We start from the raw sequence: 57671 nt of genomic DNA on the forward strand, positions 1-57671 counted from the left end.
AAATCGCCGAACGCTACGGATTCAGCGTCTACGATGCGATGATCGTTGCAGCGGCCCTGCTGTCCGACTGCGAGATCCTGTATTCCGAGGATATGCAGGATGGCATGCTGATTGAACAGGGGTTGCGTATCTGCAATCCGTTTGCCGAAGGGCCATTTTCCGGGGCGGCTTGAACTGGCCGCGCAGACGTCAACCTGGCGCTCCACCGTGCCACGCACGTAGGGCCGCGGCGACCGGCTCGGGCGGCAAGAACTCCTGCTCGAGGCGCCCTCGCTCCCGCCCGTACAAAATACTGGTAGAAATCCCCCTCAGCGACGCTCAGTCCCTCGCGGGTCTCGATACTGGCCGGCACAGGCTCCGCCACCGCTAAAGCACCGTCTAGCCATCCCGCCGGCAGCCGCCTGAATAAATTCCGCCGTCTGCCAGTAGTGCCGCGTCAGCAATGACACTGCCCGCTCAACATCCCCAGCCAGTACCGCTTCAGCCACGGCCGCATGCTCCGCATGCACATCCCGCACGCCATAGGCATTGCGGATCGAGCATTGCCGATAGCGATATGCCTGGTCGGCAAGCTCCTCGCTGAATTGCCGGAGCCAGCGGGAGCGGCAATTCGCGATCAGGCTGCGATGGAACTCGCGGTGCAGCCGCTCCCACTCCCGGTTGGGCACGTAGGTATCGTCCTGTGCCGAGCGCGGGGTTCGCGAAAGCCGGTGCAAGGCCAGCACGATCTGCTCTTCCCATTGCGTCGACGGATGCGCCATCGCGTCTTTCAGCGCCATCTGGTCGATGTCGGCGCGGGTGCGCGTGAGCGCGTCGAGCTCGTCAAGGTCCACCGGAGCGGCCGTGAAGCCGCGCTGGTCGTGGCGCTCTACCAGCCCTTCCGCGGCCAGCCGGCTCAGCGCTTCGCGCACTGGCGTGTTGCCGGCGGCGTAGCGCTCGCAGATGGTTTCGATACGCAGCTTGACACCCGGCTCGATGCCACCCGTGAGGAGGTCATCCCGCAATCGTTCATAGACGGAGCTGGCAACCGTGACGGCCGGCGTCCTGGCATCGGTCGCTGCGGTGGCTGCGGTCTCGGGAAGTGACTGTGACATGGTGCGCATCGGGAGATTTTATCGATTTTCGTCACGCGCTGATACGGATAGCCCTGACGTAAACCCTAGTCTCAAAAAATATCGATATTTAATAGTATACAACGAAATATCGATATTCTAAGGTATTCGAAACCTGGATGGAGAGTGCGATGCGGCTGGCAAGATATGAATTCGAGGGGAAGATCTCCCTCGGGGTGGTGGACGGTGCGGAGATCGTCGAGACCGTGGCGGGTGTCGCGGACTGGAGCGAGTGGTTCGAGCTGCCCGATGCGGCGCGAGGCCGCCTGTCCGAATCCCTGGCGGGAGCAAGGCGCCTGCCGCTTGCCGCGGTGCGGCTGATGACCCCGCTGGCAAGGCCGGGCAAGATCATCTGCCTTGGCCTGAATTACTACGATCACGCCGCGGAAGGCGAGAATGCGAAACCGGAATACCCGGCCTTTTTCTTCCGCGGCGCCACGTCCCTGCTGGCGGCGGAAGCGCCGATCCAGCGCCCGCGCTGCTCGGACAAACTCGACTATGAAGCGGAACTCGCGGTCGTCATCGGCAAGCGGGTGCGGCATGCCAGCCGCGCCGATGCGCTGAATTGCGTGGCCGGTTACGCCTGCTTCAACGATGCGTCGCTGCGCGACTACCAGCGCAGGACGGCGCAGTGGACGATCGGCAAGAATTTCGATGCCACCGGGGCGTTCGGGCCGTGGATCGTGACACCGGACGCATTGCCCGCGGGCGCCGCCGGCCTGCGCATCCAGTCCCGCCTGAACGGGCAGGTCATGCAGGATTCCAACACCAGGCACATGATCTGGGACGTAGCGGAAACCATTGCCCTGCTGACGGAATGCCTGACCCTTGAGCCGGGCGACGTGATCGCCATGGGCACGCCCGCCGGCGTGGGCTATCCGCGCACGCCGCCGGTGTTCATGAAGCCCGGCGACAAGATCGAGATTGAGATCGATGGCATTGGCGTGCTTTCCAACCCTGTTGTGGACGAGCCCTGACTCGCATGCCGGCGACTCGCGTTCGGCGGCCTGCAGCGGGCCCCGCGCTGAAGGCTGCCCCCGCCATCGCCGGGCGGGGGTATCCGAACGTCGTGGCCTGCACCTGGGCCCAGGGATCAAGGCCTGGTGCCATTATTACAGGCGCCCCGCCAGTTCCGCCGCCGCCTCCTCGTCGGTGCGCTCGAAGCGCAGCGGCGTGACGGAGATGCCGCCCCGGCCGATCACGACGGCCTCGCTGTCGTCGGCATCCGGGCGCGGGCCGCGGGAGAACTGCAGCCAGTGATACGGGATCCCGCGCGGGTCGACATGCGCCCTGACGGCGAGATCCTTGACCAGGCCGACGCCCTGGCGCGTCACCGTCAGCGGGCCGGCCGACTCGGGTGCCACATCGGGGAAGTTGATGTTCAGGCAGGCCTGCTGGTTCCAGCCTGCCGCAAGCAGGCGGCGGATCACCCCAGGGGCGAGCTCGCCCGCCGTTTCCCAGCGCACCGCGTTGCGATCGGTAAAGGCCAGGCTCAGCGCGATCGCCGGGATGCCCAGCAATACGCCGGTCATGGCGGCGCCTACGGTGCCTGAGAACACGGTTTCGAGCCCAAGGTTGGCGCCGCGGTTGATGCCCGACAGGACGAGGCTCGGCGGGGCATCGGCCATCAGGTGCCGCGCGGCCATGACGACACAGTCGCCCGGCGTGCCGGACACGCCAAAGCGGCGTTCGCCCTGCTGGCTGATGCGCAACGGCGAGTGCAGGCTCAGCGAGTGCGAGGTCCCGCTCTGGTCGTGCTCGGGCGCGACCACCCAGACCTCGCGCGCCAGCTTGGCGGCCACGGCCTCGAGCACGGCCAGGCCGGGGGCGTCGATGCCGTCATCGTTTGTAAGGAGTACGCGTTCCAGCAAGAGTTCGGACATGGATAAAGGGGGCTGTAGATTGACGAATCCTGGGCTGCCTTGCGCGGAAAACAGCGCCAGGCGCAGCGCAAGGCGTTGCATCGGCCTTGACGTCCTCCCCTGCCTAAAGGCGCCTAAAGGCGCCTAAAGGCAGGGGATTCCCACACCTGGCGATGCACGTCCGCATCGGAGAATGTTCAGCGCAGCATTGGTATCACGGTCATGCACGACACCACAGCGACTACAGGTCCACTCTCTTATTCGCAGTCCTGCGATACCTTTCGGCCGCGTCGTGCTGTCTTTCGAACCGCACGCCGAACAGGACTGGGTAGAACCACTTTCGTTCACTTCCTCAAACGTGGCCCCGTGCGCAATCGCTTTGTAGCGGAGCTTGTCCCGGAAGGACGACCAGGATGCGTCGTAGACACTCTTCGCCATCCTGGTTTTGGCGAGTTTCGAAGCCGACACGTTGCCGACTGCGATGTAATCGAAGCGCCGGACGAGATCGAGCGCGAGCTTGTGCTGGAAGTCGGCGCGGGCATTCGCCACCTTGGCATGCAGCTTGGCGATATGCCGCTTGTGCTTTCGCGCACGCTGCGCCTTGGCCAGTCTTTCGGCGGCATGCCGGCCAAACCGGTCATTGGAAAGCTTCTCGCCGGTCGAGAGCGTGGCAAAGTCCTTCAAACCAAGGTCGATGCCGACGCCAGCTTGAATCGGGCGTGCCGGCACATCAGCCACCTCTATCACGATGTTGAGAAACCAGTTCCCGCGCGAATCCTGCGCAAAGCTTGTGCCGTCCTTGATCTTGCCTTCGGGCAACAGGCGGCTGTTGAACACGCGAAAGGTACTTCCGGCAAAGCGAAACGCCTCGCCCTCTCGTTTCAGATCGCGGCCCTTCAGGGGCACCCATCCGAGGCACTTCCTGCCACGGTATCGCAGGTAAGGACGGTGATGCTGGCTGCGCGATTTCGCGTACTGCTCGCACGTCGCGTTGACCGTGCCGGAATGGATGCCGAGCTCCTTGCTGCTGCCGGTGGTCAGCACGTTCAGATCGAACCCGCTCGGCCACTTCTTACCCCATTTGAGCGCGTGCTTCTGCGTGTCATTGCAGAAGTTCCAGACGTAGTTCACCGCTCGGCTCTGCTTGTTGAGCAGGCCGTTGAGCGACTTCACCCGGTAGCGGTAGACAAGAATCATGCCGCACATTCTAACGTGGGAATGCCGCCTGCCGGCGGCGCTCCTTTCACTCCCCGCCATGAATGGCGAGGTTTCTCGGAGCAAATCTGATGAAGCGGCCGGCCGGGGCGAAGACCAACTATAAACCGAAGCCGAGGCCGGTCGGCCGCACAGCGGCGCGCGTTGCCGGATTCGCCAAGACAGCACGCTATCCGGCTACTAACCTGCAGCCCATTGTTGTCCACCCTGCCCGCACCGCGCGCGCCCAATACCCCAATACGCCATGCCGTCACCCCGTCACACCGTTCCCCCCAGCGCCATATGGCTGTCCAGCCTCGCCTTTGTGCTGATCTGGTCGACCGGCTTCATCGTGGGCCGCGCGATCGTGCCGGTGGCCCAGCCCAGCCTCTTCCTGCTGGCCCGCTTCTCGCTGGCGGCCCTGCTGTTCGCCGGCGTAGCCCTGGCCGGCGGCGCGCGCTGGCCGGCACTGCGCGAGGTGCCGAAACACTTGCTGGCCGGCGGCCTGTTGCACGGCAGCTACCTGGGTGGCGGCTACTGGGCCATTGCGCATGGCCTGGCGCCATCGGCCATGGCCTTGCTCGGCGCCTTGCAGCCGCTGCTGACGGCGCTGCTGGCGATCCCGCTGCTGGGAGAATTCCCGTCCCGGCGGGGATGGGGCGGACTTGCGCTGGGCTCGCTGGGCGTAGTATTGGTAGTGGCCCCGGCCACCCTCGCCAGCGCGCCCAGCCCGGTTTCGCCGTGGGTGGTGCTGGTGGCGGTGCTTTCCATCCTCTCCATCACCATGGGCACGATCCTGCAAAAAACTTCGATTGCCGCCGCCGACCTGCGTGCCAGCTCGGCGTGGCAGAACGTGGGCGGCGCACTGGTGGCCGGCGCGCTGGCCTGGATGCTGGGCGAGACGCACTGGCAGCCGGGCCTGGCGCTGTGGTCTGCGCTGGCGTGGGCCACCGTGGTGCTGTCGGGCCTGGGCACCTACCTGTTGCTGCGCATCGTCAGGCGCGGCCAGGCCGCCAAGGCGGCCTCGCTGATGTTCCTCGCTCCGCCGCTGGCCGCATTGCAGGCCTGGGGGCTGTTTGGCGACCAGCTCGGACCCCCGCAACTGCTGGGCCTGATCGTTGCCGGACTTGGGGTCTGGCTGTGCCAGACCGCCCAGGGCGGCAAGCGCGGCGACGCCATTAGGAAAACCGGCCATGCCGCCGCCCGATAAGCGCGCCTTGCCGGCAATACCGGCGAGCCTGCCGGCTCCGCTGGTGGAGACCCGCGTCTACCGGCCGGAGCCGGAGCGGCATCGCCATGACTATTACCAGGTACTGTTCGGCCTCGACGGTGCCTGCGAGCTGGAAATCGGCGGACACCTGCATCGGCTCGATCCCCGTAGCGGGCTGATCGTACCTGCCGGCGAGTGCCACGATTTCCTCGGGCTGGGGGACAACCGGCAACTGGTGCTGGACGTTCCGCCCGGTTCGCTCGCGTTGCCGGCGGCACTGACGGACCGTGTGAGGGCGTTTGCCGTCACCGACGCGTGGAGCGCCGGCGTGCGGCGCGTGGCCATGCTGCAGCAAGGCACGAGCCAGGCCGGCTCGCGCCGGCATCACTGGCAGCTGGCGGCCACGCTTGCCTCCGACCTCGCGCAAGCGCTCGGCGTGGATGGCCGTGCCCGGCCGGCGCGTTTCCCCCTGGCGGAAATCGACGCCTACCTGCGCCAGCATCTGGAGGCACCTCTGCGCGCCAGCCAGCTTGCGGCACATTTCGGCTGGAGCGTAAGGCGCTTCCACACCCTGTTCTGCGACGCCTTCGGCGATACGCCGCATCGTTACCAGACACGCATGCGGCTGGACCAGGCCACGCGCCTGCTGGCCGACCGGAGCCAGGCGCTGGCGGATATTTCGCTGACGCTCGGCTTTCCCGACCAGACCACCTTTACCCGCAGCTTCACCCAGCGCTTTGGCATGCCGCCGGGCGCATGGCGCGCCGGCCTCGGGCCCGAGCGAATCGCCGCCCGCGCATCGCGCCGCCGCTAGCCGCTCCGCCGCCGCGCGACCCCACACGGTGTGTCCCGGCCGCGCCGCACTTCCATCCCGCCGGAGCCATTGCAGCATTTTTTCCTGCTATTTATATAAATTTCAAAAACAAATGCTGGTCGATTGTCTTTAATCTGCTCGCCACTTCCGTCCAATAGCACCGCATCGGACTGCTTGCTTTCCAGCCAACCTTTGTCTTACAAGGCAAACAATTGCGCCAGAAGGCCAGTTTTCAGTAGGACATGCCCACCAGGCATCCCCTATGAAGATGAGGCGCCGGCCTTGTCCGCATCATCTGCGCGACTTGTCCACGGAAGCCAGGAGGAGCACCCGGACCGCTCCCAAAAGGGGCGATTCCGGACAATTACCGATCGGAGACAAAAGATGAGTGAAAACGGAGTAGCGCTGCACCGCGGCCTTGGCGAACGCCAGATCCGGCTGATGGCGCTGGGTTCGGCCATTGGCGTGGGCCTGTTCCTGGGCTCGGCGAGCGCCATCAAGATGGCCGGGCCGGCCATCTTGATGGCCTATATCATCGGCGGCGCCATGATCTTCCTGATCATGCGCGCGCTCGGCGAAATGGCCGTGCACAACCCGGTGGCAGGTTCCTTCTGCCGCTACGCGCAGGACTATATGGGGCCGCTGGCCGGCTACCTGACGGGCTGGAACTACTGGTTCCTGTGGCTGGTGACCTGCGTCGCCGAAATCACCGCTGTCGCCATCTACATGGGCATCTGGTTCCCCGACGTGCCCCGCTGGATCTGGGCGCTGGCGGCGCTGGCCGCAATGGGCTCGGTCAACCTGCTGGCGGTCAAGGCCTACGGCGAATTCGAGTTCTGGTTTGCCATGATCAAGATCGTCACCATCGTGCTGATGCTGATCGGCGGCACCGGCATGATCGTGGCCGGCTTCGGCAATGGCGGCGTGGCGATCGGCATTTCCAACCTGTGGACCCACGGTGGCTTCATGCCGAACGGCGCTTCCGGCGTGCTGATGTCGCTGCAGATGGTGATGTTCGCCTACCTCGGCGTGGAGATGATCGGCCTGACCGCCGGTGAGGCGAAAAACCCGCGGAAATCGATCCCTGGCGCCATCAACTCGGTGTTCTGGCGCATCCTGATCTTCTACGTGGGCGCGCTGTTCGTGATCCTCGCCATCTACCCCTGGAATGAAATCGGGACCCAGGGCAGCCCCTTCGTGATGACGTTCGAACGCCTCGGCATCAAGACCGCCGCCGGCATCATCAACTTCGTGGTGCTGACCGCCGCGCTGTCCTCCTGCAACGGCGGCATCTTCAGCACGGGCCGCATGCTCTACAACCTGGCACAGCAAGGCCAGGCGCCGCGCGCCTTTGCCGTGACGGACCGCAACGGCGTGCCGCGCCGCGCCCTGCTCGTTTCGATTGCCGCATTGCTGTGCGGCGTGCTGCTGAACTACCTGGTCCCCGAGAAGGTGTTCGTCTGGGTCACCTCGATCTCCACCTTCGGCGCCATCTGGACCTGGGCCGTGATCCTGGTCACGCAGATGAACTTCCGCCGCGGCCTGTCCACGGCGGAACGCAGCAAGCTCGCCTTCCGCATGCCGTTCTGGCCCTATGGCTCCTGGGTGGCGCTGGCCTTCCTGGGGCTGGTGGTCGCCCTGATGGCGTACTTCCCGGATACGCGCATCGCGCTGCATGTGGGCCCGGCCTGGCTGATCCTGCTGACCGTGCTGTATTACCGGCTGGGCATGCAGTCCCGTTCGCCGGTGCAGTACCAGGGCTAGGGCCTGCCCTGTCCCCGCCCGCCGCGCCGTGATGCTTGTCCGGCACGCGCGGGCGCGTCGGCCACGCTAGAATGACCCCCAAACCATCCACAGCCAGGGGGAGCAGGATGTCAGACGCACTTGCGGCGCCCAGCAGATCCGAAAAGCCGAGCGCCGAAGCGCGCGCAACCGCCGTCGCAGCGACCATCGCGAAGGCCGCGATCGACCAGGCCGACCATGCCATGCGCAACTGGACCGATCCCGAATCCGGGCCGGTCCGCATCGGCTCGCCCCAGCACTTGCGCATGTTCTGCAACATGCTGCTGCAAACCCACAACCCCTATAAACCGGCCGTCATCGACTGGCCGAGCCTCGACCCCGACGCCTTGCACCGGGTGACGTCCCTGCCGATCTGGGATATCGCGGTGCAGACCGAAGGACGTGCGTCCGTCCGTGTGCAGTCGTTCGCCAAGACCGTGGCCGAGCCGCTGCTGCGCAGCGCGCTTGAGATGGACGGCGCCGAGGAGGCGCGGCACAAGGTGGTGCTGTCGAAGCTGGTCGAGGCGTATGGCATCGCGCTGGCACCTGAACCCGAGTACCCGCCCCCCGCCGACGCCGAATGGGGCTGGCTGGTGACAGGCTACAGCGAGTGTATCGACAGCTTTGCCGCGTTCGGGCTGTTTGCCGCGGCCAGGCGCTCGGGCTTCTTTCCCGCCGAACTGGTCGAAACCTTCGAACCCGTCATCCAGGAGGAAGGCCGGCACATCCTGTTTTTCGTCAACTGGGCCGCCTGGTACCGCCGCAACCTGCCCTGGTGGCGGCGCCCGCTGTACGCGCTCAAGGTGATGCGGGTGTGGGCCTTCCTGATCTGGGAGCGCGTTGGCATTGCGCGCGGCATCGATGCCGATGGCGTGGCCAAGGACGCCAATTTCCCGATGAACAGTACGGCAGCGATCGCCGAGACCTTGTCCGCGCGCGAGATGATCGATCTTTGCCTGGCCGAGAACGAACGCCGCATGGCGGGTTACGATCCGCGCCTGTTGCGGCCGGAAATCGTTCCCAAGCTGGCCCGGCTTGCCCGCCGCTTTCTGCGCTGAGCGCACCTTGACCCACGTGAAGCTGTTCTGGAGCCTTTTGAGATGTTCCTGTTGTCCCTGATCCCGCTCGCCATCTGGTGCGTGCTACTGGCTGGCCGCGCCGGCTTCTGGCGGGTGCGCAAGCCCGGCCCCGCGCCCGCCCCGGCGCAATGGCCGGAAGTGGTCGCCATCATCCCGGCACGCAACGAGGCGGCCGTCATCGGCGGAGCGGTGTCCAGCGTGCTGGGTCAGTCCTATCCCGCGCCCCTGCGGCTGGTGGTGGTGGACGACCATAGCACCGACGGTACCGCCGACATTGCACGCAGCGCCGCGGCTGCGCTGGGCAAGGCGGAATCGCTTGCGGTGATCACGGCGCGCGAGCTGCCACCCGGCTGGAGCGGCAAGGTATGGGCGCAGTCGGAAGGCCTGGAAGCCGCTGACAGGCTGGCCCCCGCGGCCACCTGGGTGTGGCTGACGGATGCCGACATCCATCACGGCAATGGTGTGCTGGCGCAGCAGGTGGCGCGCGCGGAATGCGAGCAGCGGGACCTGGTTTCGTTGATGGTGCGGCTGCGCTGCGCATCCTGGTGGGAACGCATGATCGTCCCGGCCTTTGTGTTCTTTTTTGCCAAGCTTTACCCGTTCGCGCGCGTCAACAACCCGCGCAGCGGCGTGGCCGCGGCTGCCGGCGGCTGCATGCTGGCGCGGCGCGGCGCGCTGGCCCGCATCGGCGGATTTGCCGCTATCCGCGGCGAACTGATCGACGACTGCAGCCTGGCAGCCTGTATCAAGCAAGGCGGCTCGATCCGCCTGGACCTCGCCGACGACAGCATCTCGGTGCGCCCCTACGATGACTGGCGCAGCCTGTGGGACATGATCGCGCGCAGCGCCTACACCCAGCTGCGCTACTCGCCGCTGTTGCTGGCCGGCGCGGTGGCTGGCATGGTGCTGACCTACCTGGCGCCGCCCCTGCTGGCGCTTGGCGGCGGCCTGCGGCTATGGCCGGCATGGGCGGCCTGGCTGGCCATGACGCTGGCCTACATGCCCATGCTGCGCGAATACCGCCAGCCCCTGTGGCTGGCGCCGCTGCTGCCGCTGACGGCCTTGTTCTACCTTGGCGCCACCATCGATTCCGCACGCCGCTACTGGCTGCGCAAGGGCGGGCAATGGAAAGGCCGTGCGCAGGCGCCGCAGCGCGGCTGACGGCAGCGGGCCGGAGGCTGGCAGCGCGCCTGCGCCGCCAGCCAGTTTCAGCGCAGGTAGCCGGCGGTACGGAACCAGTCGAGCGCCTCGCCCAGGCCTTGCTGGTAGGGCCGTGCCTGGTAGCCAAGCACCTGGCGGGCTTTTTCCGAACTGAAGAACATCCGGTATTTCGACATCGACAGGCCATCGGCCGTCAGGAAGGGCTCTTTGCCCGTCATGCGCGCCACCGCCTCCGCCGCGAAAGCGAGCGGGTAAAGCGGCCAGCGCGGCAGGCTGATGGTGGGCGGGCGCCGCCCGGTCATGGCGGCAATGTCGGCCAGCATCTGCTGCAGGGAGACGTCCTGCCCGCCAAGAATGTACCGCTCGCCGGTCACGCCGCGCTCCAGCGCCAGCATATGCCCGGCCGCCACGTCGTCCACATGCACCAGATTCAGGCCTGTATCGACAAAGGCGGGGATCTTGCCGCTGGCGGCTTCGACAATGATGCGGCCGGTAGGCGTCGGCCGCACGTCGCGCGGGCCGATCGGCGTGGAGGGATTGACGATCACCGCCTCGAGACCGTCGCGGGCCACCATGCGCTCCACCACGCGCTCGGCCAGTACCTTGCTGCGCTTGTAGGCACCGATCGCCTCATGGTCGCCCATGGCGGCGTCTTCTGCCACCGGCGCCGTGGCGCCCGCCACCCGCAACGTCGCCACGCTGCTTGTGTACACCACGCGTTCGATGCCGCAGGCGAGCGCCGCGCCCATCACGGTTTCGGTCCCGGCCACATTGGTGCGTACGATCTCCTCGGGATCCGGAGCCCACAGGCGGTAATCCGCCGCCACATGAAACAGATAGCGCACGCCTTTCAGCGCACTTGCCATAGCGCGTGCATCGCGCATATCGCCCTCGGCGATCTCAACCGGCAGGTCCTCCAGGTTGCGGCGCGGGCTGCCCGCGCGTACCATCGCGCGCACCCGGAAGCCGCGCTCCAGCGCCTGCCGCGCCACCGCCGAACCGAGAAAACCCGATGCGCCCGTTACCAGGACATAGTCTCCTGACGTCATGTTCCCCACAGGAATAACCCTCAAAGTGTTGCAGGCGTTTGCCAGGTGCCAGACAAAGGTTGCGGCACGGGTATATAGTAACCACCGTATGACGGGAAAGTGATTCCGGAATATCTACTAATGCTGAACCCGTTGACTGGGTCGGGGGGCCTATTTTTATGCAGGTGATTCTTGCTCAACCCCGCGGTTTTTGTGCCGGCGTGGTGCGCGCGATCGAGATTGTAGATCGTGCCCTACTCAAGCATGGAGCCCCGGTGTTCGTGCGACACGAAATCGTGCACAACAAGCACGTGGTGGAAGGACTGAGGCAAAAGGGTGCGCGCTTCGTGGAAGAACTGCATGAAGTGCCGACCGGCGCCGTCACGATTTTCAGCGCGCACGGCGTCTCCAAGGACGTCGAGAGCGATGCGCGGACCCGCCAGCTGCACTCGATCGACGCGACCTGCCCTCTCGTGATCAAGGTACATACGCAGGGCCGGCAATATGCCGCCAGCGGCCGCACGGTGATCCTGATCGGCCATGCCGGCCATCCGGAGGTCGAAGGCACCATGGGACAGATCCCGGGCAAGGTCATCCTGGTGCAAAGCGAGGCGGAGGTCGCGCAACTCGACCTGCCCGCGGATACCCCGGTGGCCTACGTCACGCAGACCACGCTGAGCGTGGACGATACACGTAATATAATTGCCGCCCTGAGCCGGCGCTTTGCCAACCTGGTGGGGCCGGATACGCGCGATATCTGCTACGCCACGCAAAACCGGCAAAGCGCAGTCCGCGAGTTGTCCAAGCAGGTGGAGGTGATCCTTGTGATCGGCGCCACCAATAGCTCCAACTCCAACCGCCTGCGCGAGATCGGTACGGAAAGTGGCGTGCCGAGCTATCTGATTGCCGACGGCAGCGAGCTGAACCCCGAATGGGTGCGCGGCGTCGAAGTCGTGGGTATCACGGCAGGTGCGTCCGCGCCCGAGGAAATGGTCAAGGACGTAATCGCCGCGCTGCGCAGGCTCGGACCGGTGGAGGTGTCCACCATGGATGGCCGCGAGGAGCACGCCGAATTCCGCTTGCCCGCCGAGCTGGCCGATCCGTCGCCGCGCAGGCAGGCAGCCGGCACGGCCGCAACCGAGGCCGCGCCGCAGCCGGACCCGCAAACCGCCGCTGGCTGACCCCGGCCGCCCCCATAACAAGGAAGTACATTTTGGCCATTCCCTTTTTGCAGGTTGCCCGCGTGGGCGCCTATGTCGTCAAGCAGCACCTCTCCGGCAACAAGCGCTATCCGCTGGCGCTGATGCTGGAGCCGCTGTTCCGCTGCAACCTGGCCTGTAACGGCTGCGGCAAGATCGACTATCCGGACCCCATCCTGAACCAGCGCCTGTCCATCGAGCAGTGCCTGGGCGCTGTCGACGAATGCGGCGCCCCGGTGGTCTCCATCGCCGGCGGCGAACCGCTGCTGCACAAGGACATGCCCACCATCGTCAAGGGCATCATTGCGCGCCGCAAGTTCGTTTACCTGTGCACCAACGCACTGCTGATGGAAAAGAAGCTGGACCAGTACGAGCCCAGCCCTTACTTCGTCTGGTCGGTGCACCTGGATGGCGACCGCGAGATGCATGACCGCTCGGTGAGCCAGGAAGGCGTGTACGACCGTTGCGTCGAGGCGATCGCCGCAGCCAAGAAGCGCGGCTTCCGCGTCAACATCAACTGCACGCTGTTCAACGATGCCGAGCCGGAAAAAGTGGCACGCTTCTTCGACTCCGTGAAGGCCATGGGCGTGGACGGCATCACCGTGTCGCCGGGCTACGCCTACGAGCGCGCGCCGGACCAGCAGCACTTCCTGAACCGCGGCAAGACCCGCCAGTTGTTCCGCGACATCCTGTCGCGCGGCCGTGCCGGCAAGAACTGGGCCTTCAGCCAGTCCACGCTGTTCCTGGACTTCCTGGCCGGCAACCAGACCTACAAGTGCACGCCCTGGGGCAATCCGGCGCGCACCGTGTTCGGCTGGCAGCGTCCGTGCTACCTGGTCGGCGAAGGCTATGTCGGCACCTTCAAGGAACTGATGGAAGGCACCGACTGGGACGCCTACGGCGTCGGCAACTACGAGAAGTGCGCCGACTGCATGGTCCACAGCGGCTTTGAAGCCACCGCGGTGGCGGACACCATCGCCCACCCGCTCAAGGCGCTGGGCGTTAGCCTGCGCGGCGTGCGCACCTCGGGCCCGATGGCGCCGGATATCGACCTGACCAAGCAACGCCCTGCCGACTACGTGTTCTCGAAGCACGTCGAGATCAAGCTTGAAGAGATCGGCCGCGCCAAGTCGTCCAAGGCAGCCAACGACACCGCCGCCGCACGGAAAGCCGCCACGCACTAAAGCACAGGCAATCCGGGATGGATAAAGGCTCGCCCCCCTGAGTACCACGTGTACGGGGGGCGAGCCTTTTATTGTTAATGCCGGTGGTAACGCCGGGGGTTCAGGCGTCGGCGTTCTGGCGCGCGTTGTGGTTGGCCAGGTACTTGAGCAAGCCGTCGATGCCGTTACGCGCGACGATATCGGCGAACTGCCGCCGGTAGACCTCGATCAGCCAGGCGCCCATCATGTTGATGTCATAGATCTTCCAGCCATTGCCGACGCGCTGCAGGCGGTAGTCGATCTGCATCTCGTCGCCGTTGTTGAGCACGCGCGTCTCGACCACCACGTCGGTGGCGCCGCTGGCGGCCAGCGCGGGCTTGTAGCGGAACTTGACGTTCTGCTCGCGCAGTTGCGACAGCGAAACCGCGTAGCTGCGCACCAGCAGGGTCTGGAATTGCTCGTAAAGCTGCTTTTGCTGCTCGGGGGTGGCATTGCGCCACGCGCTGCCGACCGCCAGCCGGGTGGTGCGCTCGAAATCGGTGTAGGGCAGGAACTGGCGCTGCACTACTGCGGTAATCTTGCCCAGATCGCCGCTGCGGGTGTCGGGGCTGGACTGGATGGTGCCGATCACGCCTTCGACGGCGGCCCGCACCATGCGGTCCGGCGAAGATCTGTCGACCGTTTGCGCCTGTGCGGCGGAAGCCATCGCCACCACGGCGAGCGGGGCCAGAGCCTGGAAAGCAATACCGTATTTCTTCATGCGAATTTGGACCTGAATATGCCAGTCGGTTCGCCGCCGGAAATGCCCGGCAGACTTGCCAAGGGAAACATGCCGCGCCGCGGGCTGCGAGACCGCAGCCCGGCTCGCGCGCGCGTGCCGGGGCAGTATAGCGTACCGAAGCCGGCGCTCGCCGCGCCGGCGGCAACCACGTATTGCATGACGGCGCGGCCAAAGCGGCAGCGCTATGCCGCGTCCTGCCGTTATACTCGCGGCTGCCACTTTGCGCGCTGCGCTGCGCTTTTTTTCGCGCCTCGTTGCGCGCCACACAGTTTCTGTCCCCCCTATCGCCCATGTTGACGTCGTTGGTCATCCGCATCGTCCAGTTTTCTACCCGCCGCGCGTGGCCCGTGATCGCGCTGACGCTGCTGCTGACCGCCGCCAGCGGCGTATATGTGGCCGGCCATTTCGCCATCAACACCGATATCAGCCGCCTGCTCCAGTCGGACCAGCCCTGGGCGCGCCGCGATGCCGCCGTGAGCGCCGCCTTTCCCCAGCGCGACCAGATGATCCTGGCCGTGGTGCAGGCGCCGGCCGCGGAGCTGGCGGACGCTGCCGCCGACGAGCTGGCCAAGGCGCTGCGCCAGCAAGGCGAGCGCTTTCGCGCCGTCAGCCAGCCGGGCGGCGGGGAATTCTTCGAGCGTAACGGACTGCTCTTCGTCGAAACGGAAAAGCTGCGCGATACCACCACGCAACTGACCCAGGCACGTCCCCTGCTCAACGCCCTTGCGCATGACCCGACCCTGCGCGGCCTGTCCGATACGCTATCGACTACGCTTTCGTTGCCGCTGCAACTCGGGCAGGTCAAGCTGGGCGACATGGCCAAGCTGCTCGGCAGCAGCGCGCGCACGGTGGACCAGGTGCTGGCCGGCAAGCCCGGCGCGCTGTCCTGGACCGGATTGGTCGACAGCAGCCTGCAACCTGCGCCCGGTGGCGTCGCCACGGCGTTCGTCGCACTCAGCCCCGTGCTCGACTACGCCGGCCTGCAAGCCGGCGCGGATGCCGCCGGCGCTATTCGCGCCACGGCGGCCAAGCTCGGGCTGGCCAAGCGGTACGGCGCCACGGTGCGCCTGACCGGCTCGCAGGCGCTGGCGGATGACGAATTCGCCTCGGTCAAGGAAGGGGCCGCCTTCAATGGCGTTCTGACGTTGCTGGTGGTGATCCTGATCCTGTGGCTGGCATTGCGTTCCAAGCGGCTGATCCTGGCGGTGCTGGCCAGCATGCTGGTGGGCCTGGTCATCACCGCCGCGCTCGGGCTGGCCATGGTCGGCGCGCTCAATATGATCTCCGTGGCGTTCGCCGTGCTGTTTGTCGGGCTTGGCGTGGATTTCGGCATTCAGTTCGGCGTGCGCTACCGCGCCGAGCGCCATGTGCACCCCGAAATCCCGGTAGCCCTGGCGAGTGCCGCCAAGGCGGTCGGCGTGCCGCTGGCGCTGGCCGCCGCCGCTACCGCGGCTGCCTTCTTCTGCTTCCTGCCCACCGACTACCGCGGCGTGGCCGAGCTGGGCCAGATCGCAGGGGTGGGCATGCTGATTGCGTTCACCACCACCATCACGCTGCTGCCCGCGCTGATCACGGTATTCCGCCCGAAGGACGAAGCGGGACGGACCGAAGTGCCTGGCTTCAAGTGGCTGGCACCGGCCGATTTATTCTTCGAGCGCTATCGCACGCAAGTGCTGCTGGGCACCTGCGGCCTGATCCTGGCCGGCTCGCCCCTGCTGATGCACCTGCGTTTCGACTTCGATCCGCTGCACCTCAAGGATCCGCACTCGGAATCGATGGCAACCCTGCTCTCGCTCAAGGATGCGCCCCAGGCCGGCACCGACAACGTCAACGTGCTGGCGCCCTCTCTGGCCGCGGCCGTCGCCGCCGCCAACCGCCTGGCAGCGTTGCCCGAGGTGTCGCGCGTCGTCACGCTGCAGACCTTCATACCCGACGACCAGCCAGCGCGGCTGGCCTTGATCGCCAAAGCATCGGCGAGCCTGATGCCGGTGTTGACGCAGACCGTGGCCACGCCTGCGGACGATGCGCGGCTCGTCAATTCGCTCAAGAACGCGGCGCGCCAGCTCACCCTCGCGGCGGAGGATCATCCCGGCCCGGGCGCCACTGAAGCCGCCCACCTGGCTACGGGGCTGCGCAAGCTTGCCGGCGCGGACGCCGCCACCCGCGCGCGCGCCGAACAGGCCATCGCCCTGCCGCTGCGCCTCGCGCTGGCGCGCCTGCAGCGGACGCTGTCGCCGCAGCCGATCAGCCGAGAGACCTTGCCGCCCGCCCTGGTACGCGACTGGGTGGCCCCCGACGGACAGGCCCTGGTCAGCGTGAGCCCGAAGCTCCCCCCGGCGGCCAAGCCGGGCGATGCATCCAGCAGCAACAGCGATGCGCGCGACGCCGCGCTGACGCGCTTTATCGATGCCGTGCAACGCGTCGAGCCCGCCGCGGTAGGTGGCCCGATCTCGATCCGGGGCTCCGCCGACACCATCATGACCGCCTTTGCCCAGGCCGGCATCTGGGCCGTGCTGTCGATCACGCTGCTGCTTTGGATCACGCTGCGCCGCGTGGGCGATGTGCTGCGCACGCTGGTGCCGCTGCTGGTGTCCGCGCTGGTCACGCTGGAACTGTGCGTGGTGTTCGGCATCCCGCTCAATTTCGCCAACGTGATTGCCCTGCCCCTGCTGTTTGGCATCGGCGTGGCCTTCAAGATCTACTACGTGCTCGCCTGGCGCGAGGGCAAGACACACTTGCTGCAGTCCCCGCTCACCCACGCCGTGCTCTACAGCGCTGCCACCACGGCCGCCGCCTTCGGCAGCCTGTGGTTATCCCAGCATCCAGGCACGGCCAGCATGGGCAAGCTGCTGGCGCTGGCGCTGGCATGCACGCTGGTCGGCGCCGTATTTTTCCAGCCGATCCTGATGGGGCGTCCGCGCAAGCGGTCCGCGCCCGCTACCGGACCGGCCCATTGAAACGCCATCTCAACATGATGAACCGCCCCGTCCCTCGCTTCTCGCGCCTACTGTCGGCGCTTTCCCTGTCGCTACTGGCCACGGCATGCGCCACCGGCCCGCAAGCCAACCCGGACGACCCGCTGGAGCCGCTCAACCGCGCAGTCTTCAAGGTCAACGACAAGGCTGACGAGTACGTAGCAACGCCGCTGGCCAAGGGCTACCGCGCCGTCACGCCACAGCCGGTGCGCACCGCTGTCACCAATTTCTACTCGAACCTGGCCGACGTCGGCAACACGGTCAACAACCTGCTGCAAGGCAAGGGCGTGGACGCGGCGGAAAGCTTCATGCGGGTCGCCATGAATTCGGTACTCGGGGTCGGCGGCCTGATCGATATCGCTACGCCAGCCGGCCTGAGCAAGCACTCCACCGACTTCGGGCTGACGATGGGCGTGTGGGGCGTGCCCGCCGGCCCGTACCTGGTGCTGCCGCTGTTCGGTCCCAGTTCGATCCGCGACGGGGTGGGCCTGTATGTGAACTTCCAGCTGTCGCCTACCACGTGGGTCGAAAAGGACGTGCAGTGGGCGCTGTGGGGCGTGGGTTTCCTCGATGCACGTACCAATGCACTGGCCGCGACCGATCTGTTGTCGCTGGCGGCACTGGATAAATACAGTTTCGTGCGGGATGGGTACCGGCAGCGCCGGCAGTACCTGATCCAGGGTGGTGGCGGAAAGCTGCCGGATTACGAGGATACGGATGCACCCGCCGAAGGAGCGGCGCCCGCGCCGGCTGGCGGGGCGACTCCCGCGCCGGCCGGCGGGGAAGAGAAAAAGCCTGAAGCGGAAGGGACGAAGCCTTAAGCTTTTGCTGCCCGGTCTTTGATCCGGCCGCCCGGGTCAAAGACCGGGCGGCCGCAAAAAGGGGCGGCGGCTCACCCTAAACCAAACCCCGCCCCCACCCGGCCCCGCGCCACCTCCAGCGCCAACCTCGCCAGCCTGGCATCCCGACCCAGCCGGATCAGGTCCGGCACCTGTCCCGGCCCCGCCAGCAGCGCCTTGAGCAACGCCAGGATATCGGTGCCCCCATCGGGCCCCATCCCGGCCACCGCGGCGGGCGGCACATCCCGTTGCGCTGGATCGATCACTACCCGGCAGGCGGCAAACGGCACCCCGAATTCCTGGGCAATCCGGGCCGCGATATGAGACTCCATATCGACCGCCAGCGCCCCCGTGGCCGCGTGCAACGCCGTCTTGGCAGCCACCGAGGTCACCGCCTGGTCTGAGCCCGCCAGCGTCCCGGCGATGGCTTCCGGCAAGGCAAGGGACAGTGCGCGAGACCAGCTTGCATCGACCGGCCGCGACTTATCGCCGTCGTGTACAGCGGTGGCGACGATCACCTTGCCCGGTGCGAGCGCGGGATCGAGCCCGCCCGCCACGCCAAAGCTGATCACGCCCGCACAGGGATGCGCCAGGCGTTGCCGCAAGCCTTGCGCCAAGGCTTTGGCGCGTAAGCCGTGCAGGGTTTCAATGCCGGGGCCCGCGGCAATGCGGGCCTCGAAGCGCATGCCGGTCACCACCAGCGTGGGACCGGCGGCCTGCCGTTGCGGCAGGCGCGCGGACAAACCGGGCGAAGCTGGCGCGGTCACATCCCCCACGCCACTGCCCGCGTGCCGTCGCGGCGCAGGTTGCGGTAGCGCGCTACGGCCCAGAGCGGGAAGAAGCGGGCATAACCGTGGTAGCGCAGGTAGAACACGCGCGGGAAGCCCACCGCGGTGAAGCGTGCCTCGTTCCACAAACCATCGGCTTGCTGCGTGCGCACCAGGTAATCGATCCCCCGCGCCACGGCCGGATGATCGAGCTCGCCCGCCGCCATCAGGCCCAGCAAGGCCCATGCGGTCTGCGAAGGTACGCTGGGCGCGGGCTCATAGCCCTGGTAGTCGAGGCGGTAGCTGCTGCCATCCTCGCCCCAGCCGCCGTCGGCGTTCTGGATCGACACCAGCCAGGCGGCCGCGCGGCGCATCTCTGGGGCCTCCGGCGGCAGGCCGGCGGCGTTCAGCGCGCACAGCGCGCTCCAGGTGCCGTAGATGTAGTTCATGCCCCAGCGGCCGTACCAGCTGCCGTCGGCCATCTGCTCGTCGAGCAGGTAGCGCAGCGCGCGCTTGAACGCCGGACTGCTGGCCGAGCTTTCACCCAGTTGCGCGAGCATCGACAGGCAGCGCGCCGAGACGTCGGCGGTAGGCGGATCGAGCAAGGCGCCGTGGTCGGCGAACGGAATATTGTTCAGGAATTCATGCGTGTTCTCGGGCTCGAAAGCGCCCCAGCCGCCGTTGCCGCTTTGCATGCCGGCCACCCACTCGCGCGCGCGGCTGACCGCTTCGTCATAGCGAGCGCGATGGCTCGCCGGGGCGACGGCCGGCGCCGCCGCGCCGGAACGCGCCGCGCGGTCCATGGCCATGGCCACCACGGCGGTATCGTCCACGTCCGGGTAGTGCGGATTGGCATACTGGAAGGCCCAGCCGCCGGGACGCACGCCGGGACGCCGCACGATCCAGTCGCCGCGCACGTCCAGCACCTGCAGGGGGCGCAGCCATTGCAGGCCACGCTCGGCCGCCGCCTCGGCGCGCGGGCCGCCGACCTCCAGCAAGGCGTGGCTGGCCAGCGAGGTATCCCAGACCGGCGACAGGCACGGCTGGCAATAGGCTTCGTCGCCATGCACGACCAGCAGCTTTTCGATGGAAGCGCGCGCCACCGCCACGTCCGGATCGGTACGCGGTACGCCCAGCACGTCGAACATCATCACGGCGTTCGCCATGGCCGGGAAGATGGCGCCCAGGCCGTCCTCGCCGTTCAGGCGTTCGCGCACGAACTTCTCGGCACGGGCAATGGCACGCTTGCGCAGGCTGCGGGGGAACAACGGCTCCGCCACGCGCAGGCCGGCATCCAGCGCGCTGAACACGGTGAACCAGACCCGGTTCTGATGCGGCGCCCTCGGGGCCAGGCGGGCCGCCTGGCAAGGACGGATAAACAATTCGTCGATGCGCTCGCCACGCGGGTTCCTGGCCTGGGGGCGCAGGCTGTTGAGCACCAGCAGCGGCACGATCACGGTGCGGGCCCAGTACGCGACCTTGGACAAATGGAACGGGAACCAGAGCGGCAGCAGCATGATCTCGACCGGCATCATCGGCACCGCTTGCCACGGCATCACGCCGTACAGCGCCAGCAGCGTGCGGGTGAAGACATTGCTGGCCTCGGCGCCGCCCTGGGCGTGGATGGACGCGCGGGCGCGGCTCATATGCTCGGATTCGGTATCGTCGCCAATCATCTTGAGGGCGAAATACGCCTTCACGCTGGCGCTGATGTCCGAGCGGCCCTGATGGAACAGCGGCCAGCCGCCGTCGGCATTCTGGATGCGGCGCAGGTAGCGCGCGATACGCGCTTCCAGCACGGTATCCGGGGTCTCGCCCAGATAGTGCACCAGCAGTATGTATTCCGCCGGGATCGTGGCGTCGGCCTCCAGCTCGAATACCCAGTGGCCATCCGGCCGCTGGGTCGCCAGCAAAGCGTCAAGCGCACGGTCGAGCGTGCCTTGCAGCTCGTTATGCTCCGGCGCACCCTGCACGGCCGTGGCCGGCGTGGGGGATAGTGCTACTTGGCTCATCGGTCTCGATGTCCTCTTTTCAACAACGCAATCAGCAATACCTCGCGGGATCGCCTCAGATGAGGCCATGCCGGAGCAGAATCCAGAACAGCCGCGCCCGCGGCACGCGAACGCGCGCGCGCGGATTAGCCCAGCCGCGGGCCAGCAAACGCTGCAGGACTACGTGGTAGACCTCGCCCATGATGCGCGGCGAGCGCACTATCCGGCGAGGACAACCCGCCATGATAGCGAAAGCCTGCGCATAGTACGCCTGCGCCTGTTGCGCCACTTCCGCGCAGGCACGGCCGATGGCGGGATGGCCGACAATGGCTTGCGGCGCGCCGAGCGGCACGCCGGCGGCCGCCAGCGCTTCGGCCGGCAGGTAGACGCGGCCGAGCCCCGCGTCTTCGTCGATATCGCGCAGGATATTGGTGAGCTGCAGCGCGCGGCCGAGGTGATGCGCCAGCGCCATGCCGGTGTCGCGCTCCATGCCGAACACGCGCACGGCAAGCCGTCCTACCGCGCTCGCCACGCGGTCGCAGTACAGGTCAAGGGTAGCGTTGTCCGGTGCGCGAATATCGGCCAGGACATCCATGGCCATGCCATCGACGACGGCCAGGAAATCTTCCTGGAGCAACCCGAAGCGCTGGATCTGGGTGGCCAGGCCACGCAACGCGGCCGGCGGCGCGCCCGCATAGCACGCGGCGAGATCCGCGCGCCAGGCATCCAGGCCGGCGAGGCGCGCGGCGCGCGGGCCGTCGCCATCGGCGATATCGTCCACGGCGCGGCAAAAGCCATAGATCTCGAACATCGCCTCGCGTTGCGCGGCGGGCAGGATCTTGAGGGCGGTATGGAATGAGCTGCCGGACGAGACGGCGTTGCCCGCTGGCGGGACGGTTTGCACTGCGATTTCTGTTCCGGCCACGTAACTCCTCGTCACGCGTTGAACCGCCGTGCTGCTGCGCTGCCTCGCCCTGGCTAGTCGCCGCGGCCAGGCACGCAGCACAAGGGGCGGCATGTGTTTGGGGTAATGGACGATTATACCAAGTCCCGCCATAGGCGCAGCCGGCTGCCGAAGGAAGGTGTTGGCGGGGGGCGCGAGCCGGAGCCCTGCTCCAGAAGCAGCAGCGTAACTGCGCGGGTGGCGCGCTTATCGGATGCGCCGGCCGGCGAGGCGAAGCTCCATCACAAAAATACCCCGCTCCGGGTCATAGCGGGCAATTTCCGCGTAATTGGCAGCATTTTTTTGATTTTTATCGAATTCACCCGCCCCCAACCCCGGGCAGCGGCGCGGGCTGCACCTGAGACGCCGGGTCGCGCCTCGCCTCGGCGGCGGCCTGCATGCGGCGCAGGTCGGCAAGCACCAGCGGCGAGACACGATCGAGCAGACGGCTGGACCTTGGCTTGTTCATGGCGGCCTTCCCCGGATGGATGGCGCCAGTGTAAGCCGGCGTCCCGGCCGTTGAATGTGCCCTGAGAAGCGCTCCGGAGCGGATTCCGCGCGATGGCACGCTCCGCGCGGCCGCGTCAAGACAAACCGGCGACGCCGTGTCGCCACAAGGCCACGGCATGTCACCGCGGCGTCACGTATGCTGATCAGGCTCGCCGGGGCCAGGCTGCCGCGCGCGCGCCTTCGATCTCGACGAAATGCTGCGGGAGAACCGACACCATGGGCCTTTTTGGCATCCTGCTCGCCCTTGGCCTGCTAATCTGGCTGGCGTACCGGGGCTGGAGCATCCTGCTGCTGGCACCCGCGGCATCGCTGCTGGCCGCGGCTACCGCCGGTGAGCCGCTGCTGGCGCACTGGACCCAGACCTTCATGGGCAGCGCCGCAGGCTTCCTCGCTCAGTTCTTCCCGCTGTTCCTGCTGGGCGCACTGTTCGGCAAGCTGATGGACGACAGCGGCTCGGTCAACGCCATCTCGGCCTGGACGACGCTCAGGCTTGGGCCGCAGCGCGCCATCCTGGCCGTGGTGCTGGCCGGCGCGCTGGTCACCTACGGCGGGGTCAGCCTCTTTGTTGCCTTCTTCGTGCTGGCGCCGATGGCGCAGGCGCTGTTCGCCGCCGCGCAGATTCCGCGCCGCCTGATGCCGGCCGCGATCGCGCTCGGCACCTCCACCTTCACCATGTCCGCGCTGCCCGGCACGCCCGCCATCCAGAACGCGATCCCCATGCCGTTCTTCGGCACCACGCCGTTCGCCGCGCCTGGCCTGGGCATGCTGGCCTCCGCCGTCATGCTGGTCTTCGGCTTGTGGTGGCTGTCCCGCATGGAGCGCGCCGCGCGCCGCGCGGGCGAGACCTTCGGCGATCACGCGCTGGAATCGGCGGACCTCGCCGCCGACGATGAACTGGTGCGCGAGCGCGCCACCGTAGCGCACGCATTCGATCCCGCGGAAGCGCTCCACGGCGCGCGCAGCGCCGATCTGCCCGCGGTATGGAGCGCGTTCCTGCCGCTGGTGATGGTGGTCGTCGTGAACCTGGCGATGACCTTGCTGGTGCTGCCGCGCTGGAATGCGGGATACCTGGCGGACGAGCGCTGGGGCGCTACCAGCCTTGCCGCGCTGGGCGGCGTGTGGTCGGTGCTGGTGGCGCTGGCCGCGGCCATCCTCAGCCTGCTGGTATTGCACCGGAAGCGCTTGCGCAAGCCGCGCGAGAGCATGGACGCCGGCGCCAATGCCGCGGTGCTGCCGGCGCTCAGCGTGGCCAGCCTGGTGGGCTTTGGCTCGGTGGTGGCGGCCCTGCCGGCCTTTGAACTGGTGCGCGAGTGGGTTCTGTCGATCGAGGGTGGTCCGCTGGTGTCGCTGGCGGTGGCCACCAATATGCTCGCCGCGCTGACCGGCTCGGCGTCCGGCGGGCTGACCATCGCGCTGCAGGCGCTGGGCGGCACTTACCTGCAACTGTCGGCGGCGACCGGCATCGACCCGGCCCTGATGCACAGGGTCGCCGTGATCGGCGCGGGCACGCTCGACAGCCTGCCGCACAACGGCGCGGTGGTGACGCTGCTGGCGGTTTGCGGCACCACGCACCGCGAAAGTTATCGCGATATCGTGGTGGTTGGCATCGTTGGCCCGATCGCGGCGCTGGCCGCCGTCATCGCGATCGGCAGCGCCTTCGGCTCTTTCTAGGCGGGTATCCGCGCCGGGTGCCGTTCAGGTTGTGGCCGCCCGTGCATAGCGCTGGCGCGGCACGGGCAGCAGCTTCAGCTGCTCGCGGCGAATCTTGATGGCTTCCTCGTCGCCACGCTTGATTGCGGCGCGCAGGTTCAGCACTGCCTTGCGGTACTTTTTCTTTTTCTGACGCTGGTGGTAATGGCCATGGCGATCCGTGTCCTTGCTCCAGGAGGCTTCACAAGCGCGCCTGCCCATTGCCGGGCAGGCCGCGCCGCTAAGGGCCGGTGCCTTGCCCGTCCGGCCGAAACGCTAGTGAAAGCCGAGTATCGCCATGCCGGCCCAGCGGGTAGCGTCCTTACGTGCTTACGCGCCGGACGCGACCGTCACGAACACCGGGTTCGAATAGAACCACAGGTCGTTGTAGTTGCGCGCGTTGATGGCATCGAAGCGTGCCGCATTCTCGACCAGGTCGGTCTTGGTGTCGGGCAACGGGTTGCCGTTCGCGGTTTCTCCCTGCACGTTCAGCCCGAGATTGGTGCCCCGCAGGCGGAAGTACTGGCTCCTGGCCGCGGTGAACGTGTAGGTCACCGTGTTGTAGCCATCCTTGTCCAGCTTCCAGTCGGTCTTGGTGAAGGTTGCGATGACCTTGGTGGAATCATTGGTCTCCTTGCTGTATTCCGGCGTACCAGGCTTGGCGCGAGGGGTGACGTCGCCGGCGATCAGGTCGATATGGTCCACGGTCGGCCTGACGTTGACATTGACGCCGCTGTCCAGCGGATACTCGAACCGGTTCCGGTCCGGGCTCTTGAAACGGATCGTGACAGTGACCTTGTCACCCGCCTTGGCCACGAGTTCGCCGCCCATCTCGCGCTTGGTGCTGCCGGCCGCCACATTGAAATCCAGTGCATTGATCAGGTCGCCAAACACCGAGAAGGACTTGCCCGCACGCAGGCTGTCCAGCAAGCCCTTGATGCCGGCACCTTCCATCCACAGGTAGTTGCGTGCGTATTCGCCCGGGAAATAGCCGCTGCTGAACTGGCCGCCCGCGGTCTTGAAATGGTGGTCCGAGTTGGCGATGTTCCAGAAGCGGCGCCCGTCGCCCAGCAGGGCATCCCAGATGCCACCGACTTGCGCAACCACATAGTCCACGCCGCCATAGGTGCGCGACTTCAGGTTGGCATCGATATAGGCGCTGTTGTAGCCGCCGCGATCCGGCTCCATCTGGTTGCCGACCATGCCTTCCACCGCGAACACGATATTCGGCGCGAGGTCGTTGAACTCACGATAGTTGGCGGCGGTGTACTTGCCCGGATTGCGCGACGGGTGGTTGATCAGTGCGTAGCTGCTGTCCGGGTAATTTGTCTTGAGCCAGTTGAAGGCCAGCAGCGCGTCGGCGTGCGTGGTAAAGGCGCGCGGGCCTTTGGCATTCCACGCTGCCACGTCCGCCGGATTGAACAGGGTGTCGGCGCGGTTGGTGAAGAAATACTCGAACTCGTTGGCGGCCTTGAGGGCCGGTGCGAGCGCGGGCGAGCCGGAGAAGATACCCACATTCATGTGGTCGTGGGTCGGCATGTCCCACTCGAAGGCGGAGAAGATCAGCTTGCCGGGATAGCGGCCGTCAGCCTGCATTTGCTTGACGGCAGGCACTTCGTAATCCGCCATGCCCTTCGAGAATGCCACCGAGCCGCCAGGGATGGCCGTGCCGGCCGGGTCGCGATCCGAGACGCGCAGGTGGTTCGACAAGGCCATCCAGTCGAGGTTGCTCGCGGTGAACGCCTGGTCGAGCACGGTGGCCAGGGGGCTCTGCGCATCGTTGGACTGGATCGTATGTACATGCAGGTCGCCGGTCGTCCACTTGCCAGTGACTTCCACGACCGGCGGGGTGGCCGGCGCGGCCGGCGCGGCCGGTGTGCCGGGGGTGGCCGGAGTGGCAGGGCTGGACTGGTCGCCGTTGCCGTTGCAACCGTAGAAGCCGCCGGCGATGCATAGCGAGGCGGCCAGGCCGATGATGGATTTGGAGTGACGCATTGGATTTCCCTGGTGACTTTTTACGTATTGACCCGATCTGTCCGCGCGCCCTGGGCCGCCGGGCGATGCGTGTCACTGGCATCGCCCCTTGCCCGGACGCACTGGCAAAGACTCTTGTGGGCGCCGATGTTGACGATCGTTCGTGACAGAAAGGTGACGTCGGAGAAACAAATCCTGTTTTTAGTAAAACGATACACCTAGCCGACCCGGTGTCGCTTCATTGAGACAAAATTCCAACCTACAGAACAAAAAATCAAAAGCCTGAAACATCTCTTCATGCGCACGTCATCTCTGCTGGCTAGCTTTGCCGCTTCTTGTTCCACATGGAAAGTCATGACAAAGAAGCACTAAGCCGATGCGCGGCAACAGGTACAGAAGACAACAACCAGCGTGCCGGATGAACGCCGCAGGAGCTTGCTCAGGGCCGGACTGGGTGCGACGCTGCTGCCGGCAGGCGGCAGTGCATTGCTGGCTGCGTGCGGGGGTGGGGGTGGAGGTGGAGGTGGCGACGACGCGCCCGCCGCACCGAACACCGGCAGCCCGGCACCGCAGCCACCGGCCGGCCCGCAGCTGGCATCCAATTTCGCGCTGGCGGTGCTGCCCGATACGCAGTTCTACTCGCGCTATGCAACGCTGGCGGAGAACGACCAGTTCGGCCGCAAATTCAACAGCGAGCCGTTCCAGGCGCAGACCAACTGGGTCGCGGACAATGCCAAGGCGCTCAACATCCCCTTCCTGATCCATCTCGGCGACGTCGTGGACCAGCAAGGCAAGCCCGAGCAGTGGGTGGTGGCCGACCAGGCCATGAAGGTGCTTGAGAGCGCCAAGATCCCGTATTCGATCCTGGCCGGGAATCACGATGTCATTCTCGACCTCGACTACAGCGGTGGCCCGAACAACACCGGCACCGACACGGAGCGCACGCTGGCCAACGAGCCCTACCTGAAGACATTCGGCACGGCCCGGGCCAGCAAACAGGCCACCTTCGGCGGGCGCGACCCGAGCGGCTTCCACGAGTACCACGTGTTCGAAGCCGAAGGGCAGAAGTTCCTGGTGCTCTCGCTGTCGTGGCGCGTCTCCGACAACGGCATCGCGTGGGCACGCCAGGTACTGCGCAACAACCCGACGCTGCCAGCCATTCTCGCCAATCACCAGTTGATCAATATCGACAAGGACGGGGTCACGCCGCTCGAGGTGCCCTACGGCCTGCTGCTGTGGGAAAAACTGATCAAGGACAACGACCAGATCTTCATGACGCTGAACGGCCACTACCACGGCGCCGCGCGGCTTACCAAGACCAATGTCTACGGCAACGCGGTCGAGGAAATGGTGGTCGACTACCAGATGGCCTACCAGGGCGGCAACGGCCTGATGCGGCTGTACGAATTCGACCTCACCGCCAACCAGATCAAGGTGCTGTCATTCTCGCCGTGGGTGCCGCAAAAACCCAAGCACACGCTCAATGACTTCGACCAGGCCGTGCTGGACGCGCCCAACGAGACCTTCACCATCCAGATGGATTTCGCCAAGCGCTTTGCGCGCTTCAATCCGGGCTTCAAGGCCGCCACGGCAACGCGCACATCGCTGGCGGACCAGGCCAAGGCAATGATTCTCGCGGGCTTCAAGGAGCCTGTGAAGGCCGAACAGAAGCCTGCCAGCAATTCGGAGGACTATCCGCACGTGGCGCAAACCGTGGCGCACTGGCGCTTCTTCGGGGGCGCCGCGGGCAGCGCGGTGCCGGTGGGACAGGTCGTGGCCGACCAGTCCGGCGCCAACCCGCTGAGCCGCGCCGCGCTCAATGTGGACGGCGTGGCTGCCGCCCAGCTGGGCGATGTGGTGTGGTCCGACGACCACCACTACCTGTCGGCTGCGCCGGGCAGCGTGCGCTTCCTGAACACCAACAAGAACGCGCCGCTGCGCATGAGCTATTTCGTCACGGGAAGCACGGCACCCATCAATGCCGCCACCCTGGAAAGCGGCTACACCGTCGAAGCTTTCATCAAAATCGACAAGAACTGGAGCGCCGGCAACAACGCGTGGATGAATATCATGACGCGCGACGGCAAACGCGGGAGCCTGGCCGGCTTTACCGGGGGCGACCCCGAGTCGCCGCCGCTGCTGTTCGCCATCTCCAGCCTGCGCGAAGTGCAATGGGAAGTCGTGCCGGTGCAGAGCGGCAGCCGCGACGGCAAGACCAACTGGTCCGGCGAGATCATTGCCGACAAGTGGCTGCACGTGGCCATCGTCAACGACGATGTCAGCCATGAAACCATTCTCTACGTGGAAGGCGCGCCGGTGTTGCGCAATGCCAGCAACGCCCCAGGCCTGGCCACGCTCGCGGCGGACATGCCCTGGGTAATCGGCGGCGGTTCCTGGGACGGTGCGCGCGCCGACGGCTTCTTTGGCCGCATTGGCGAGATCCGCATCGTGGGCAAGGCCCTGCAACCCGCCGAGTGGCTGACGGCACGCAAGGCCTGAGGCCGGATAGGGGGTGCAGCCGCGGCGTCTCGCGGCGCAGCGTGGCATCGGGGCGGACGATGACGGATTGCGCCCCGATTGCACCCGGATTGCGTGCAATGGCAATCCGGGCACGCACTATAGTGGAAGCTGGTTTCCACCAAGCCGGGAGGATCGCCGCATGAACGCCAGAGTCTATCGCAACACAGTCGTGAAGATCCTGATCGCCACGCTGATACCGGTGGCGGCAGCGCACGCGCAGCTCGGGGACATGCTCAAAGGCGCGACGCAGGGCAGCGAGGGCGCCATCGGCGGACTCGGCAGCCTGGGCGGGATGGGCAGCATGCCTTCGCTGCAATCCCTGACGTCCGGCAGCACCGGCAATATCGCCGGCATACTGGAATTCTGCGTCAAGAACAACTATCTCGGCGGCGCCAGCGGCGCCGCTTCCGTCAAGGACAAGCTGCTAGGCAAGGTTGAAAGTGGCTCGCCCACCGCCGATAGCGGCTATACCGACGGTGCCAAGGGCATCCTGCACAACAGCGACGGCAAGCAGTTCGACCTGAGCGGCGGCGGCCTCAAGGATCAGGTCACCAGGCAGGTCTGCGACAAGGTCCTCGCCCAGGGCAAGTCGCTGCTGTAAGCGGCGGCTTGCCGCCCCTGCCGGGGCGGATACTCAGGCAGCCAGGCGGAACGCCGACACCGCGTGATGCAGCGCGTCGGCCTGGTCTTCCAGCGATGCGGCGGCGGCGCTCGCCTGCTCCACCAGCGCCGCGTTCTGCTGCGTCATCTGGTCCATCTGCGCGACCGCGCGATTGACCTCTTCGATGCCGGTGCGCTGCTCCGCGGTGGCCGATGCGATGCCATCCATGATGGACGTCACGCGGCTGACCGCGTTGACGATCTCGGCCATGGTCTGGCCGGCCTGCTCGACCAGGGCAGAGCCGCTGTCGACCTGGCCCACCGACTCGACGATCAGCGTCTTGATCTCCTTGGCCGCGCCCGCGCTGCGTTGCGCGAGATTGCGCACTTCCCCCGCCACCACGGCGAAGCCGCGCCCCTGCTCGCCGGCGCGAGCGGCTTCCACCGCGGCGTTCAGCGCCAGGATATTGGTCTGGAAGGCGATGCCGTCGATCACGCCGATGATGTCGTTGATCTTGCGCGAGCTGGCGGTGATGCCGCGCATCTTGTCCACCACCTGGCTCACCACGCTGCCGCCCTGCTGCGCAATCTGGGAGGCGTCGGCCACGTACTGGCTGGCCTCGGTGGCGTTGTCGGCATTCTGGCGCACCGTCGCCGTGATCTGCTCCATGCTGGCCGCGGTCTGCTGCAGCGAGGCGGCCTGCTGCTCGGTACGGCTCGACAGGTCGGTATTGCCGGAGGCAATCTCCTGCGCGGCCGAGGTAATGGATTCGGCCGACTGCTGGATCCCCGAGACCGTGCGCGCGAGCTGGTAGCGCATATGGCCGATCGCGTACATCAGGCTGGCGCGGTCATCCGGGGCGACCGTGACCTGGGCGGTGAGGTCGCCGCCAGCCATGCGCAACGCAAGCGCCGCCGCGGTGGCGGGCTCGCCGCCGACCGAGCGCTGGATGCTGCGGATCAGCAGCGTCGCCACCACGGAAATCACGATGCCGAGCAACACCAGCAGCCCGAGCGACTGATACAGCGAGGTGCGGAATTGCGCCTCCACGTCATCCATATAGGTGCCCGCGACCAGGTCCCAGTTCCACGGCTTGTAGCGTGCCACGTAGCCGACCTTCGGGCTTGGCTGGTCGCTGCCGGGCTTGGGCCACCAGTAGTCCAGATGACCCGCGCCTTCCGCCGAAGCGCCGCGCGCCGCGATATCGACGTACAAGGCATTGCCCTTGGCATCCTTGAAATCGCGCAGGTTCTTGCCATTGAGCTTGGCGTTGATGGGATGCATCAGCATCACGGAATCCGCGCTGACGATGGTGATGTAGCCGTCCTTGCCATAGCGCTGCGCGGCGATGCGGGCAGTGGCCTGGGCCTTGGCCTCATCCTCGGTCATCTTGCCCTGGCGTGCCTGCTCGGCATAGTCGCGCACCAGGGACAGCGACATATCGACCACGTTGGCCAGTTCGCCGCGGCGGTCCGCCATCTGCAACTGGCGGGTCTGGAAGGCGTGCATCACGGTCAGCAGGAGCAGACCGAGCCAGGCCAGCACGAGAGGGATCCACAGCTTTTTTCGCAAGGTCAGTTGATTCATGGAGTTCGCTTTTTCTAGACAAGTACCAGCGATGCGGGAGACACGCGGCATCTCCGGGATATCGGAACGGCTTGCGCCTTCTTTAGCGCCAACTGGGGAAAGCCCGCAAGAAAAAAGCAAGAAGCGGCATCTATATCGTACAAAGCACCACAGTGAAGAGAGATCCCGTCGTGACGAGGACGCCGGCACTCTCATGGTGCATCGCCGGCCACCCGAATATGGCTGCCAAAAACCACTGGAATGCGGCTACAATCCGCCTCGCATTCCGATTCACTGTTGCAAGTGAATTGCAATTGGAATGCAAATGGTTCGAAGGTGCCCTCGCGCGCGTCAAGCGGCGGGGGTTAAACGGGAAACAGGTGCGCCGCGGCCAGGCCGCGGCAAATCCTGTGCTGCCCCCGCAACGGTCAGCAGGTACAAAGGTGTCACGCCGCGCCGGCAGGCAGCGGCAGCCACTGCGCATCGATGCGTGGGAAGGCGGCACCCCGGACGCGCCCCAGCGGCAGGCGTCCCCCTGCGAGCCCGGATACCGGCCTTCGACCGATCACCGAGGCTGCGGACGGGCGGCCAGGCGTGAGGCGGCTGGCCATGGGCCCGCCGCCACTGCGCGCTCGTCCGTGGCTTGTTCGTTTATTGCCGCCGGGCGGGGTCGCCTGCGGCCAACGATGGAAAGTCCATGTCCGCGCGCCCTCGCATTGCCCGCACCACCCTGCCGGGCTCCTCCAGGCAACGATTCACTCCCGCCCCACGCAAGCTGGCGCACCACTGCGCGCTCGCGCTCTCGCTCGGGGCCTTCGCCACGCTGGGCACGGATGCGGCCTGGTCCGCGGACGAAGCGCCAGCCTCGGAACGCCCCCAATCCTCCCGGAAAGACGGTACGGTGTTGCCGGCGGTGATGGTCAGCAGCGACTCGCAGCTGCCCGGGCTGGCACTGTCGGAACCCACGGGCACGGGCAGCCGGCTAGGCCTGACCCAGCTGGAAACGCCCGCCAGCGTCGAGGTGCTGTCCGGCGAGACGATACGCGAGCGCGGCGACCAGTCGGCGCGCGAAGCCGTTACCCGCACCACCGGCATAACCTCCAACGGCGCCCCCGGCAACGGCGGCACGTCGCTCACGGCGCGCGGCTTCTCCGGTCAAGGCTCGGTGATGCAGCTGTACGACGGCACACGGCTCTACGTCGCCTCCGGCACCGTGACCTTCCCCTTCGACACCTGGTCGGCGGACCGCATCGAAGTCCTGCGCGGCGCGGCCTCGGTCATGTACGGCGAGGGCGCGATCGGCGGCGTGGTCAACGTGATCCCCAAGAAGCCGCTGCGTGCGCCGATCGCCAACGAGCTGCAGCTCACCGGTGGCACCCAGCGCACCGCGCGCGCCGCCTTCGACAGCGGTGGCGCGGTCAACGAGAATCTCTCGTACCGCTTCAACGCCAACTACGCGCGCTCCGGCGGCTGGGTGGACCGGGGCGATTCGCGCAGCCTGGCGGTGTCGGCCGCGGTGCGGCTCGACGTATCGCCGGAGTTCAATATGACGCTGTCCTATGACGACGGCGACCAGCACCCGATGCAATACCTGGGCACGCCGCTGGTCAGCGGCAGCCTGGACACTTCCCTGCGCAAGAAGAACTACAACGTCGGCGATGCCGAGATCACCTACCGCGACCGCTGGACCCGGCTCGCCGCGCAATGGCAGCCCAATGAGCGCGTCACGGTGCGTAACCAGTTCTACTACCTCACCAGCCAGCGCCACTGGCGCGATGCCGAGTCCTATACCTTCCTGCCGGCAACCGGCCAGGTGCGCCGCACCGACTACCTGGAAATCCTGCACAACCAGGAGCAGGTGGGCGACCGCGCCGACCTGAAGATCGACGGGCAGCTGTTCGGCATGGCCAATACCGCCCTGGTGGGATTCGACGTCAACCGGATCAACTTCACCCACAGCAACAACTCGCCCTACGGCGGCACCTCCACCGTGAATGCCTACCAGTTCGATCCGGGCCAGTTCTTCAGCCCGCCGGGCATCGTCACATCGCCGCGCTTCCGTACCCACACCACGCAGTACGCGCTGTTTGGCGAAGACCGCCTCAAGCTGACCCGGCAATGGTCGGTGATCGGCGGCGTGCGGCTCGACCATGCCGAACTGGAGCGCGGCAACCTGGTCTCCGGCGACGACTGGACCCGCAGCTTCAACAACGTCACCTGGCGCGCGGGCACGGTCTACGAATTCACACCCGCCTTTTCCGTCTACGCGCAGTACGCCACGGCCACCGACCCCCTTGGCGCACTGATCACCACCTCGGATGCGCAAAAGGACTTCAAGCTCGCTACCGGCAGGCAGATCGAAGCCGGGGTCAAGCAGTCGTTCTGGAACCAGCGCGGCGAGTGGACCTTTGCCGCCTACCAGATCGTCAAGAAGAACCTCCTCACGCGCGATGCCGGCAACCCGGCGCTGTCGGTGCAGGTAGGCGAGCAGTCCTCGCGCGGGCTGGAAGCCTCGGTAAGCGTGGAACTGGTGCGCGGCCTGCGCGTGGATGCCAACGGCACCGTGCTGCGCGCCCGCTACGACGACTTCGCCGAAAGCGTGAACGGCGCCCTGGTTTCGCGCAACGGCAACGTGCCGACGAACGTGCCGCAGCAGGCGGCCAACCTGTGGCTGACCTGGGCCTTCGCGCCGCAGTGGCAGGTCGGCAGCGGCTTGCGCTACGTGGGCAAGCGTTATACCAACAATGCCAATACGACGGCCATGCCGTCGTACACGGTGGTCGATGCCTCGCTGCAATGGCGCATATCGCGCAAGACGGCGCTGACGCTGCGGGTCTACAACCTGTTCAACCGCGACTACGCCGAATCGTCCGGCAACAGCGGCGCCCAGTGGCTGATGGGACGGCCGCGCGCGGCTGAGCTGTCGGCCAATTTCTACTTCTAGGCCAGGCCATGGCGAGCACGCCCCTGTCCTGGCGCGCGTCCTGCTGGCGCTTCACGCGCCGCTGGCTCTATCTGGTGCACCGCTGGGCCGGCATCGCCGGCTGCCTACTGATCACCATGTGGTTCCTGTCGGGACTAGTCATGATGTATGTGGCCTTTCCCGCGCTGACCGACGCCGAGCGCCTCGCGGGGCTGCCGCCGCTGGACGTGGCCACGGTGCGGGTCTCGCCCGATGCGGCGATGGCCGGCGCGGGCCTCTCCCGCTTTCCGCGCAGCCTGCGCCTGGAAATGATGGGCGCGCACCCCGTCTATCGCATGGTCGACTGGAACGGCAAGCCGCACACCGTGTCCGCGCGCGACGCGGCCCGCATCGAACAGGTGGATGCCCCCGCCGCGCAGGAGATCGCCCGGCGCTTCTCCGGCGCCGCCGGCGCGCGCTGGATCGAGACCGCCGAGCGGGACCAGTGGACCGTGCCTAACGGACTGAATCCCTGGCGCCCGCTGCACCGCATTGCGCTGGACGCCGCCGCCGGCACGGAGCTGTATGTCTCCGCGCGCACCGGCGAAGTCATGCGCGACACCAACCGCAGCGAGCGATTCTGGAACTGGCTTGGCGCGGTCCCGCACTGGCTTTACTTCACGCCGGTGCGGGCCGATCCGCCGCTGTGGCGGCAGGTGGTGCTGTGGACTTCCGGCGTCTGCATCGTCGTGGCGATCAGCGGCATCTGGATCGGCTGGCTGCGCCTGCGCGTGCGCCGCCGCTTCGCGCATGGCAGCGCCGGAGGCACCTCGCCCTATCACGGCTGGATGGCCTGGCACCATATCGCCGGCCTGGCCGGTTCACTGTTCCTGCTGGCCTGGCTGGCAAGCGGCTGGCTGTCGGTCAATCCCAACCAGTGGTTTCCAGGGCGCGCGTTTGCGCAGCCCGCGCTGGAGCGCTATGCCGGCGAAGTCCAGCCGCGCTTCCCCGCCGGGGACGGCACCGCGCTTGCGGGGATGCTGCCCGGCGCCGGCGCGGCCCCGCGGGAAATCAAGATGGCCTGGCAGGCCGGATTGCCGGTCTTGCTGGTGGCGCGGGCCGCTGCCGGCGCCGCGGTCACGACGCAGGCTTACCGTGCCGACACCGGGGCGCCGCTTGCGCTCTCCGCCGGGGCGCTCGCACAGGCTGCCGCCCGGCTGGTGCCGGATGCGGCTGTCGCTGGCAGCGACCTGCTGCAACAAGACGATGCCTACTGGTACAGCCACCACCAGCCGCGCAAGCTGCCGGTGCTGCGCGTGCGCTTCGAAGATGCCGCCGAAACCTGGGCGTATATCGATCCCGACAACGGCAACCTGCTCGGCCGCAGCGACAGCAGCCGGCGCGCCTACCGGTGGCTGTTCAATGCCGCGCATACCTGGGATCTCGGCTGGCTGCTGCGGCATCGCCCCGCCTGGGACCTGGCGGTCTGGCTGCTTTCGATCGTCGGGCTGGCAGGCGCTGTCAGCGGCGTGGTGATCGGCTGGCGCAGGTTGTTTCGCAGGCGCCGCCGCCGGGCATGAATCCCGGCGTTCGCCCATTTACCCAACATTCCGGACCGTTCACGGAGCCCCCATGTTTCGCTTCCTCGCCAGCATCTTCAACGACCAGGACGCCGACGTGCGCCGCAAGGTCATTGCGCTCTATGTCTTCCTGATCGCCGCCAACGCCGGGGCGTGGGTGTGGGCGCTGGTGGCGTTCCGCGAGCACCCCATGCTGCTGGCCTCGGCGGTCCTGGCCTACACTCTCGGCCTGCGCCACGCCGTCGATGCCGACCATATCGCGGCCATCGACAACGTCACGCGCAAGCTGATGCAGGAAGGCAAGCGCCCGGTGACGGTCGGCTTCTTCTTCTCGCTCGGCCATTCCACCGTGGTCACGCTGATGTCGATCGGCATCGCCGTTGCCGCCGCCGCACTGCAAACGCGCTTTGCGGACATGAAGGCCGTGGGCGGCATGATCAGCACCAGCGTGTCCGCGCTGTTCCTGTTCCTGCTGGCCTTCTTCAACCTGCTGATCCTGATCTCCGTGTGGCGCACCTTTCGCGCGGTCAGGCGCGGCGAGGTGCTCAAGGAGCAGGACCTGGACCTGCTGCTGAACAACCGCGGCGTGCTGTCGCGGCTGTTCCGCCCGCTGTTCCGGCTGGCCAGCCGCAGCTGGCACCTGTTCCCGATGGGGCTGCTGTTCGGCCTCGGCTTCGATACCGCCACCGAGGTGGCGCTGTTCGGGCTATCGGCGGCGGAGGCGGCAAAAGGCGTGCCGTTCTGGACCATCATGGTGTTCCCCGCGCTGTTCACCGCCGGCATGTCGCTGGTGGACACCACCGACGGCATCCTGATGCTGGGCGCCTACGGCTGGGCCTTTACCAAGCCGATCCGCAAGCTCTACTACAACATGACCATCACGCTGGTATCGGTGATCGTCGCGGTGGTGATCGGTGGCATCGAAGCGCTCGGACTGATCGCCGGCAAGCTCGGGCTGGAAGGCGGCCTGTGGGACGTGATCGGCGAGCTGAACGCGCATTTCGGCATGCTCGGCTATGTGATCATCGGCGTGTTTGTGCTGAGCTGGCTGATCTCGATGGTGGTGTACCGGGTCCGGCGCTACGATGAGATCGAGGTGCGGATGGGGTGAGGTCTGGCGAGGCGGACCGGCGCCGCTCGCTGAAATAGGCACCTCATCGGCGCCCTTGCTCAAGCCATTGTGCGAGTGTGGCCGGAGCAGAACCTATACGGGCTGCCCGCCGGTCGCCTATGCGCAGGACGGCTCCGCTTCGTCCATGACCGGACGCGCAATCGGCTTGATGTGTTTCCGGGGTTCCTGCGCGGCCATCCAGAGGTCGTAGGCGGTCTGCATACCGCACCACATCTCGCGGCTGGCACCCAACGCTTCTTCCAGGCGAATGGCAATATCGGGCGTAATTGCCGCATGGCCGTTCACGATACGGGAGAGCGTGGCACGCGTCACTTCGATGTGCCCGGCAAACGCCGTGATCGTCATGTCGTCGAGGCCCGCCAGCCATTCAGCGAGGACCGTGCCGGGATGCGGAGGCTTGTGCATCCGAGTCATGATGGGCTCCTTGATGTCAGTACTTTGGGGGTCAGTGGTAGTCGCGGTAGTCCACAACCAGCGCATCGCCATCCTCGAATCTGAAGGTAATGCGCCAATTCCCATTGACGGTGATTGACCAGTGTCCGGCCATGCGGCCTTTGAGTTCGTGCAATCTCCAACTGGGCACGCCCATGTCCTCTGGCTTGATGGCGTGGTCTAAAGCACCAAGCTGTATCCGAAGTTTCTCGGCATGCCGAGGCTGAATCCCGGCTTTCGATCCGGTCTCGAAGAATCGCTGCAGGCCGGAGTGAGCGAAGCTTTTGATCATTGCAGAATCACGAGAAGTGTATAGCCTGACTATACGAATGGCAAGCCTGACGCCAACGCCCAAGGCCACCATCCATGCCGCCGAGTGTACGTTTCGCTTTCACGCTCATGATCGGGCGGAGGAAATGGCATCCTACACCAGCACTGTATAAACATACAGTGCTGGTGTCTCACCCAATCAACGCATCCGCCACCAGATACTCTCCCGCCCACCTCTGCGCCAAATGCCGGCAACGCCCCAACGCCACCGCCTGCCGCTCGAAATCCACCACCATCACGGCATCTGCGCCAACCGGACGTGGCGGCTGCTCCGTGCTGCGGCCATCGCTTAGCAACCACAACCAGCGCTGCTGCGCCGGACAGCGGTGCGCGGCCTGCGCCAGCAGCTGGCCGGCACGCTCCATGCCAAGCGCCAGCGGCGTACCGCCGCCACCGGCAATCGGGCGGATCCAGGCTTCGCTCCACGGACGGGCCCGCGCTGGCTGCAGGCGCACTTCCGCCCGGCCTCCGGCGAAGCAGACCAGCGCCACCTCGGCGCGCGCCTGGTAGGCGCGCTGCAGCAAGCGCAGCAGCACGCCCTTGGCCAGCGCCAATTGGCGGCCGTGCAGCATCGATGCCGAGCAGTCGAGCACGAAACAATGGAACACGCCAGCATGCGCCTGCTGGGTTCGCATGCGGAGGTGGCCGGCGGCCAGCGGCTCGGTGCGCTTGGCCGCGAGCGTGCGCGGCCAGTGAATGCGCAGGCCTGCCGGGCGGCCTCGGGGAGCGGCGAAACGGGGTGCCTGCCACCGGTTGCCGCCTTGCCCGGAATCGGCGGCGGCCTGCCGGTGGCTCAGGCTTTTTTTGCGGGCAGCGGCCTCACGGATTTGACGGCGGCGATGCCTGTCGCGCTGCCCGCCGACGGCGGCGGGAGCGCTCCCCAGGGGTTGCCGGCGCCCGCCGCGCCGGTGTCTGCGCTATCGCCCCCGCCATCGCTGGCGCGGCTGGATTCGCCGGCATCGCCATGCCTGTCGGCATCGGGTGCCGCCTGGCGCCGATGGTGCAGCACCAGTTCCGCCACGGCATCCACATGCGCCGGCACCACCGCCGCATCGCATTGCAGGGCCGCCAGCGCGCGCGCCGCGCGCAGCATCACCAGGTCGGCGCGCACGCCGTCGACGGCAGCGGCCAGGCACAGCGCGCTGACATGCTCGTGCACGGCATCGCTGAACGATAGCGACGGCTGCGCCGCGCGCGCCAGCCGCACCTGCCGCGTCAGCGTTTCCTGCTCGGCGGCAAAGCGCGCGCGCAGCGCCCCGGGATCGCTGTCGAACGCCAGCCGCGCCTTGACGATGGCCTGGCGCTGCGCGGGATCGGTGCAGTTCTCCAGCGCCAGCGCCAGGCCGAAGCGGTCCAGCAGCTGCGGGCGCAACTCGCCCTCCTCCGGGTTCATGGTGCCGACCAGCACGAAGCTCGCCTCGTGCTGGTGCGACACGCCGTCGCGCTCCACCACGTTGACGCCGCTGGCGGCCACGTCGAGCAACTGGTCGACCAGGTGATCCGGCAGCAGGTTCACCTCGTCCACGTACAGCACCCCCTGGTGCGCTCGCGCCAGCAGGCCGGGCGCGAAGCGTACCTCGTTCTGCTGCAGCACATGGCCAAGGTCAAGCGTCCCGGTCAGTTGCTCTTCGCTGGCGCCCAGCGGCAGCGTGACGAACTGGCCCTCTGGCAGCAGTTCGGCCAGCGCGCGCGCGGCGGTCGACTTGGCCGTGCCGCGCGGGCCGCTGACCAGTACGCCGCCGATGCCGGGGTCCACCGCGGCGAGCAGCAGCGCTTGCCGCAGACGCTGCTGCCCCACCAGGGCACTGAAGGGAAACGGCACGCGCAGGAGCCGGGCGGTCGCATTCATGAGGGCATTCCTTCAAGCGCCTGCTCGCTGTCGAGCAGGTGTTGTTCCAGTTGGGCGCGGCGTGCGCCCGGCTCCTGCCACAGGCCACGTTGCACCGCTTCGAGCAAGCGCTCGCAGATGGCGTGCAGCGCGCGCGGATTGTGCTGCCGCAGGAAGGCGCGGGTGTCCGCGTCGTTCACATAGGCATCGGTCACCAGGGCGTACTGGTGGTCGGCCACCACGCGCGTGGTGGCATCGAATCCGAACAGGTAGTCCACGGTGGCGGCCATCTCGAAGGCGCCCTTGTAGCCATGCCGCTTGACGCCGTCGATCCACTTGGGATTGACCACGCGCGCGCGGATCACGCGGCTGATTTCCTCCTGCAGGGTACGGATGCGCGGCGCCGCCGGATTGCTGTGATCCCCATGGTAGATGGCCGGCTGGGTGCCTCCCAGCTCGCGCGCGGCGGCCACCATGCCGCCCTGGAACTGGTAGTAATCGTTGGCGTCGAGCAGGTCGTGCTCGCGGTTGTCCTGGTTCTGCACCACCGCATCCAGGCTGGCCAGCCGCTCGGCAAAGCTGGCGCGCGCTTCGACGCCGTCCGTGCCCTGTCCGTAGGCGTAGCCGCCGGCATGAAGGTAAGCCTGGGCGAGATCGTGGTCGTCCTGCCAGTTGCGGCTGTCGATCAGATCCTGCAGGCCCGTGCCGTATCCGCCCGGCCGCGCGCCGAACACGCGCCAGCCCGCGCGGCGGCGCGCCTCGGCGGCCGGCACGCCCTGCGCTTCCAGCCGCGCGCGTTCGCTTTGCACGCGGGCGCGCACGGGGTTGAGTTCGGCCGGCTCGTCCAGTTCGGCCACCGCCTGCACGGCGGCATCGAACAGGCGCATGACGTTGGCGAAGGCATCGCGGAAAAACCCCGACACGCGCAAGGTCACGTCAACGCGCGGGCGGTCGAAAATCGCCATCGGCAGGATCTCGAAATCGGTCACGCGGTAGCTGCCGGGCGCCCACTTCGGCCGCACGCCCAGCAGGGCGAACGCTTGCGCGATGTCGTCGCCGCCGCTGCGCATGGTGGCGGTGCCCCAGACGGAAAGCCCGATCGACTGCGGATATTCGCCATGCTCCTGCAAGTGGCGCTCGATCAGCTGGCTGGCGGACTTCAGGCCCAGCGTCCAGGCCGTGCGGGTGGGCACCGCGCGCGTATCGACCGAGTAGAAATTGCGCCCGGTAGGCAGTACATCGGGCCGTCCGCGCGAGGGCGCGCCGCTGGGGCCGGGTGGGACAAAGCGCCCGGCCAGCCCGCGCGACAGTTGCAGCATTTCCTGCGGGCCGCAGGCATCCAGGCGCGGCATCACGTCCCGCTGCAGGCGTGCCAGCACGGCGGCGGTCTGCGGCAGGGAACGCGTCATGTCGTCATCGAAGTCTGCCGCTTCAAGCAATGCCGTGGCCAGCATCTCCAGCCGCTCGCGCGTATCGCCGTGATGGCGCCACGGTCCCGCGTCGAGCGCCGCCATTCGCGCCGGACGCGGCCCTTCCCATGGCGCGGACCAGTCGGCATCGAGCGGATCGAAGCCGCCGCCCAGCGCCAGGTCGGCAGCCAGCGCCGTCAGCAAGCTGGCCTGCGCGCCCTTGCCATCGCCCACCGGAAAGCGCCCGAGCGCGAGCAGCGTGTCGCGCCGCTGGCGGCCCGCCGGCGACACGCCGAAAACATGCAGGCCATCGCGGATCTGCGATTCCTTCAGCTCGCACAGGTAGGCGTCGGTGCGGTTGAGCAGCGCGTCCTCGCCATCGCTGTCGGCGGGGGCATCCAGCCCAAGCTCGCGATGCAGTTGCTGGTCGACGATCAGCTTCAGGATGGCCTTGCGCAGCAGCCGCGCACGGCGCGGGTCTACCGCCAGCGCCTCGTAGTATTCGTCGACCTGGCGCTCCAGGTCTTGCAGCGGGCCGTAGTTCTCGGCGCGCGTAAGCGGCGGCATCAGGTGGTCGATGATGACGGCCTGCGCGCGCCGCTTGGCCTGCGCGCCCTCGCCCGGGTCATTGACGATAAAGGGATAGAGATGCGGCAGCGGCCCGAGGATGGCATCCGGCCAGCAGCTGTCGGCCAGCGCCACGCTCTTGCCGGGCAGCCACTCCAGGTTGCCATGCTTGCCCACATGGACGATGGCATCGGCGCCGAAACTGTGGCGCAGCCAGAAATAGAAGGCCAGGTAGCCGTGCGGCGGCACCAGATCGGCGTCGTGGTAGCCGGCATAGCCCTGGGTGCCCGCTTCGCCGGGCAGCGCGTACGCGCGGGCCGGCTGCAGCCCCACGAACAAATGGCCGCTGCGCACGCCGGCGATCATGAAACGGCCTTCGCGCACCATCGGATCCTGTTCCGGGCGGCCCCAGCGTTCGGCGATGGCGCGCCGGTTCTCTTCCGGCAGGGCGGCCAGGTGCCGCTGGTAGTCCGCCATCGGCAGGCTCTGGAAAGCCGGCCGCAGGTCGCGTTGCGCCAGGTCGTTGGTGATGCCCCGGGTCAGCCCGCGCATCAGGTCGTCGCCGTCCGCCGGCAAGCCTTCGCAGTGGTACCCGTGTTCGCGCAGCATGGCGAGAATACCCACGACCGAGGCGGGCGTATCCAGGCCCACGCCGTTGCCGATGCGTCCTTCGTTGGCCGGATAGTTCGCCAGCACCAGCGCTACGCGCTTGTCCGCACTGCCGAGCTGCCGCAGGCGGCACCAGCGGCGGGCCAGTTCGGCCACGAAGGCGATGCGCTCCGCGTCAGGCTGGTAGCGCACCACGTCGACTTCGGTGTAAGGACAGCGATAGGCCAGTCCCTTGAAGCTGACCGCGCGCGTGATGATGCGGCCATCGACCTCGGGCATGGCGATATGCATGGCGACATCGCGCGCCCCGAGTCCCTGGCTGTCGCGCAGCCAGTCCTCGCGGTTGCCGCCGCTCAGGATGACCTGCAGCACGGGCGCATCGCCGGCAAGTTGCGGCGATTCGGGCGCCTCGAGCGAGGAAACCGCGAACGCCGTCGTGTTGAGCACCAGCGCCGCGCCGTGCTCCGCGCACAAGTGCTGCATGACGTCGCGGCACAGCGTGTCCTTGAGCGAACTGACCGCCAGCGGCAGCGGGCGCATGCCCTCGGCGCGCAAGGCCGCGATCAGGGCATCGAACACGGCCGTGTTGCCGGCCTGCAGGTGCGAGCGGTAAAAGACCAGCGCCACCACCGGCCCGTCCGGGTGGCCGTCACGCTCCCATTCGCGCTGCCAGTCCGCCACCGTGGCCACGCCATGCGCCGGATGATAGATCGCCGCCTGCGGCAGCACGCGCGGCTGCAATGCCGGCTCGCCCCAGTCAAAGGCATGGTGCGCGAGGCAGCGGAAGAACTGTTCCGCGTTGTCCGCCCCGCCTTCGCGCAGGTAGCGCCACAAGTTGCTGGCCAGCGCTTGCGGCGCATTGCCGCGCGCAAGCAGGTTGGCATCTTCGGCCAGGTCACCGGAGAACATCACCAGCAACTGGCCGCGCGCGCGCGCCAGTTCGGTCAGCCGCTCCAGTCCGTAAGCCCAGTCGCTATCGCCGCCGAGATGATCGACCACCACCACCCGCGCGTGCTGCAGCACATCGTCGACGTACATGTCGAGCGAGGCCGGCTGGCGCAGGTACATCTGGTTGGCCAGCCGCACCGTGGGAAAGCCCGCGCCCAGGCGCGGAAAGACACCGGCCAGCAGTGACAGCGTGGTATCCGCCGCGCTCAGCACCACGATCTCGGCCGGGCTCTGCTCGATGCGCACCACGCCGGCGTTATCGTCGACGAAGCCGCCCGGGCGGGTGGAAAGCAGATGCATCGGGTGCCTGGGCTCGGGTCTGCCTCAAGCCGCGCGCACGGCGCCCGCCAGCGCGGTTTGCAAGGCGGCCTGCAGGGCGGGCTGGTCAAGATCCTGCCCGATCAGCACGATGCGGGTGGACTGCGTTTCGCCCGCTTGCCAGCGGCGGTCGAAGTAGCTGTCGAAGCGGCGGCCCACGCCATGCAGCACCAGGCGCATGGCCTTGCCCGGCAGCGCGGCAAAGCCCTTGATGCGGTAGATCGTATGGCTTTCCACCAGTTGGCGCAGGCCATCGATCAGTGGATCGCGGTCCACCTCGCCGAGCTCCACCACCACCGAATCGAACTCGTCGTGGTGGTGGTCGGCGTGATCGGGATCGTCCGCCGAGCCGTGGTGGTCGGGCCGCAGGTGAATGCTCTCCTCCGAGGCACGGTTCAGCCCCAGCAGCAGCCCGATATCCAGCTTGCCGCCCTGCGCGCCGACGATCTTCACTTCGGCGGGGATTTCCGGACGGATCAGCGCTTCCACTTCGGCGCGCTGCGCCGCGTCGATCAGGTCGGTCTTGTTGAGGATGACGAGGTCGGCGGCGCCGAGCTGGTCTTCGAACAGTTCATGCAGCGGGGATTCGTGGTCGAGATTGGGGTCGGCCTTGCGCTGCGCGTCCACGGCGTCCGGATCGGCGGCGAACTGGCCGGCCGCGGCCGCGGCGCCGTCCACCACGGTGACCACCGCGTCCACCGTGAAGGCGTTCTTGATGCTGGGCCAGTTGAAGGCCTGCACCAGCGGCTTGGGCAGCGCCAGGCCGGACGTCTCGATCAGCACATGGTCGATGTCGGCGCGCCGCTCCAGCAATTGCTCCATCACCGGGAAAAATTCCTCCTGCACCGTGCAGCACAGGCAGCCGTTAGCCAGTTCGTAGAGCTGGCCATTGCTCTGGCCGGATTCGTCGCAGCCGATGCCGCAGCCCTTGAGGATCTCGCCGTCGATACCCAGTTCGCCGAACTCGTTGACGATCACCGCGATGCGGCGGCCGCCGGCGTTTTCAAGGATATGGCGCAGCAAGGTGGTCTTGCCGCTGCCAAGGAAGCCGGTGACGATGGTGGCGGGGATCTTACGGGTCTGCATGGGCGGTTTTGAAAATTCAGCGTTGGGGTTGAACCGGGGCTTGCGATGCGATGCGGGCGTTTGGCAAGTTATGCACCGCGCAGCCGGTAAGCTGCGGGGGGCCCGGCCGCTGCGAGGGGACCAGCATAAAGAGATACGGAGGTACTGTCCACCGGTGCCGCGTCAGCTTTGCGCCGGTCCGCGCCGCCGGCCGCGCCACCACTCGGCGCCCGCGCCGGCGCCAACCAGCAGCAGCATCAGCACGGCGGCCCGGAATGCCTCGCGGGGCGCAAGGCCCGTCAGGGACGCGGGCGGCGCGAGCTTGAGCACGCGGCTTTCCAGCAAATGGCCGGTGACAGGCTCGGTGACTGGCTCGGCGGAGGGACGCGGCGCCGGTGGCTGCGGCGCGGCCTGGCGCGCCGGCCGTGCCGCAGGCGTACCGGCCAATCCCGCGCGTGCGCCCTGCGCGGCCGGCTCCCGCCCCGGCATGGCGCGCGCCAGCCGCTCGGCGAATGCGCGCAGCGTATCCGCCGGCAGCCGGGCTTGCTGCCCCAGCCCGGCGATGTATTGCATCAGCACCGGATTGCCGCAGCTATTGGCCGAGCACGACAGCCCGTCGCGGTTGACCGATTCCACATAGCGCCGCGCCATGTCGGCGCGCTCTTGCGTCGTGAAGCGATAGCTGCCCTGGCGGTCCACCTCAAGCAACCGTGCCAGGATGCCCTGCCGCGCGTGCGGGTTGCTTTGCGAAAAGAAGTGGTCCATGCCCAGCCCGTGCTTGTCGGCCACGTAGACTTCATACGTGTTCTGCCAGAAGCTGCCGCTCATCTGCTCCGGGCTGGTGGCCTGGAAGCCATAGAGATGCTCGATCTCCTTGAACATCTCGCGCGCGCCGGCATAGCCGGAGCGCTGCATGTTTTCGATCCAGCGCGGGTTCCAGTTGCGCGCGTTGAGCTCGGTTGCCAGCCAGGTGCGGGCATCTACAGTCTGCTCCTCGCCGGCGCGGCGCAGGTTGTGCAGCCAGAAGCGCGGCGCCTGCCCGCTGACCGCGCGCGTGGCCATGTTCAGGCCGCCGGCGTACTGGTAGGTATCGTCGTTGTCGAGCGCGCCGTAGAGCGTGCTGGCGCGCGAGAACAGCACGGCCTGGTTGGACTTGAGATGGCTGGCCAGCGCCTGCGGCGCGGTTTCGCCCCAGCCTTCACTTGAAAACGCAAAGTTCATATAGCGCAGGTATTGCCGCGCCAGCGCGCCCGGCTGTTCCCCGGCCTGCGGCACATCCTTGCTCTGCTCCACCATCTGCTGCACGCCGATGCTGTAGTTGCCGGGCTTGGCGGCAAACACGCGGGCGCGGGCCAGACGCCCGGCCAGTTGCGGCTCCACGCCGGCCGCCAGCAGCGTTGCCCGCGCCTCGCGGTCGTGGCGGCTGACGGAGTTGTCGCCGGCGGCGGCGGCCAGGCGCGCGGCCTTGTCCAGCAGCGCCACCTTGTCGCCGAAACCGTCGCGGTAAATGCCCGAAATGGTGAACAGCACGTTCACGCGCGGGCGGCCGAGTTCGGCATCGGGAATCAGGCGCACATCCTCAACCACGCCGCGGGCGTTCCAGACCGGTTCCACACCCATCAGGTAAAGCGCCTCGCTCTCCATCGCGCCCTGGTGGCGTTCGGTCTCGCCGTACCACAGCACCATCGACACCTGTTCCGGCGCGGCGCCGGTCTCCTCGCGATAGCGCGCCAGTGTCTGCGCCGCCAGTTGCTTGCCGAGTGCCCAGGCGGCCGGCGTGGGGATCAGCGCGCCGTCGAAGGCATGCAGGTTGCGCCCGGTGGGCAGGCCCTGCGGGGTGCGAACCGGATCGCCCAGCGGCGCGGTCGGCAGGTAGCGGCCCGCCAGCACGGTGATCAGGCCATCGAGTTCGCGGCGCGGCGATTCGCGCAATTGCGCCAGCCACTCCCGCGCCATCGACAACGCGGCCTTCGCCTTGTCCGCCAGCGGCTGCCCATCGCCGACGCCGGCGGTGTCGGGCTCGCGTCCCTCCACCAGCGCGCCCGCCCAGCGGGACAAGGTGTCCTGGCCGATGCGGCGCGTCTCGCCCGCGTCAAAGGCGCTCCCGAGCACGGTGGCCAACGCCTGCTGCTGGATATCCGGCGGTGGCAGTTCGCCCAGCGCATGGATGCCCAGCGGCACCGGTTCGGCCTCGACCTTGTGCAGGAAGCGGTGGATCACCGGCTCGACCTGCGCCCAGGGCGCGCCAAGGTCCAGCCGGAGCTGGCGGTCCAGGCCCAGCGCGCGGATCTGCGCCAGTGCCTGCAAACGGTATTGCTCGGCAAGTGCCGGAGAGCTGTCGGCGGCGGCTTCCTGCTGCTCGATCACTTCGTCCAGCTTCGCCAGCGCGTCCGGCCAGCCCGCGCGGGCGATCAGCGGCGTCAGGTGGCTGACCAGCGCGGCCGCGCTGCGGCGCTTGGCCTGGATCGCCTCGCCACCACCGTCCTGGATGTAGTAGTAGGCGTTGGGCAGGTCGCCCAGCAGCACTTCGGCACTGTCGTCGCCGCTCTGCCCCACCTGCTTGCCCGGCAGCCATTCCAGCGTGCCGTGGCGGCCAACGTGGACCATCGCGTCGGCGCCAAAGGCGTGGCGGTACCAGAGGTAGGCCGCGATATAGGAGTGCGGCGGCGGGGTCACCGTATCGTGCGAGCTGTCCATCGCACGCGCGAACGTGGAGCGCAGCGGCTGGGGGCCGACGAACAGGTTGCCGAAGCGCAGGCCCGGAATGACGAAATCCTGCCCGCCGTGGCCATCGCCAACCAGCATCAGCGGATTGCGCTCCGGCGGCCCCCAGGCCGCCAGCACCGACTGGCGGAACGGCGCCGGCAAGGCGTCGAACCAGCGCTTGTACTGCGCCATCGGCAGCAGGCTGACCCTGCCGCGCGACATCATCTCTGCCAGTTCGCCGGGCGACCATTCTTCCATATTGCGGCCGTTGCGTTCCAGCAGCGCGGTGAGTTCGGCCGTGTCCGGCAACGCGGTGCCGGTGCGGTACCCCGCTTCCCGCAGGCGCGCCATGATTTGCACCAGCGACGGCAGCGTGGCCAGGTAACTGGCGCCGATATTGCCGCGGCCCGGCGGGTTGTTGTAGTAGAGGATGGCGATGCGCTTGTCGGCCGCGGGCTTGTCCTGCAGCGCGATCCAGCGCCGCACGCGGGCCACCGCCGCGTCCGCGCGCTCCGGCACGGCCCGGCTGGTCTTGGCGCCGTCCTCGTCCTCCAGCGTGGCGAACAGGATCGGTTCCGTGGCGCCGGCACGCTCGGGCGTGTTGAGCAGCAGCGGCAGCCGCTCGCCGCCGATGCCGCGCACGTCCGCGCGCCACGCTTCCTGGCTGTCGCGCGTGGCGATCAGGTTGATGGCATGCAGGCCCCGGCGTTCCAGCCAGGTCTTGTCTTCGGCCCGGCTGATGGTGAGGTTCAGCGTCAGCAACGCGCGCAAAGGGCTGTGGCCGTCGGCCGTCAGCATCGGTTCCAGCCCGGACAGCGGCCAGCCGAACACCGGCACCGCGCCGATGCCCTGGCGCTCCAGCGCCGCGATCAGGGCATCGATATGCGCAAGGTCCTGCTGCCGATAGTTGCTGGCGTAGAAGGCGATGCCGACCAGCGGCGCCTGTGCAGGCAGGCCGCCGGCACCGCCGCCGCGATACCAGGCGAGGTAGTCCTTGAGCGTGGCGAACGGCTGCGCGGCGCGCGGATGATAGATGCCGGCCGTGGGCAGCGGGCGCGGCGGCGGCACGGCGATGACCTGCTCCCCGTGCACCGCGGCCACCAGCCAGGCCAGCCAGCCGGCCAGGTTGTCGGCGCCGCCGGCGCTCCAGTAAGCCTCGGCGGCCTGGTTTCGCGCGGCGTCCATGCCGATGCCCCAGGCGGCCTCGGCGGAGGCGGCCGGCGCCGCCAGCACCAGCGCGCCGCGCCGCCGCGCCTGGCGCACAGCCGGCGCCACCTGCCGGAGCACGGCAGTTGGCGCGAAGTAGGCGTAGACGACATCGGCGGCGGCCACCTGCGCGGGATCGGGCGCCGTGGTGACGGCGTCGAGCCGCACCCTGCCCGGCCCCGCCTGTTCGCGCAGGCGCGCCTCGGCGGCGGGCAGCAGATGAGTATTGGTAGTGATCAGCAACACGCGGACAGGGGCACGGCCGCCATCGGCTGCCGGTTGCACCAACGCCGCCGCGTGGGCTCGCCCGCACAGCAGGACAAGCGCGAGCAACAGCCAATGCAACGGGCGGGACCGGAACAGCGCATCCGCCAGCATCACCATCGGCGCGAGGGACACCGTGAACGGCGTGCGCGGCATCGAACCCATCAACGCGCAGCCGGCGCCGCGCCTTCCGGCACATACACCACGCTGCCGTCCGGCAACTGGTAAGCCACGCCCAGCCGCGTGCCCTCGCCGGTCTTTTGCTGCGCGGACATTTTGCTGACCTTGACCTCCTTGCGATTCTTCTCCAGCAACTGCAGCTCGCCGGTCCGCGGGTCGCGCTGGACCATGGTGAATTGCGAATCGGGATTGAGCAGCTGGGTCAGGCTGAAGGCTTGCGTGAGCGCCACCATCAGGCCCACGGCAAAGACGATGGAGGCGTCGAACAGGTTGGCGACGCCGGCCAGCGGGTCTTCCCGGTGCACCGAGGCCAGCTCGCCCTGTGCGCGGCGGCGCCGCAAAAAACGTCGGCGCCTGAACTGGTGTCCTTGACCCGCGTCCATCAGGCGTGCGCCCCGGCGAACTGCGCTGCGCCGCGAACATGCGCTGCCTCGGGCAAGGCCCGCAGCACCAGCTCGCACAGGTTTTCCATTTCCTTGAGGTCGACCCGCGCCCAACGTTCGCGCGTCAGCGTCAGCACGTAGGCGATGCCGCCCAGCACCAGTCCGCAGACCACTGCGCCGAAGCCGATCACCAGGTGATTGACCATGCCTGCCATATCGCCCGCCAGCAGCGATTGCAGCGCCGGCCCGAGCGGGATGATGGTGCCGGCCAGGCCCAGCATCGGCGCGATGCGAACCAGCGTGCGGGTCAGGTCGAGCCGGTTGGCCACGCGCATTTCCTCGCGTTGCAGCGTCTCATCCAGCCACAGGTCGAGGTGTTCGTGCGAATCGAGCCGGGCCAGCCGTGCTTCCAGCATGCCCCAGAAACGGGCGAGCGAAGGCGACAACGATGCCGCGCCCAGATGCGGCCGCGTGCCGTTGCGCAGGCTGGCGGCCAGCGCATTGGCCAGCGCGGGCAGATCGCTGGCCGGCGCCTTGGCGCGGCGGCGCGACTGCACCAGCAGGCTGCCGAGATCGGCCAGCGAAAGGACAAACAACACCAGCAGCGCCAGCGCAACCGGCCAGAAGAACGCCGTGGAAAGGCGGTAGAAAATCTCGGTGACGGCGCTTTCCATCGTGATTGGCGGCTAGGAGTTGATGCGGATTGGCGAACCGGGTGAGGGCCCTGGCGAGCCCCGGCGCAGCATTGTACGTCGGCGCCGGCGCGGCGCCATCTCGCACGCCGGGGTAAGTGCCGGTCCCAGGCAAGAAAACCAGGCCACATTGCATGGCCTGGCGGGCAAAACGGCAGCAGAGGCACTGCTGCCGGCGGGTATGAGATGCCGCAAGGGACACCTCGGCGAACAGGTTAGCGCCTTGCGATCGTGGCAACGCAAACAATTGTGTCGTTACGTTCACCCACCCGGGTATCCGGCCGCATCAACTGCGCGCCGTGCGCCCATGTTTTGCATGGCCGGTCCCGGCAGGGGGCTGACGCGGCTTGCCCGGCGCCGCCACAATGTTGCCCTCCAGGGAACGGCGCGTGCTTCGGTGGGAAACAATGAGAGCCAGGCCGAACGCATCCGGCGGATCGTGGAGGTGGCTGGCTTTAACTGCGCGAGCTACGGTCGGCGGATGGGAAAGACGACGGCAATGCGCAACGCTCGCAAATGTCAACAAATGTGAACGCGAGCGACATTCGCGCTGCGGCCCCGTTTGCGAGCGCGAGGCCGCGGCGGCTCAGTAGGTTTCGTCGGCGGGATCGATCATCAGGTGCAGGCGGCTGGCGAGTTCGGCCAGCGCGGCCTCGTCGCGGCTGCGGATCATCCAGCCTGCGTAGGCATCCGCCTGTGTGTCCCAGCACCACAACGTAAAGCCCGCCGCGCGCAATGAAGCCTGCGCGATCGCCATCAATTGCGGCACATCGTGCCGCGCGAGAAAGGCATTTGAAAGCGGATCGGTCACGCCCCAGCCGACGCGCACGCCGACACGGTCGCACAGAGCCTGCACGCTGCGGACCAGGGCGGCAGTGTCCTTCCACTCCACGTAGAAGCCCGCCGCATGGCCGATCGCCTCATTCAGGGGCCACAGCAGCATTTGGCCGTCGCAGCCTGCGTCAGCGCGCGCAAGCGCCCGCTGAAACGAGGCCCAGTATTCTTCCGCGGCATCCTGATCGTGCAAGGAAATCAGCAGGATCAACTCACGCAAGGCAGCCTGCGTTTCACTTGAGAGCACTATGGTCATAGACTTCTTGCTGGTTGGGGAACACAGGAAACCGAAGGGGTCCAGTGCGTGCAGGGCGCAACGCGATGCCGCGCAGATCGCAGCCCCCTATTCTGACAAAGGTTGGGGCGAGGCGCCATATGAAAGCGCAACGAGAACGCACCCGTGGACACGCCGGCGTAGCGGCGCACGGTCCGAACGACATGAACTTTAGGACTCGTCTTAGCGAGCGACAATGCCGGAAGAAAAGGGTTGCCAAGCGCGCATCGCCTTTGCTACGCTTCGCCCCGTTATCGCTACGGAGTCATCTCCATGGACAGTTGTTCTAGTTGGCCTCCGGCCAGACTCTGAACGGCTAGGCAAGTCCAGGCGTCTTATCGCCACTGCCTAGCCGATACCGGCGGGTAGTGGTCCGTTGCACGGGTTCTCCGTGCGACTCCCTCCCAGTTCGTTGCAAAAGCCTGCGGCTATCCAGCTGCGGAGCGCGCTCGTCCGCGCCCCGCGATGTGGTACCCGCCCCTGCCAGCGCGCGCATTCCTCCTCGGGCAATCGCGCAAGGAGGCCTCATGCCGTCTCTCTTCATCGCACAACACGCCTTGCTGGCGCTGCAGATGCTGCGCTGGCACGCCGGCCGCCCTGGCCGCGCCGCTGTGCTGCTGCTCGCACTGGCGCTGCCGCCGGTCTGTCATGCCGCAGCGCGTCATGACGACGCGCACCGCCCCCCGCCGGGCTGACGCCCGCGCCCTGCCTGGCGAGGCTGGCCTCCCACGCTGCCCTCCATTTTCTTGCACTTGCAGTATCCGTCCATGGCGGCGCCTCGCCCTAGCCGCCCCGATCACGCATCGCCGCCCGGCTCGCCGGGAATCACTGGGAAACCGCACCGATGAACCTGATGAAAACACTCTTCGTCGCCTTCCTGCGCACGCGCCGGGCGACCCACCACTTCCGCCGGCTGGCGATGTTTGAGTCGCTGGGCAAACCGGGCCCCTCGCGCACGGCGCCGGAGCAACTGGCGCAATCCCTGAAGCGCGCCGCCAAAGTAGACGTGCCTGACGTGCTGGTACGGATGCGCTCGCACGAGGACGGCCTGACCGGCGCCGAGATGGAGGAACGGCTCAAGCAGTTCGGCCCCAACGAAGTCGACCATGAGAAGCCGCTGCCCGCATGGCTGCACCTGTGGCATTCCTACAGCAACCCGTTCAATCTGCTGCTGACGCTGCTGGCGGTGATTTCCTGTTTCACCGAGGACATGAAGGCAACGCTGGTCATCGGCACCATGGTGACGTTGTCGACCATCCTGCGCTTCGTCCAGGAACGGCGCTCCAGCCAGGCCGCGGAAAGCCTCAAGGCCATGGTCAGCACCACCGCCACGGTGATCCGCCGCGACCTGGCCGCCGGCGTCGCCGCCGTCAGCGCGGAATACTTCAACGTGCACGTGCACTCCCGCCCGCCGGCCAGGATCGAAGTGCCGATCCGCAAACTGGTGCCCGGCGACCTGGTAGCGCTTTCCGCCGGCGACATGATTCCCGCCGACTGCCGCATCATCGCCGCCAAGGACCTCTTCATCAGCCAGGCGGCAATGACGGGGGAATCGCTGCCCGTGGAGAAATTCGCGGAACTGCGCGACCGGCAGGACAGTCCGCTCGAACTCTCCAACATCGTCTTCATGGGCACCAATGTGGTCTCGGGCGCGGCCACCGCCGTGGTGCTTGCCACCGGCAACCAGACCTACTTCGGCACGCTCGCCGCGCGCGTCACCAGCACCGACCGCTCGGCCACCGCCTTCCAGGCCGGCGTCAACCAGGTGAGCTGGCTGCTGATCCGTTTCGCGTTGGTGATGGCGCCGCTGGTGCTGCTGGTCAACGGCTTCACCAAGGGCGACTGGATGCAGGCCTTCCTGTTCGCGCTATCCGTGGCGGTGGGCCTGACGCCGGAGATGCTGCCGATGATCGTCACCTCCACGCTGGCCAAGGGCGCGGTGATGCTGTCGCGGCGCAAGGTGATCGTGAAGCGGCTCGACGCCATCCAGAATTTCGGCGCGATGGACGTGTTGTGCACCGACAAGACCGGCACGCTGACGCAGGACAAGATCGTGCTGGAGCGGCATACCGACGTGCTCGGCCGCTTGAGCACCGACGTACTCAAGCACGCCTACCTGAACAGCTACTACCAGACCGGGCTGAAGAACCTGCTCGACCGCGCGGTGCTCGATCTTGTGGAGTTGCAAAGCGAGTTGAAGCTGACGCAGCATTACCGCAAGGTCGATGAGATCCCCTTCGATTTCGAGCGGCGGCGCATGTCGGTGGTGGTGGCCGAGCGCGAGGACCACAACGAGCTGATCTGCAAGGGCCCGGTGGAGGAAATGCTGGGCATCTGCTCGCGCGTGCAGATCGATGGCACGGCGCAGGCGCTGGACGCCGGTATGCTGGCACGCGTTCGCCAGGTAACGCACGACCTCAACGAGGAAGGCTTGCGCGTGGTGGCGGTGGCGATGAAGGAAACGCCCACCACGCAGACGCAGTACGGCGTGGCCGACGAATGCGAGCTGACCCTGGTGGGCTACATTGCCTTTCTCGATCCCCCCAAGGACTCCACCCGCCCCGCGCTGCGGGCGCTGGCGGAGCACGGCGTCACGGTCAAAGTGCTGACCGGCGACAACGAGCTGGTCACCGCCAAGATCTGTCGCGAAGTGGGCCTGCCCGTCACGCGCGTGCTGCTGGGACCGGACATCGAGAAGATGGACGCGCCCACACTGGCGCGCGCGGTGGAAGAACACAATGTGTTCGCCAAACTGTCGCCGCTGCACAAGGAGCAACTGGTGCTGGCGCTGCGCGCCAACGGCCACGTGGTTGGCTTCATGGGCGACGGCATCAACGACGCGCCCGCGCTGCGCGCTGCCGACATCGGCATCTCGGTGGACAGCGCGGTGGATATCGCCAAGGAAGCCGCCGACCTCATCCTGCTGGAAAAGAGCCTGATGCTGCTGGAGGAAGGCGTGATCGAAGGCCGCCGCACCTTCTGCAATATGCTGAAGTACATCCGCATGACGGCCAGCTCCAATTTCGGCAACGTCTTCTCCGTGCTGGTGGCCAGCGCCTTCCTGCCATTCCTGCCGATGCTGCCGCTGCAACTGCTGGTGCAGAACCTGCTGTACGACGTCTCGCAGATCGCCATCCCGTTCGATCGCGTGGACAAGGAACTGGTATCGCGCCCGCTGCGCTGGAACCCGGGCGATATTGGCCGCTTCATGGTGGTGTTCGGGCCGATCAGCTCGATCTTCGATATCACGACCTATGTGGTGATGTGGTACGTGTTCGCCGCCAGCAGCGTGGAGGCGCAGGCGCTGTTCCAGTCCGGCTGGTTCGTGGTCGGGCTGCTCACGCAAACGCTGATCGTGCATATGATCCGCACGCCCAGGCTGCCCATTATCCAGAGCCGCGCGGCCTGGCCGCTGACCATTGCCACCGTGGCGATCATGGCGGTGGGCATCTGGCTGCCGATGGGACCGCTGGCGGCATACTTCAAGCTGGAGGCATTGCCGCCGGGCTATTTTCCCTGGATGATCGGCATCGTGCTGGGCTACGCCTTGCTGGTGACGGCGGTCAAGCGCTTCTATATCCGGCGGTTCGGGTGGCAGTAGGCGCCCGGCGGTCCCCCCGCCGCCCTTGCGGGGTGGGACCGCCAGTGACATCGGGATGACACCTGGCGGGCGTAGAAACAGGCACGACAGAATGACAGGCACCAAAAACAATAACGTTCAAGACCGGGGAAAACCATCATGTCCCTCCAAGCTTTCCAGAACATCAACCTGGACTCGCTGCTCGACACCACCGTCAGCCTGACCACTGCCTTTGTGCTGGGCGCGGTGATCGGCTACGAGCGGCAGATCCGCCAACGCACCGCCGGCCTGCGCACCAATGTCCTAGTGGCGGTGGGCGCCGCCATCTTCGTCGACATGGCCAACCGCATGGCCGGGCACGACGGCGCGGTGCGGGTGGTGGCCTATGTGGTGTCGGGGATCGGCTTCCTCGGCGCCGGGGTGATCATGCGCGAGGAAGGGAATGTGCGCGGGCTGAATACCGCCGCCACGCTATGGGGCTCGGCGGCGATCGGCGCCAGCGCCGGTGCTGACCTGATACTGGAGGCCGGGCTGGGATGCTTGTTTGTGCTGGCCGCCAATACATTGCTCAGGCCGGTGGTTAACCGGATCAACCAGCAGCCAATGGATACGCCTGCGGTGGAAGTCACCAATACGGTCTATGTGATCGCGCCGCGTGCATCGCAGAAACAGGCCTTGCGGTTGCTGGAGCAGACGCTGGAGGCGGGGAATTATCCTACGCGGGATCTGGAGGTGCATGCGTTTGGGGATAGCGATGTGGAGATTGAGGCGGTGTTGACTTCGACTTCCGTTGATGGGGATGTGTTGGATGGGCTGATGGCGCGGTTGGCGGAGGCGGAATTTGTTCATCAGGCGTTTTGGAGTCCTAGTACTACGGATTGAAGGCGGGTTTTCTGGGGTTCTCGAGGGTTCTCGCTGTCTAGTGTTTGGTGTTGGTTTTTGGACCCAACAGCCATACGACATCCCCCTGCGGGGGACGCCGGTCACTCTTCTTTGCTTCGGCAAAGAAGACTAACGAGAAGAAAGCCGACCCTGCCGGGGGCAGAGCAATCAGGCGATTCGGCGGCGGTGATTCCGTCGTGCGGGCGGTGGCTTCGGCTGGCATGTCCTACCGGCTTCAACGGCGGTACCGCTGCGCGCCACACGGGTTTCGTGGTGCGGCCCCTGATCGCACACCCTAGCGCCCGTTCGGCCATCTGCCGTTCGCGGTGCAATGGACCACGGCATCTCATGCCTTGCTGGTTTCGTGGTTTTGTCTCTCACGGCGGATACCCTGCCATTCGACACCCTGCCGTACCGGCGCTGGCCGTGACTGAATACAACCGTCTTCGTTTCGTGGTAGGCACCGTGGCCCGGTCAGCGAACACGGAAGGATCTGGCGATGGTGGTGCGGTTCGCTACCACTACATGAGCGAGGCCGCGGGCGACTGACCGCGGGCCACCGCGCCCACCACGAAGCCCATCATTGCGAAGTTGCGCGGCGCCCACCCCCGCGAACGGCAGGGACCGAACAATCGCTGCGCTTGCCGTCAGAGACAAAACCACGAAACCAGTAAGTCTCGAAAAATCGTGGCCCTTTGCACCGCGAACGGCAGATGGCCGGACTGGCACGGCGCCCGCCATCGGGGGCCGCACCACGAAACCACCAACGCGCAATAGGCTGATTGCTCTGCCCCCGGCAGGGTCGGCTTTCTTCTCGTTAGTCTTCTTTGCCGAAGCGTAACTATTCAGCAGCCGGGGATAGGCGAAGGCGGGCAGCCAGAGAAGGTGCAGGTCAAAGCCGTGAAGAGCTCACGCTGCTGCTTGCGCAGCGTGGCGAGGTAAGAGCGGATGGTGCAAAACGCCTGCAGCCCATGTATGACGCGGAAGCCTCCGGAGATCTTCTGTTTGAGCTTGGGCATGCGGATATCCCGTTCGGCTTGGTTGTTATCGAACGGCACACGATGATCGGCGATGAAGCGCCACACCTCGGTCGCATATCGCTGGAGGCGAGCCAGCAGGTTGTAGGCGAAGGACTGTTTGGTCTTGCCGCGCGGGTCCAGGGCTGGATTCCGTGCCTGCGCAGGATTGTCCTGCTGTCCCTGCGCGATCAGCGCCTCAGCGCGGCGCCGGTAGTCGGCCAGGCGTGCTGGCGCCAGGCTGGTGTTGCCCCGCGTCAGATTGTCGTCGGCTTCGCGCTTGGCCTGGCGTAGCAGGGTGATCATGTCCTGAGCCCAGGTCTGTTGGGTGGTCTCCCAAATGTAGATGAGTTCGCGCAGATGATGCGCGTTGCACAGCGCGTGCTGGCACGCGTAGTCGGCATAAGGGCGCCAGCCGTCATGCACGGCCACACCGTCGAAGGCAGGCAAGATGTTGAAGCTATCCAATGCCTCTTTGCCACGCTTGGCGTGCGGGCCATACCAGGTCAGCCATATTGTCGAAGCGCTATGCAGCCACTGCTGCTTGCGCCCAACCCGCATGCCTGTCTCATCAAAGTGCACCACCGGCTCGGCCAGGATCGCTTGACGGATCTGATCAATTGCCGGTGCTAGCGCGCCGGCAGCCTCGTTGATGAAGTTTTGAATGGTGCCCGTGCTCACCGGCAGATCGAACAGATCTCGCAGGGCTTGTGCTGTACGGTCGATCGGCACTTGCTGGTACTGCGTCAGATAGACCCCCGCGGCTTTGACCCGAGGGCCATACTGCGCCGCCTGGCTGACCCCGCTCGGGAACTGGCTGGTATGGGTCTTGCCACAACGGCACTGGGCAACTTGCACACGATGCTCGATCACTTCAAAGCGGATCGCGGGCAGATCAAACACTTGGCGGCCTTGCGGCAGCACGGTGACCTGATCTGCCGCAATGGCACTGCCGCAGACGTCGCAGCGCTCGGGCACCGGGTGCGTCACCGTGTGATCAGGGTCCTGCACCCGCTTGAGCGTCTTGCCCGGATGGCCGGGCTGACCACCCGGCGGGTTCGTGCCCGGCTCGCGCAGCGACTTCGGCTTGCGCTTCAGGCCGTCGGTCGAAGGCGGCTTGCTGGAGTTGTGGCTATCCTTCTCCAGCTTCGCCTCAAGCGCATTCAGCCGCGTCACCAGCTCAATGATGAGCGCGTCCTTCTGCTCTGGCGTCAGGTCGTTGAGGCTGGGGATCTTCGTCATGCGTAGCACTATGAAGCACTTCGCATCGGTTTACAACATCTGCTGAATAGTTACGCCGAAGCAAAGAAGAGTGACCGGCGTCCCCCGCAGGGGGATATCGTATTCCTTTGGGTGCAAAAACCAACACCGCTCCATAAAACGCCCCCAAGCCCCAAACCCACATATAACCCCACCCTTGACAACCCTCCCCACCCCTCCTATCCTCCCGACTAAATTCCCCAAGTAAGACCATCGTTCTATTCTACAGAACACAAAAAATCACCCAGCGGTGCAGAGCACCCCCCAAAACAGGAGACAAAATTGCCCCTCTTCCCCTCCCCCATCCGTGCCCTGCTCCTCCTCTCCATCCCCGCCATGCTCGCCACCGCCGCCGCCCCCGCGGCAGCGGACAGCTACCCGAGCCAACCCGTGCGCCTGGTAGTACCCTTCCCCCCCGCCGGCGGCACCGACGTCATGGCCCGGCTGGTGTTCAACAAGGTAAGCATGACCACCCACTGGAACGTGGTAGTGGAAAACCGCGCCGGAGCAGGCG

At 66.8% G+C, this 57671-nt stretch carries 44 protein-coding genes and 1 riboswitch (2 of these 45 only partly in view); of the genes, 21 read left to right on the forward strand and 23 right to left on the reverse strand.

Features of this window, described 5'->3' with window-relative positions; translation table 11 throughout:
* Window positions 1–173, forward strand: the 3' portion of a protein-coding gene (locus ACZY0R_RS02615) for a PIN domain-containing protein (protein ID WP_488856996.1). Its footprint begins 256 nt before the window's first position; only the last 173 of its 429 coding nucleotides appear in the window; its start codon lies off the left edge, out of view; it ends in the stop codon at window positions 171–173.
* 135 nt (window positions 174–308) lie between these two features.
* Here ACZY0R_RS02615 and ACZY0R_RS02620 read toward each other — a convergent pair whose 3' ends face one another.
* Window positions 309–1094: a GntR family transcriptional regulator gene (locus tag ACZY0R_RS02620; RefSeq protein WP_488856997.1), complete on the reverse strand. Its 786-nt coding sequence runs from the start codon at window positions 1092–1094 to the stop codon at window positions 309–311.
* 149 nt (window positions 1095–1243) lie between these two features.
* Here ACZY0R_RS02620 and ACZY0R_RS02625 point away from each other — a divergent pair, with 149 nt between their 5' ends.
* Window positions 1244–2089 (forward strand): fumarylacetoacetate hydrolase family protein, encoded by an 846-nt coding sequence (locus ACZY0R_RS02625; RefSeq protein ID WP_488856998.1) that lies wholly within the window; start codon window positions 1244–1246, stop codon window positions 2087–2089.
* A 135-nt stretch (window positions 2090–2224) separates the two neighbouring features.
* On the opposite strand, the gene surE is transcribed toward ACZY0R_RS02625, so the two are convergent.
* The gene (surE, locus tag ACZY0R_RS02630; protein ID WP_488859480.1) at window positions 2225–2995 is read right to left on the reverse strand and encodes a 5'/3'-nucleotidase SurE; all 771 of its coding nucleotides are present in this window, start codon (window positions 2993–2995) and stop codon (window positions 2225–2227) included.
* 123 nt (window positions 2996–3118) lie between these two features.
* Entirely contained in the window at window positions 3119–4171 is a 1053-nt protein-coding gene (locus ACZY0R_RS02635; protein ID WP_488856999.1) for an RNA-guided endonuclease InsQ/TnpB family protein, read from the reverse strand.
* A gap of 262 nt (window positions 4172–4433) precedes the next feature.
* Here ACZY0R_RS02635 and ACZY0R_RS02640 point away from each other — a divergent pair, with 262 nt between their 5' ends.
* The 5 genes from ACZY0R_RS02640 (at window position 4434) to ACZY0R_RS02660 (ending at window position 10214) form a co-directional block, all read left to right on the forward strand.
* The gene (locus tag ACZY0R_RS02640; RefSeq protein WP_488857000.1) at window positions 4434–5378 is read left to right on the forward strand and encodes a DMT family transporter; all 945 of its coding nucleotides are present in this window, start codon (window positions 4434–4436) and stop codon (window positions 5376–5378) included.
* Window positions 5362–6192: a helix-turn-helix transcriptional regulator gene (locus ACZY0R_RS02645; RefSeq protein WP_488857001.1), complete on the forward strand. Its 831-nt coding sequence runs from the start codon at window positions 5362–5364 to the stop codon at window positions 6190–6192. The genes ACZY0R_RS02640 and ACZY0R_RS02645 overlap by 17 nt, the downstream gene beginning before the upstream one ends.
* A 384-nt stretch (window positions 6193–6576) precedes the next feature.
* Window positions 6577–7956, forward strand: coding sequence for an amino acid permease (locus tag ACZY0R_RS02650; protein ID WP_488857002.1), 1380 nt, complete (start codon window positions 6577–6579; stop codon window positions 7954–7956).
* 107 nt (window positions 7957–8063) lie between these two features.
* Window positions 8064–9032, forward strand: a complete 969-nt coding sequence (locus ACZY0R_RS02655) for a ferritin-like domain-containing protein (RefSeq protein ID WP_488857003.1) — start codon at window positions 8064–8066, stop codon at window positions 9030–9032.
* A 42-nt stretch (window positions 9033–9074) separates the two neighbouring features.
* Complete coding sequence (locus tag ACZY0R_RS02660; RefSeq protein ID WP_488857004.1) at window positions 9075–10214, forward strand: glycosyltransferase; 1140 nt, start codon at window positions 9075–9077, stop codon at window positions 10212–10214.
* 47 nt (window positions 10215–10261) lie between these two features.
* On the opposite strand, the gene hpnA is transcribed toward ACZY0R_RS02660, so the two are convergent.
* The gene (hpnA, locus tag ACZY0R_RS02665) at window positions 10262–11263 is read right to left on the reverse strand and encodes a hopanoid-associated sugar epimerase (protein WP_488857005.1); all 1002 of its coding nucleotides are present in this window, start codon (window positions 11261–11263) and stop codon (window positions 10262–10264) included.
* A 158-nt stretch (window positions 11264–11421) separates the two neighbouring features.
* Here hpnA and ispH point away from each other — a divergent pair, with 158 nt between their 5' ends.
* Both ispH and hpnH read left to right on the forward strand, forming a co-directional pair.
* Entirely contained in the window at window positions 11422–12423 is a 1002-nt protein-coding gene (gene ispH / locus ACZY0R_RS02670; protein WP_045237469.1) for a 4-hydroxy-3-methylbut-2-enyl diphosphate reductase, read from the forward strand.
* A gap of 32 nt (window positions 12424–12455) precedes the next feature.
* Window positions 12456–13625 (forward strand): adenosyl-hopene transferase HpnH, encoded by a 1170-nt coding sequence (hpnH, locus tag ACZY0R_RS02675; RefSeq protein WP_488857006.1) that lies wholly within the window; start codon window positions 12456–12458, stop codon window positions 13623–13625.
* 100 nt (window positions 13626–13725) lie between these two features.
* On the opposite strand, the gene ACZY0R_RS02680 is transcribed toward hpnH, so the two are convergent.
* Window positions 13726–14364, reverse strand: a complete 639-nt coding sequence (locus ACZY0R_RS02680) for an MlaC/ttg2D family ABC transporter substrate-binding protein (protein WP_488857007.1) — start codon at window positions 14362–14364, stop codon at window positions 13726–13728.
* 311 nt (window positions 14365–14675) lie between these two features.
* Between ACZY0R_RS02680 and hpnN the strand changes: the two genes are divergently transcribed.
* Both hpnN and ACZY0R_RS02690 read left to right on the forward strand, forming a co-directional pair.
* The gene (hpnN, locus tag ACZY0R_RS02685; protein WP_488857008.1) at window positions 14676–17342 is read left to right on the forward strand and encodes a hopanoid transporter HpnN; all 2667 of its coding nucleotides are present in this window, start codon (window positions 14676–14678) and stop codon (window positions 17340–17342) included.
* Window positions 17343–17359: 17 nt separating this feature from the next.
* Window positions 17360–18181: an MlaA family lipoprotein gene (locus tag ACZY0R_RS02690; RefSeq protein WP_488859481.1), complete on the forward strand. Its 822-nt coding sequence runs from the start codon at window positions 17360–17362 to the stop codon at window positions 18179–18181.
* A gap of 71 nt (window positions 18182–18252) precedes the next feature.
* Here the strand turns inward: ACZY0R_RS02690 and ACZY0R_RS02695 are convergent, their stop codons facing one another.
* The 4 genes from ACZY0R_RS02695 to ACZY0R_RS02710 all read right to left on the reverse strand — a co-directional run bounded on the left by ACZY0R_RS02695 (window position 18253) and on the right by ACZY0R_RS02710 (window position 22369).
* Complete coding sequence (locus tag ACZY0R_RS02695; protein ID WP_488859482.1) at window positions 18253–18930, reverse strand: phosphorylase; 678 nt, start codon at window positions 18928–18930, stop codon at window positions 18253–18255.
* Between the two features lie 32 nt (window positions 18931–18962).
* On the reverse strand, window positions 18963–20978 hold the full coding sequence (shc, locus tag ACZY0R_RS02700; protein WP_488857009.1) for a squalene--hopene cyclase: 2016 nt from the start codon (window positions 20976–20978) through the stop codon (window positions 18963–18965).
* A gap of 55 nt (window positions 20979–21033) precedes the next feature.
* Window positions 21034–21882, reverse strand: a complete 849-nt coding sequence (gene hpnD / locus ACZY0R_RS02705; protein WP_488857010.1) for a presqualene diphosphate synthase HpnD — start codon at window positions 21880–21882, stop codon at window positions 21034–21036.
* Window positions 21883–22219: 337 nt separating this feature from the next.
* Window positions 22220–22369: a hypothetical protein gene (locus ACZY0R_RS02710; protein WP_488857011.1), complete on the reverse strand. Its 150-nt coding sequence runs from the start codon at window positions 22367–22369 to the stop codon at window positions 22220–22222.
* A 257-nt stretch (window positions 22370–22626) separates the two neighbouring features.
* Here ACZY0R_RS02710 and ACZY0R_RS02715 point away from each other — a divergent pair, with 257 nt between their 5' ends.
* The gene (locus ACZY0R_RS02715) at window positions 22627–24081 is read left to right on the forward strand and encodes a GntP family permease (protein ID WP_488857012.1); all 1455 of its coding nucleotides are present in this window, start codon (window positions 22627–22629) and stop codon (window positions 24079–24081) included.
* Between the two features lie 24 nt (window positions 24082–24105).
* Here the strand turns inward: ACZY0R_RS02715 and ACZY0R_RS02720 are convergent, their stop codons facing one another.
* A complete protein-coding gene (locus ACZY0R_RS02720; protein WP_488857013.1) occupies window positions 24106–24321 on the reverse strand; it encodes a hypothetical protein in 216 nt (71 codons plus the stop codon).
* 108 nt (window positions 24322–24429) lie between these two features.
* A complete protein-coding gene (locus tag ACZY0R_RS02725; RefSeq protein ID WP_488857014.1) occupies window positions 24430–26094 on the reverse strand; it encodes an S-layer protein in 1665 nt (554 codons plus the stop codon).
* 390 nt (window positions 26095–26484) lie between these two features.
* Here ACZY0R_RS02725 and ACZY0R_RS02730 point away from each other — a divergent pair, with 390 nt between their 5' ends.
* Window positions 26485–28572, forward strand: a complete 2088-nt coding sequence (locus ACZY0R_RS02730; RefSeq protein WP_488857015.1) for a LamG-like jellyroll fold domain-containing protein — start codon at window positions 26485–26487, stop codon at window positions 28570–28572.
* Window positions 28573–28732: 160 nt separating this feature from the next.
* Window positions 28733–29194, forward strand: coding sequence for a YjjA family protein (locus ACZY0R_RS02735; RefSeq protein ID WP_488857016.1), 462 nt, complete (start codon window positions 28733–28735; stop codon window positions 29192–29194).
* Between the two features lie 33 nt (window positions 29195–29227).
* On the opposite strand, the gene ACZY0R_RS02740 is transcribed toward ACZY0R_RS02735, so the two are convergent.
* A complete protein-coding gene (locus ACZY0R_RS02740; RefSeq protein ID WP_488857017.1) occupies window positions 29228–30781 on the reverse strand; it encodes a methyl-accepting chemotaxis protein in 1554 nt (517 codons plus the stop codon).
* Window positions 30782–31077: 296 nt separating this feature from the next.
* Window positions 31078–31333, forward strand: a riboswitch (cobalamin riboswitch).
* A 124-nt stretch (window positions 31334–31457) separates the two neighbouring features.
* Here ACZY0R_RS02740 and ACZY0R_RS02745 point away from each other — a divergent pair.
* Genes ACZY0R_RS02745 through ACZY0R_RS02755 form a run of 3 tightly spaced genes read left to right on the forward strand, consistent with a single transcriptional unit; the run spans window position 31458 to window position 36353 of the window.
* Window positions 31458–33704, forward strand: a complete 2247-nt coding sequence (locus ACZY0R_RS02745; protein WP_488857018.1) for a TonB-dependent receptor — start codon at window positions 31458–31460, stop codon at window positions 33702–33704.
* Window positions 33705–33712: 8 nt separating this feature from the next.
* Entirely contained in the window at window positions 33713–35242 is a 1530-nt protein-coding gene (locus ACZY0R_RS02750; RefSeq protein WP_488857019.1) for a PepSY domain-containing protein, read from the forward strand.
* Between the two features lie 52 nt (window positions 35243–35294).
* Complete coding sequence (locus ACZY0R_RS02755) at window positions 35295–36353, forward strand: HoxN/HupN/NixA family nickel/cobalt transporter (protein WP_488857020.1); 1059 nt, start codon at window positions 35295–35297, stop codon at window positions 36351–36353.
* Between the two features lie 117 nt (window positions 36354–36470).
* Here the strand turns inward: ACZY0R_RS02755 and ACZY0R_RS02760 are convergent, their stop codons facing one another.
* The 10 genes from ACZY0R_RS02760 to ACZY0R_RS02805 all read right to left on the reverse strand — a co-directional run bounded on the left by ACZY0R_RS02760 (window position 36471) and on the right by ACZY0R_RS02805 (window position 50401).
* Window positions 36471–36788 (reverse strand): HigA family addiction module antitoxin, encoded by a 318-nt coding sequence (locus ACZY0R_RS02760; RefSeq protein WP_488857021.1) that lies wholly within the window; start codon window positions 36786–36788, stop codon window positions 36471–36473.
* Between the two features lie 31 nt (window positions 36789–36819).
* Window positions 36820–37098, reverse strand: a complete 279-nt coding sequence (locus ACZY0R_RS02765; protein ID WP_488857022.1) for a type II toxin-antitoxin system RelE/ParE family toxin — start codon at window positions 37096–37098, stop codon at window positions 36820–36822.
* A gap of 169 nt (window positions 37099–37267) precedes the next feature.
* A complete protein-coding gene (locus ACZY0R_RS02770) occupies window positions 37268–37771 on the reverse strand; it encodes a vWA domain-containing protein (RefSeq protein ID WP_488857023.1) in 504 nt (167 codons plus the stop codon).
* 158 nt (window positions 37772–37929) lie between these two features.
* Complete coding sequence (locus tag ACZY0R_RS02775; RefSeq protein ID WP_488857024.1) at window positions 37930–38985, reverse strand: magnesium chelatase ATPase subunit I; 1056 nt, start codon at window positions 38983–38985, stop codon at window positions 37930–37932.
* Window positions 38982–42797: a cobaltochelatase subunit CobN gene (gene cobN, locus ACZY0R_RS02780; protein ID WP_488857025.1), complete on the reverse strand. Its 3816-nt coding sequence runs from the start codon at window positions 42795–42797 to the stop codon at window positions 38982–38984. The genes ACZY0R_RS02775 and cobN overlap by 4 nt, the downstream gene beginning before the upstream one ends.
* 24 nt (window positions 42798–42821) lie before the next feature.
* Complete coding sequence (gene cobW / locus ACZY0R_RS02785; protein ID WP_488857026.1) at window positions 42822–43901, reverse strand: cobalamin biosynthesis protein CobW; 1080 nt, start codon at window positions 43899–43901, stop codon at window positions 42822–42824.
* Window positions 43902–44063: 162 nt separating this feature from the next.
* Window positions 44064–48212 (reverse strand): cobaltochelatase subunit CobN, encoded by a 4149-nt coding sequence (locus tag ACZY0R_RS02790; protein WP_488857027.1) that lies wholly within the window; start codon window positions 48210–48212, stop codon window positions 44064–44066.
* Window positions 48213–48220: 8 nt separating this feature from the next.
* Window positions 48221–48577 (reverse strand): DUF2149 domain-containing protein, encoded by a 357-nt coding sequence (locus ACZY0R_RS02795; protein WP_488857028.1) that lies wholly within the window; start codon window positions 48575–48577, stop codon window positions 48221–48223.
* 41 nt (window positions 48578–48618) lie between these two features.
* Entirely contained in the window at window positions 48619–49293 is a 675-nt protein-coding gene (locus ACZY0R_RS02800; protein ID WP_488857029.1) for a MotA/TolQ/ExbB proton channel family protein, read from the reverse strand.
* A gap of 604 nt (window positions 49294–49897) precedes the next feature.
* Entirely contained in the window at window positions 49898–50401 is a 504-nt protein-coding gene (locus tag ACZY0R_RS02805; RefSeq protein WP_488857030.1) for a DUF6630 family protein, read from the reverse strand.
* Between the two features lie 545 nt (window positions 50402–50946).
* On the opposite strand from ACZY0R_RS02805, the gene ACZY0R_RS02810 reads away from it, so the two are divergent.
* From ACZY0R_RS02810 to ACZY0R_RS02820, 3 genes are all read left to right on the forward strand, one after another.
* A complete protein-coding gene (locus tag ACZY0R_RS02810; protein WP_156177054.1) occupies window positions 50947–51114 on the forward strand; it encodes a hypothetical protein in 168 nt (55 codons plus the stop codon).
* Between the two features lie 149 nt (window positions 51115–51263).
* On the forward strand, window positions 51264–54020 hold the full coding sequence (mgtA, locus tag ACZY0R_RS02815; RefSeq protein ID WP_488857031.1) for a magnesium-translocating P-type ATPase: 2757 nt from the start codon (window positions 51264–51266) through the stop codon (window positions 54018–54020).
* A 138-nt stretch (window positions 54021–54158) separates the two neighbouring features.
* Window positions 54159–54881: an MgtC/SapB family protein gene (locus ACZY0R_RS02820; RefSeq protein ID WP_488857032.1), complete on the forward strand. Its 723-nt coding sequence runs from the start codon at window positions 54159–54161 to the stop codon at window positions 54879–54881.
* Window positions 54882–55726: 845 nt separating this feature from the next.
* On the opposite strand, the gene tnpC is transcribed toward ACZY0R_RS02820, so the two are convergent.
* Window positions 55727–57139 (reverse strand): IS66 family transposase, encoded by a 1413-nt coding sequence (gene tnpC, locus ACZY0R_RS02825; RefSeq protein ID WP_488857033.1) that lies wholly within the window; start codon window positions 57137–57139, stop codon window positions 55727–55729.
* Window positions 57140–57493: 354 nt separating this feature from the next.
* On the opposite strand from tnpC, the gene ACZY0R_RS02830 reads away from it, so the two are divergent.
* On the forward strand, window positions 57494–57671 hold the beginning of the coding sequence (locus ACZY0R_RS02830; protein ID WP_488859483.1) for a Bug family tripartite tricarboxylate transporter substrate binding protein. The gene runs 752 nt beyond the window's last position; 178 of the gene's 930 nt are visible here — the first part of the coding sequence; it begins with the start codon at window positions 57494–57496; its stop codon lies off the right edge, out of view.

Source organism: Cupriavidus sp. F041 (genome assembly GCF_057814235.1).

Excerpts from the sequence above, each read along its gene's own strand:
- ACZY0R_RS02740 (WP_488857017.1), bottom strand. The coding sequence starts at position 30,781 with ATGAATCAACTGACCTTGCGAAAAAAGCTGTGGATCCCTCTCGTGCTG.
- ACZY0R_RS02810 (WP_156177054.1), top strand. The coding sequence starts at position 50,947 with ATGCCGTCTCTCTTCATCGCACAACACGCCTTGCTGGCGCTGCAGATG.
- ACZY0R_RS02770 (WP_488857023.1), bottom strand. The coding sequence starts at position 37,771 with ATGCGAACCCAGCAGGCGCATGCTGGCGTGTTCCATTGTTTCGTGCTC.
- hpnA (WP_488857005.1), bottom strand. The coding sequence starts at position 11,263 with ATGACGTCAGGAGACTATGTCCTGGTAACGGGCGCATCGGGTTTTCTC.
- mgtA (WP_488857031.1), top strand. The coding sequence starts at position 51,264 with ATGAACCTGATGAAAACACTCTTCGTCGCCTTCCTGCGCACGCGCCGG.
- ACZY0R_RS02735 (WP_488857016.1), top strand. The coding sequence starts at position 28,733 with ATGAACGCCAGAGTCTATCGCAACACAGTCGTGAAGATCCTGATCGCC.
- ACZY0R_RS02775 (WP_488857024.1), bottom strand. The coding sequence starts at position 38,985 with ATGAATGCGACCGCCCGGCTCCTGCGCGTGCCGTTTCCCTTCAGTGCC.
- ACZY0R_RS02645 (WP_488857001.1), top strand. The coding sequence starts at position 5,362 with ATGCCGCCGCCCGATAAGCGCGCCTTGCCGGCAATACCGGCGAGCCTG.
- ACZY0R_RS02620 (WP_488856997.1), bottom strand. The coding sequence starts at position 1,094 with ATGTCACAGTCACTTCCCGAGACCGCAGCCACCGCAGCGACCGATGCC.
- cobW (WP_488857026.1), bottom strand. The coding sequence starts at position 43,901 with ATGCAGACCCGTAAGATCCCCGCCACCATCGTCACCGGCTTCCTTGGC.
- ACZY0R_RS02640 (WP_488857000.1), top strand. The coding sequence starts at position 4,434 with ATGCCGTCACCCCGTCACACCGTTCCCCCCAGCGCCATATGGCTGTCC.
- ispH (WP_045237469.1), top strand. The coding sequence starts at position 11,422 with ATGCAGGTGATTCTTGCTCAACCCCGCGGTTTTTGTGCCGGCGTGGTG.
- ACZY0R_RS02625 (WP_488856998.1), top strand. The coding sequence starts at position 1,244 with ATGCGGCTGGCAAGATATGAATTCGAGGGGAAGATCTCCCTCGGGGTG.
- surE (WP_488859480.1), bottom strand. The coding sequence starts at position 2,995 with ATGTCCGAACTCTTGCTGGAACGCGTACTCCTTACAAACGATGACGGC.
- ACZY0R_RS02660 (WP_488857004.1), top strand. The coding sequence starts at position 9,075 with ATGTTCCTGTTGTCCCTGATCCCGCTCGCCATCTGGTGCGTGCTACTG.
- ACZY0R_RS02715 (WP_488857012.1), top strand. The coding sequence starts at position 22,627 with ATGGGCCTTTTTGGCATCCTGCTCGCCCTTGGCCTGCTAATCTGGCTG.
- cobN (WP_488857025.1), bottom strand. The coding sequence starts at position 42,797 with ATGCATCTGCTTTCCACCCGCCCGGGCGGCTTCGTCGACGATAACGCC.
- ACZY0R_RS02750 (WP_488857019.1), top strand. The coding sequence starts at position 33,713 with ATGGCGAGCACGCCCCTGTCCTGGCGCGCGTCCTGCTGGCGCTTCACG.
- ACZY0R_RS02820 (WP_488857032.1), top strand. The coding sequence starts at position 54,159 with ATGTCCCTCCAAGCTTTCCAGAACATCAACCTGGACTCGCTGCTCGAC.
- ACZY0R_RS02765 (WP_488857022.1), bottom strand. The coding sequence starts at position 37,098 with ATGATCAAAAGCTTCGCTCACTCCGGCCTGCAGCGATTCTTCGAGACC.
- ACZY0R_RS02805 (WP_488857030.1), bottom strand. The coding sequence starts at position 50,401 with ATGACCATAGTGCTCTCAAGTGAAACGCAGGCTGCCTTGCGTGAGTTG.
- ACZY0R_RS02790 (WP_488857027.1), bottom strand. The coding sequence starts at position 48,212 with ATGCCGCGCACGCCGTTCACGGTGTCCCTCGCGCCGATGGTGATGCTG.
- ACZY0R_RS02655 (WP_488857003.1), top strand. The coding sequence starts at position 8,064 with ATGTCAGACGCACTTGCGGCGCCCAGCAGATCCGAAAAGCCGAGCGCC.
- ACZY0R_RS02680 (WP_488857007.1), bottom strand. The coding sequence starts at position 14,364 with ATGAAGAAATACGGTATTGCTTTCCAGGCTCTGGCCCCGCTCGCCGTG.
- ACZY0R_RS02725 (WP_488857014.1), bottom strand. The coding sequence starts at position 26,094 with ATGCGTCACTCCAAATCCATCATCGGCCTGGCCGCCTCGCTATGCATC.
- ACZY0R_RS02755 (WP_488857020.1), top strand. The coding sequence starts at position 35,295 with ATGTTTCGCTTCCTCGCCAGCATCTTCAACGACCAGGACGCCGACGTG.
- hpnN (WP_488857008.1), top strand. The coding sequence starts at position 14,676 with ATGTTGACGTCGTTGGTCATCCGCATCGTCCAGTTTTCTACCCGCCGC.
- ACZY0R_RS02800 (WP_488857029.1), bottom strand. The coding sequence starts at position 49,293 with ATGGAAAGCGCCGTCACCGAGATTTTCTACCGCCTTTCCACGGCGTTC.
- ACZY0R_RS02650 (WP_488857002.1), top strand. The coding sequence starts at position 6,577 with ATGAGTGAAAACGGAGTAGCGCTGCACCGCGGCCTTGGCGAACGCCAG.
- shc (WP_488857009.1), bottom strand. The coding sequence starts at position 20,978 with ATGAGCCAAGTAGCACTATCCCCCACGCCGGCCACGGCCGTGCAGGGT.
- ACZY0R_RS02635 (WP_488856999.1), bottom strand. The coding sequence starts at position 4,171 with ATGATTCTTGTCTACCGCTACCGGGTGAAGTCGCTCAACGGCCTGCTC.
- tnpC (WP_488857033.1), bottom strand. The coding sequence starts at position 57,139 with ATGACGAAGATCCCCAGCCTCAACGACCTGACGCCAGAGCAGAAGGAC.
- ACZY0R_RS02720 (WP_488857013.1), bottom strand. The coding sequence starts at position 24,321 with ATGGGCAGGCGCGCTTGTGAAGCCTCCTGGAGCAAGGACACGGATCGC.
- ACZY0R_RS02710 (WP_488857011.1), bottom strand. The coding sequence starts at position 22,369 with ATGAACAAGCCAAGGTCCAGCCGTCTGCTCGATCGTGTCTCGCCGCTG.
- ACZY0R_RS02690 (WP_488859481.1), top strand. The coding sequence starts at position 17,360 with ATGAACCGCCCCGTCCCTCGCTTCTCGCGCCTACTGTCGGCGCTTTCC.
- ACZY0R_RS02760 (WP_488857021.1), bottom strand. The coding sequence starts at position 36,788 with ATGACTCGGATGCACAAGCCTCCGCATCCCGGCACGGTCCTCGCTGAA.
- ACZY0R_RS02745 (WP_488857018.1), top strand. The coding sequence starts at position 31,458 with ATGTCCGCGCGCCCTCGCATTGCCCGCACCACCCTGCCGGGCTCCTCC.